A 53,952-nucleotide genomic window follows, 5' to 3' on the forward strand; every position below is an offset into this window, starting at 1 on the left:
TTCGCGCCTTTGCGCCTTTGCGTGAACAATATCATGCGAACAGCCCGTGAATGTACCAGCCAGGCTCGGTGACTTCGCCGTACAGGCCGTGGCGGAAGATCCAGAAGCGGCGGCCGCGGCGGTCTTCGACACGGTAATAATCGCGGGTCGGCGCCTGGCGGCTGCCCCACCAAGGGGTGGCGATCCGTTCGGGGCCTTCGACCCGGGCAACGTCGTGCAGGACACGACGCCAGCGGAATTGGCGCGGCGGGCCGTCGGGGACTTCGCTGGCGATCGAGTCGATCAATTGCGGCGGGTCGAACAAGTGGATCGGGCGCAACGGCGGCTCGCCGGTTTCGAGCTCGGGCCAGTCGCCCGGCGGAACGGGATCGGTGGCGGGCAGCATCAGTTCGGCCTGTTCGGGCAGATGGCGATCGCGCGGCACGAACCGCCGCACGCGTCCGCGTCCGACCCGGGTCGACAGCCGATCGATCAATTGCGCCAGCTCGGCTTCGCCGACCGCGCCGCCTTCGAGCCGCAACTGCGCCGCGTCGAGCCGCTCGGCGACCGGTACGTCGAGCCGGATCAGGTCGAACCCGAACCCGGGATCGATCGGATCGGCCAATGTCTCGATCCGTTCGCGGAACAGTCGCAACACCGCGGCCACGTCGCGGGTCGGCCGGCCGGTCTCGACCGCCATTCGCTGCACCAGCCCGTCGGTGCGGAAGAAGCGCGCCTCGAACCGGCGTCCGCCCTCATGGGTCTGATCGAGCCGGGCGGCGGCCTGGGCGATCAACTCGCCCAGCACGGTCAACGCGAATTCGGTGCGTGCGACGGGCTCGGCAAAACGCCGCTCGACGAACAACGGTGGCGCCACGATGCGCGGGGTCAGCGGGCTATCCGACTCGCCGATGATCCGACGGATCTGGGTCGCGGCATCGTTGCCGAACCGCGCGGCGATCGCCGACAAGGGACGCGCTACGACGTCGCCAACGGTCTTGAGCCCGGCGCGCTTCAACGCGGTCGTCGCTTCCTCTTCGAGCCCGAGCGCCACGACGGGCAAGCGTCTGACCGCTTCATCCTCGTTGGCGCCGACGCTGCGCCATCGCGCCAGCGCCCGCGCGGCATCGGGATTGGCGGCAAAGGCATGTTGTGCGGTAACGCCCAACCGGTCGAGTCTTGCCAGCACATCGGTTGCGAGCGCCGTTTCGTTACCTAGCAAATGGGCGCAGCCGGTGATGTCGAGCACCAGCCCGTCGGGCGCATCGAGCATCACCCAGGGCGTATAGCGCGCGCAGCCGTCAGCCAGCCGTTCGAGCCACAGATGGTCATCGTGCGGGACGTGGTCGAATGCTTCGAGCTCGGGCAGGCGCGCGCGGGCATCGGCCAGGGTCATGCCGCGCTCGATCCCCAGCCGCGCGGCTTCCTGATCGATTGCATGCACGCGCAGCGCGCTTTTGACCTTCTCGGTCAGCGCATAAGGCGCACCGGCACGGCCCGCGAACACATGCGGTCGCGTGATGCGAATGCGCTCAGCCGGCAGCCAGGGGAAGAACAGCGCCAGATAGCGCCTGCCCGTCGAGGGGCTGGAAAGCACGTCGTTCACGATTCCACTCCACGCGCCACCGACGTCCGGCGGGGCCGGCCCGGCGGCGCAACAATTCGAGATCGAAGGCAGGCGGCCCCGGCGCATCGGCGGCGAGCGCGATCGAGGGGGCAGAGGAGACCCGCCAACGTGTATCGGCGACGCTGGGGCTTTCGCGCGCCTCGCCGCGAAGCAGCAGCACGGTCACGCCCGATGCTTCCGCCGCCAGCATCAGCCGGCGCGTCGCGGTCAGATCGAGCGGCTTGGGCTCGCCCCAGCTCTCGACCACCAGCGCGCCGAGCCCGGCACACCGCGCGGCGTCGTTCGCGGCCTTGAGCAATGCCGCATCGTCGCCGAGCAGTCCGAGGATGAGATCACCGCCATGGAGGCCGATTTCGCCCAGTCCGCTGGCGTAAAGCTTGCCCGCCCGCCGTTCCGCCGCTTCGGTCCTGAGCCACAATAACGGCTTTCCGGCATCGATGCGCAGCGCCAGCATCGCGGCGAAGCCCGACAGGCTGCCGGCATCCTCGCTGTCGCCCGCCATCACTTCGTGCAAGCGGCCGCGCGCGAGCCCGCCGCCCAGCCAGGCATCGATTGCGGCATGGCCGGTGGCGAACCGCGCCGGGCCGCTCGAGACGCGCGTGCCTTCGATGCGTGCGACGCGGCGGCGCAATCGACTCAGCGAGGCAGGCGACTCGAGCATAAGATGTTCATGATATGTTCTTCAGGCGAAATTGCAATCGAATCCGCCGAGCACGCACAAACGAAAGCGGCGGCGAACCCCGGTCCGCCGCCATCTTCCCCCTGCAACCGCCTCGCGTCAGGTCGCGTTGACGGTCTGGCCTTTGCAGACGTTGACGTTGTCGAACTGCTGCGTGACCTCATCCGAGAACTGGATCTTGATGTCGTACAGGCAGACATCGCCCGTTCCGAGCGTGAAGTTGGACGAGCTCTTCGGCTTGATCGCATATTTCATGTCGACCTCATGCCAGGGGTCCTTCGACTCCCCCGCCCGGGCCGTCCAGACGCGCTGCACCGACACATCGGCATTGCCGTTATAAACAGTGAAATTGCGGCCCGTGTCCGCAATCGCCGGTGCCGCCACGATGCCAGCGATGAGCACGGCAACCGCCGTGCCAGCCTTGATTGCCTGTATCATCCCCGTAACCCCCAAACGTAGGTTGAACGAACCGGATGAATCCGGTGAGACCTACTTAATATAATTGGGACTATTTTGCACGCATTAAGTCAGCACCCTGATAAGGTTGGTTGCGGATCAAGCAATTATCGTATCCTCGTCTCGAAAATATAGCCAAGTTTCACATAATGTCGTGCGCAATACGATATGTATTGCAGTGTCTCTTTTGTACAATTTATAATATTTCGATCTCAGGACGCTTTTTTCTGCAATCTAAAACGATGAAGAAGGGGTTCGGTATAGCCGTTGGGCTGAACGGTTCCCTCGAACACCAGCGCGCGCGCCGCCTGGAAAGCCGCGCCCGCAGGATTGGCGACCAACGAACGATATGCAGGGTCGCCTGAGTTCTGCGTGTCGACCTTGGTCGCCATGCGCCCGAACGCCGCCTCGACCTCCTCCGGCGTGCAGACGCCGTGGAGGAGCCAATTGGCGAGCGCCTGGCTTGAGATGCGCAAGGTCGCGCGATCTTCCATCAATCCGATATCGTGGATGTCGGGCACTTTGGAACAGCCGACGCCCTGGTCGATCCAGCGCACGACATAGCCCAGAATGCCCTGGGCATTGTTATCGAGCTCGGCGCGCACCTCGTCCGGCGTCCAGTTGCGGCCGAGCGCGAGCGGTACCGACAGCAAGTCGTTCAGGCTCGCGATCGGCTCCGCCGCGCGCTCCTTCTGACGCGCGAACACATCGACCTGATGGTAGTGCGTCGCGTGCAAGGTCGCTGCAGTGGGTGAGGGGACCCAGGCGGTCGTCGCGCCGGTCATCGGATGGGCGATCTTCTGCTCGAGCATGTCGGCCATGCGGTCGGGCGCCGCCCACATCCCCTTGCCGATCTGCGCCTTGCCGCTGAGCCCGCAGGCGAGCCCGATCTGGACGTTGCGATCTTCATAGGCCTTGATCCAGGCGGAGGTCTTCATCTCGCCCTTGGGCACCATCGGCCCGGCCTGCATGCTGGTATGGATCTCGTCGCCGGTGCGATCGAGGAAACCGGTATTGATGAACGCGATGCGATCCTTCACCGCATGGATGCAGGCCGCGAGGTTTGCCGAGGTGCGGCGTTCTTCATCCATCACCCCGACCTTGATCGTGTTGCGCGCAAGTCCGAGCAGATCCTCGACCGCGTTGAACAGCCGGTTGGTGAAGGCGGCTTCGTCCGGCCCGTGCATCTTGGGTTTGACGATATAGATCGACCCGGCCGGACTGTTCCGGAAGCGGCCCAGGCCGTTCACGTCATGCAGCCCGATCAGGCTGGTCATGATCGCGTCGAGAATGCCTTCGGGCGCTTCGCCGCCATCGGGCAGGATCACTGCCGGGGTGGTCATCAGATGGCCGACATTGCGCACGAACAACAGGCTGCGTCCGCGCAGCACCAGCTCGCCGCCATCGGGCGCGGTGTAGCGGCGGTCGTCGTTGAGGCGGCGGGTCAGCGTCCGGCCGCCTTTCTCGAACGTATCCTCCAGGTCGCCGCGCATCAGCCCGAGCCAGTTGGCATAGGCCGCGACCTTGTCCTCGGCATCGACCGCCGCGACCGAATCCTCGAGGTCGACGATCGTCGTGACCGCGCTTTCCAGGATGACGTCTGCGATCCCGGCGGGATCGGTCTTGCCGATCGCATGCTCGCGATCGATCACCACTTCGATGTGCAGACCGTTGTGCCGAAATAGATAATTCTCGCCGGCGCGCCCGACGAGGAGCGTTGGGTCAGCCAGGACGGGATCGCCGGCCAGCGCGGCCCAGTTCCCGTTCGCCAGAGGCACTGCCTTGTCCAGGAACGCCTTTGCCCAGGCGATCACCTGGCTCCCACGCTCGGGATCGTAGCCGCCGGGCTTGGCCGTGCCCGGGATCGCGTCGGTGCCGTAGAGCGCGTCGTACAGGCTGCCCCAACGCGCATTGGCGGCGTTGAGTACGAAGCGCGCGTTGAGCACCGGCACGACCAGTTGCGGGCCCGCCATGGTCGCGACTTCGGCATCTACGTTCGGCGTCGTCACCGCAAACGGCGCGGGCTCGTCGACCAGATAGCCAATCGATTTCAGGAACGGCTGGTATTCGGCCTGGTCGATCGGCTCGCCCGCGCGCTGGGCCAGCCAGCCATCGATCTCCGCCTGGATCAGGTCACGCTTTGCCAGCAGCGCCGCATTGTCCGGAGCGAATCCCGCGAAAATCGCCGCGACGCCCGTCCAGAAGGCGTCGGCATCGATCCCCGTGTCCGGCAATGCGCGCGTCTCGACGAACTCGACGAGTTCACTCGCGATTTTCAGGCCGTTGCGATCGATCATGGTGCCTCCGGGCATGTGCTGCTCACAATGATGAGGGGGAGGAACCGTGCCAATACACGGACAGAACATACCGTCCACACGAAAATGCGCTTGCCGCAAGCGTAAACCAGTGGCTAACTGCAACGGAAAAATAGGAGAGCGAGGATGGCAGAGGCATATATCGTCTCAGCGGGCCGTACGGCCGGCGGACGGCGCGGCGGCAAGTTGAAGGACTGGCACCCGGCGGATCTCGCCGGCAAGGTGCTCGACGCGGTGGTCGAGCGTGCCGGGATCGACGGCGCTGCGGTCGAGGACGTCATCATGGGCTGCGTCATCCAGGCCGGCGAGCAATCGGGGCATATCGGCCGCAGCGCGGTGATGGCCTCGTCGCTTCCCGACAGCGTTCCCGCCGTCTCGATCGATCGCCAATGCGGTTCCTCGCAACAGGCGATTCAGTTCGCGGCGCAGGCGGTGATGTCGGGTACGCAGGACATCGTCCTTGCCGCCGGCGTCGAAAGCATGACCCGCGTGCCGATGGGCCTGGCCAGTTCCGCGCCTGCACAGCTCGGCATCGGCATCGGACCCTGGTCGCAGAAAATCAAGGACCGCTACGGCGTTCAGGGGTTCAGCCAGTTCGTCGGCGCCGGGATGATGGCGCAGAAATACGGCTTCAGCCGCGAACAGCTCGACGCTTTCTCGCTCGAAAGCCACAGACGTGCTGCCGCCGCCACGCAAGCGGGCGCGTTCGATGCCGAGATCGTGCCGATCGAGGTGGTCGACGAGGAGGGCAACACCGTCCTTCACGTGCATGACGAAGGCATTCGCTACGACGCGACTCCGGAATCGATGGCGAGCGTCAAGTTGCTCCAGGAAGGCGGCGTGCTGACCGCGGCGTCCGCCAGCCAGATCTGCGACGGCGCGTCGGGCGTGCTGATCGTCAGTGAACGCGCGCTCAAGGACCACGGCCTGACCCCGCTGGCGCGGATCCACAATCTGACGGTCACCGCCGGCGACCCGGTGATCATGCTGGAAGAGCCGCTGCCCGCGACGCAGCGGGCGCTGGCGCGTGCAGGCATGAAGATCGAGGATATCGATCTGTACGAAGTCAACGAGGCGTTTGCGCCAGTCCCGCTCGCCTGGCTCCAAGTGATCGGCGGCGACCACAGCCGGCTCAACGTCAATGGCGGTGCGATCGCGCTCGGCCATCCGCTGGGCGCGTCGGGCACCAAGCTGATGACGACGCTGCTCCACGCGTTGAAGGCGCGCGACAAGAAATGGGGCTTGCAGACGATGTGCGAAGGCGGCGGCATCGCCAACGTCACGATCGTCGAGCGGCTCTGAACAAGGCAAACAATCACCGTCATCCCAGCGAAAGCTGGGATCTCATGCGGCTTGTGCGTCGCGCTTCGGCTTGAGACCCCAGCTTTCGCCGGGGTGACGCTTAGAGGAGAGAAGAATGAAACTCGATAATTCGGTAGCCGCAGTCGTCACCGGCGGAGCCTCGGGCCTTGGCGCCGCGACGGCGCGCGCGCTGGCGGTCAAGGGCGTCAAAGTCGCGATCTTCGATCTCCAGGCCGAAAAGGGCGAAGCCCTCGCCAAGGAGATTGGCGGCGTGTTCTGCGAGGTCAATGTGACCAGCGACGAGAGCGTCGATGCCGGCTTCGCCAAGGCACGCGCGGCGCATGGCCAGGAACGCGTGCTGGTCTGCTGCGCGGGCACCGGCAATGCGGTCAAGACGGCCAGCCGATCGAAGGAAGACGGGTCGATCAAGCACTTCCCCCTGGAAGCGTTCAACTGGCTCATCCAGATCAACCTGGTCGGGACCTTCCGCTGCGTTGCCAAGTCGGCCGCGGGCATGCTGACGCTCGAGCCCGGCGTCGACGGCGAGCGCGGCGCGATGGTGATGACCGCGTCGGTCGCGGCCGAGGATGGCCAGATCGGCCAGGCGGCCTATTCGGCGTCGAAGGGCGGGGTGGTCGGCATGACGCTCCCGATCGCGCGCGACCTGATGAACGAGGGCATCCGGATCAACACGATCCTGCCCGGCATTTTCGAGACGCCTTTGATGCAGGGCGCCCCGCAGAATGTGAAGGACGCGCTCGCCGCCTCGGTGCCGTTCCCCAAGCGGCTCGGCAATCCGCCCGAATATGCGCAGCTGGCGCTGACGATGATCGAGAACGGCTATTTCAACGGTGAGGACGTCCGCCTCGACGGCGCCATCCGCATGGCGCCGCGGTGATCCGCAACAAGAGCCCCTCCCCTTCAGGGGAGGGGTAAGGGGTGGGGGATGCCTCGTAGAGCGCATCGTCCGTCGCTGCCCCACCCCAACCCCAGGGGCTAGAAGAAGCAGGAGAATCCATGCCCGGCCCACTCGCAGGCATTTGCATCATCGAACTCGCCGGGATCGGTCCGGGTCCGTTTTGCGGCATGATGCTTGCCGATCACGGCGCGGACGTCATTCGCATCGATCGGCCGGGCACCCAACCCAACCCGCGCGACCCGCTGCTCCGTTCGCGCACCACGATGCAGCTCGACCTCAAGTCGGCCGAGGACATCGCGAAGCTGCGCGACCTGGTGAAGACGGCCGACGGCCTGATCGAGGGATTCCGGCCCGGGGTTACGGAGCGCCTCGGCATCGGGCCGGACGTCCTGCTCGCCGACAATCCGAAGCTGGTCTATGGCCGCATGACCGGCTGGGGCCAGACCGGACCCTATGCCGCCGCCGCGGGCCATGACATCAATTATATCGCCCTGTCAGGCGCACTCGGCGCGATCGGTCGCGCCGGCGAGAAGCCGACGCCGCCGATCAATCTGGTCGGCGATTTCGGCGGGGGTGCGATGATGCTCGCGTTCGGCATGGTCAGCGCGTTGCTCGGGGTGAAGAATGGCGCGCCGGGGCAGGTGGTCGACTGCGCGATGACCGACGGATCGGCACTGCTCATGGCGATGATGTGGGGTTTTCGCGCGCAAGGAATGTGGAGCGATACGCGCGGCACCAACATGCTCGACACCGGCGCGCCCTTCTATGACACCTATGAGACCTCGGACGGCGGTTTCGTTGCGATCGGATCGATCGAGCCGCAATTCTATGCGTTGCTTCGTGAGACCCTGGATATTGCGGACGACGTGCTGTTCGACGCCCAATACGATCGCGCCCAATGGCCTGCACAAAAGGCGCGGCTGACCGACATTTTCAAATCCAGGACGCGCGACGAATGGTGCGCGCTGATGGAAGCGACCGACATCTGCTTCGCGCCGGTACTCGGCTTTGGCGAAGCGGTCACGCATCCGCACAATCGCGAACGCGGCACCTTCATCGAGGTGGGCGGCGTGCTCCAACCCGCACCCGCGCCGCGCTATTCGGCGACACCCTGCGATCCGCCGCGCCAACCCTGAACACCGGGAGAGGGACGATGCCGCATTTCGGCGATTATCAGAACGAGATCTACGGCGCCGGCTTGCGCGGCGTGCTGCCCAAAGTGCCGGTAGATTATGCGACGCTCGTCCAGCGCGCGACCGCGGGGATGCCGCCACACGTGCTGAACTATGTCCAAGGCGGCTGTGGCGACGAATGGACCCAGGACCAGAACGCCGGCGCATTCCATCATTGGGGCATGGTGCCGCGGATGATGGTCGGCACGACCAGCCGCGATCTGTCGACCGAGATTTTCGGCCACACCTATCATAGCCCGCTGTTCATGAGCCCGATCGGCGTGACCGGCATTTGCGGCCAGGACCAGCATGGCGATATCGCCGCCGCCAAGGCATCGGCGATGACCGGCGTGCCGATGACGGTCTCGACGCTGGGCAACGACACGCTGGAAGAAGTGGCGACACATCTCGGCGACACGCCGGGCTTCTTTCAGCTCTACACGCCGCGCGACAGGGACTTGGCGGAGAGCCTGATCCGTCGCGCCGAAGCAGCGGGCTATCGTGCGCTGGTGGTCACGCTCGACACTTGGGTGACCGGCTGGCGCCCACGCGACCTCAACGCCGGCAACTTTCCGCAGCTGCGCGGCCACGTGCTGACCAACTATTTCGCCGATCCGGTCTTTCGTAAGCTGCTCGGCAAGGACCCGGCTCAGGCGCTGCCCGAAGCGGTCATGCTGTGGGGCTCGCTGTTCGCGCGGCCGCTGACTTGGGACGACATGGCCTGGTTCAAGTCCGTCACCAAGATGCCGATCGTGCTCAAGGGCATCTGTCATCCCGAGGATGCGCGCAAAGCCGTCGATATGGGCGCCGATGCGATCTTCTGTTCGAACCATGGCGGCCGCCAGGCCAATGGAGGGATCGCTGCGATCGACATGCTGCCTGGCGTGGTCGAGGCAGCCGGCCACGTTCCAGTCTGGTTCGATTCCGGCATCCGCTCGGGCAGCGACGTGATCAAGGCGCTCGCGATGGGCGCGCGCGCGGTCGGGGTAGGGCGCCCGTTCGTCTATGGCCTGGCGCTCGACGGCGCCGAAGGCGCGGCACATGTCCTCAAATGCATCCTGGCCGAGGCAGATCTGATGATGGCGGTCAACGGCATGCCGACGCTTGACCATGTCCGCGCGGCTGGGGCGACGCGGCTGTAGAGCGCGGTTCAGTCAGCGCTCCACCCCAACCGGCCCGCCAGGTCCGCCGCGGCGGGTTCCCAGTCGATCCCGCACTGGCCGAGCCAGGCGTCGTCGAAATAGGTCGACGCGTAGCGATTGCCGTCGTCGCACAGAATAGTGACGATCGATCCCTCGACGCCAGCCGCCGTCATCTCCTCGGCCAAGGTTGCGCATGCCCACAAATTGGTGCCGGTCGACCCCCCGCACCGTCGACCCAGCCGCTCGCTGAGCAACCGCGCCGCGGCGATGCTGCGCGCGTCGGACACGACTTCCATCCGGTCGATCACTTCGGGAACGAACGAGGGCTCGACATGCGCGCGGCCGATCCCCTCGATGCGGCTGGCGCAGCGGTCGAGCTTGGCGACGCTGCGGTCGGCCCAATGGCGGTGGAACACCGATCCTTCGGGGTCGGCAACGCAGATCCGGGTCGCGAGGCGGCGATAGCGGCCATAGCGGCCGATCGTCGCCGAGGTGCCGCCGGTGCCCGCGCCGCACACGATCCAGTGCGGGATCGGATGCTGTTCGAGCGCCATCTGGGCGAAGATCGATTCGGCGATATTGTTGTTGCCGCGCCAGTCGGTCGCGCGTTCGGCGAAGGTGAACTGGTCCATGAACACGCCGCCGAGCTCGTCGGCGAGCCGCGCGGCCTCGCCCGCGGCTTCTACCGCCTGTTCGACGAAATGCGGCCGGCCACCATAGAATTCGATCTCGGCAATCTTCTCCGCCGAGGTGGCGCGCGGCACCACCGCGATGAAGGGCAGCCCCAGCATGCGCGCGAAATAGGCCTCCGACACCGCGGTCGATCCGCTCGACGCCTCGACGATCGTCGTATCCGGCCCGACTCGGCCGTTGCAGAGCGCGTAGAGGAATAGCGATCGTGCCAGGCGATGCTTAAGGCTCCCGGTCGGGTGGCTCGATTCGTCCTTCAGATAGAGCTGGACGCCGGGAAACCGCGGCAGCGGGATCGGGATGAGGTGCGTGTCGGCCGAGCGATTATAGTCGGCCTCGATCAGCCGGACCGCTTCGTCGGCCCAGGCGCGGTCATGGGGAGCGTGATTGGACGTCATGCCCGCGCGATCGACGCATGGCGCGCCCGCGTCAACCGTTGGCGAGACGATCATACCCGCCTCACCACTTCGCTCGTGGCAATCACTTCCCAAACGCCGTCGCCCAGCGGCCGCACCGGTTCGCCGCTGGCGAGCGCCCATCGCCGCGCGCCCGGATAGCTGCGCTCGCCGTTATCGGTCTGGCGGCGTTCGACATGCTGATACTCGATCACGACCAGCGGCGACCCGTCGTCACCGATGCAGCGTGTGCGTGAAATCTCCCGTTCCATTATCGGCACGCGTCGGAAGCGGGCTAGGACTTCGGACCGAGCATCTTGTCGATCGTCGCAGCAATCGTCGGGTGATATCCCTGGCGCGCGGTCGCATAGACTTTGCGCGCGATCGGCAAGCCCCAATCGCCCTGCGCCTTGAGCGCGGCATAGACTGGGAGGATCAGCAAGCCGCGCCCAACGCTCGGCAGATATTGCGCGATCGAGGGGACCGCCGGCTCGTAACGATTGCTGATCGCCAGCACGAGCCAGGCCGAGCGGATATAGGCGTTGCTCGATGCCGAGAGCCCCAGCGAGCGATCGAGCTCCGCGAGCCGCTGCGCCGATTGCTGTCGCGGCAGGCCGTTGAGGAATCGCAGCCATTCCTGTGTGGACCAATGCGACGTGTCGATCGAGCCGATCGGCGCGCCGCCCGCGACCGACGCCAGGGTCTGATCGATCCTGGCGAGCGTCGCGGAGCGGACATGGACCGCATTGTCCGGCAGTCCGGTTCCATAGGCCCATTGGTCGAGCTGCAACTTCGCCTCGAGCGTTTGATCGCCCTTGATCAGATTGGCGCGCAGGTCGGCGAGGAAACCCGCGGTGGTCTGCGGCTGGAAAGCGTGGCGATCGAAATAGGACCGCAGATACGTATCCCAACGCGCTCGGCCGACGGTATATTCGATCGTCCGCAGGAAGGTCGATCCCTTGGTGTAATCGAGCTCGCCATAGACGCCTTCGGGGTCGCCGTGCAGTCGCGTCGCCTTGGCATCGGGCGCCGCTTTCAGGTCGCGCTGAAGGTCGTCCCACGACAGGTCCGCCAGCGTCGCCGCGCGCTCCTTGCCATACAGCGCTTCGTCGATCCGGTTCTCGAAATAAGTCGTGAACCCCTCGTTGAGCCACGAATCCGACCAGGTGGCGTTGGTGACGAGATTGCCCGACCAGCTATGCGCCAGCTCATGCGCGATGACGTCGACATTCGACTTGTCGCCGGTGATGATCGTCGGCGTCGCGAAGGTGAGCGTCGGGTTCTCCATCCCGCCGAACGGGAAGGACGGCGGCAGCACCAGCACGTCGTACCGGCCCCAGCGATATTTGCCGTAGAGGCTCTCGGCGGTGGTCACCATCTTGCCGGCATCGGACAATTCGGCCGCGTCCTTGGCCAGCACTCTCGGTTCGCTGTAAATCCCGGTGCGCGCGTCGATTGCCTGGAAACGAAGATCGCCGACCGCTAGCGCGATCAGATAGGGCGGGACATTGTGGTCCATGCGGAACCGATAGCTGTGCCAGCCGCGCGCGGCGGGAATGCCGCCAGGTGTCAGCCGCTCGGCGCTCATCGTCGCGACAAGATCGGAGGGAACCGTGATCCTGGCCGACCAGCTCTGGCGGATACCCGGGCTGTCCTGGGTCGGAATCCAGCTGCGATTGTTGATGCTTTCGCCCTGGCTGAACAGATAGGGCTTCTTCTTGCCGGCAGTCAGCGCGGGCGCCAGCCAGCCGAGCGCGCGCGCCTTGGGATCGGACCGATAGGTGATGACGATCCGTCGCGCGGCGCCGATATCGATCGTCAGCGGCGCGCCCTTGTACTCGTCGCTGGCGCCGACCGTCCATTTGAGCGGACGCCCGCGCGCGTCGGTGATGCGCGAGATGACGAGGTCCTTGTCGTCGAGGATAATCTCGTGCGCGCCGGGCCGGGCGAGGATGTCGAGCGTCGCGGTGCCGCGCATGACATGCGCCGCGAAATCCGCGGTCAGGTCGAGATCGACATGGGTGACGCGGGCGATTTCCGGTCGGGCGTAGCTGAGCACGTCCTTCGCATCCGGGCTGGTCAGGATCGGTGACGGCGCATCGAGGGCGGCAGTCGCGACGGGCGCGATCGACGCCGAGGCGATCAATAGGGCGGAAGTGACGAAAGGAGGGCGCATCGCGGACTTTCCGGCATGGTGGATCAGCCCTTTGCTCTCCACCAATCGGCCTGTCGTTACAAGGCGAGCGGCGGCGTCACTCCTTTAGCCAAATGTGAGCAACAGCCGTTCGCATGCCGATTGCGGAAGCCGGGCGGACAAGGCGCGCGCGCGGGACAGGTGGCCTGCTCGGCGGACGGCATCGGGGAGGGTCGAAGCGACGTCGCGTTCGCGCGCGATCTCGCAACGCAAACGGCGCTCGTAATCGAACAGAAAAGGTGCGTCGCCGCGATCGAAGCCGGTCATGCCGAGCACAACGCGCCGATCGCGGATCGGATGCATGTCGAACGCCAATGGCCGAGGAATGGCGCGCCCGGCAGGACTCGAACCTGCAACTCCAAGCTTAGAAGGCTCGTGCTCTATCCAGTTGAACTACGGGCGCCCGATTCCCGCCTAGGGCGTTTGCGCGCGCCCGGCAACGCCCTCCGACGCGGATTGCAGGCGGATGGAACCTTGATCATAACGCCACCATGACCCAGGGGGAATCGACCGCGCCGCGCGCCGTGACGGCCAATACCGTCCACCATTTCCGCTATTACGATTTCGTCATGGCGGCGTTCGTCGCGATCCTGTTGCTCTCCAATGTACTGGGCGCGGGCAAGGTCGCGCAGGTCTGGCTGCCGGGGGTCGGCTATTGGCCGTTCGGCGCCGGAATCCTGTTCTTCCCGATCTCCTATGTGATCGGCGACGTGCTGACCGAGGTCTATGGCTATGCGCGCGCGCGTCGGGTGATCTGGGCGGGGTTCGGCGCGGTGCTGTTCATGGCGTTCATGAGCTGGGTGGTCGTCGCGCTGCCCCCGGCGCCCGATTGGACCAACCAGGCAGCGTACGAAACGATCTTCGGGCAGGTGCCGCGTATCGTGCTGGCAAGCTGCGCGGCGTTCTGGGCGGGCGAGTTCGTCAATTCGTTCGTGCTCGCCAAGATGAAGATCATGACGCGCGGCAAGCATCTGTGGACGCGCACGATCGGCTCGACGATCGCCGGGGAAGGGGTCGACAGCCTGATCTTCTATCCGCTCGCTTTCCTCGGGGCCACGGGCTGGACGACGAACCTCGTCATCACGGTGCTGTTCACGCAATGGTTCCTGAAAGTCGCGTGGGAAGTGCTGCTGACCCCGGTCACCTACATCGTCGTCGGCGGGCTCAAACGTGCCGAGGGCGTCGACGTGTTCGACGAGGGCACCGACTTCTCGCCGTTCAAGGCGAAAGTCTGACCGTCAGGCCGAGACGAGCTCCATCAGCCCTTCGAACAGCCGGCGGCCGTCGTCACCGCCATGCGCGGCTTCGATCTTGCGTTCGGGGTGCGGCATCAGGCCGAGCACGTTGCCCGCGGCGTTGAGCACGCCGGCGATGTGGCGTGCCGATCCGTTGACGTTGCCGGTATAGCGGAACGCGACGCGGCCTTCGCCTTCCAGCCGGTCGAGCGTCTCGGCGTCGGCGGTGTAATTGCCGTCATGATGCGCCACCGGAATCAGGATCGTCTCTCCCGCGGCATAGCGGCTGGTGAACACCGATTGCGCGTTGTCGACTGACAGTTCGACGTCGCGGCAGACGAAATTGAGGCCGGCATTGCGCATCAGCGCGCCGGGCAGCAGCCCCGCTTCGGTCAGCACCTGAAAGCCGTTGCACACGCCGAGCACCGGTACGCCGCGCTCGGCGGCGTCGATCACCGCGCGCATCACCGGCGACCGTGCCGCCATCGCGCCCGACCGCAGATAGTCGCCGTACGAAAATCCGCCCGGCAACGCGACCAGATCGGTGCCAGCGGGGAGTTCGGTCTCGCCATGCCACACCATGTTGGGCTTCCGCCCCATGATCGACTCGATCGCCACCGCAAGGTCGCGGTCGCAATTGGAGCCTGGGAAAACGACGACCGCGGCGGTCACCGCTCGATCCTGTAATTTTCGATCACCGTATTGGCGATGAGCTTGCGGCACATCCCGTCGAGGTCCTCGTCGGTCACCGAGTCGGCGACGTCGAGCTCGATCACCTTGCCGGCGCGGATGTCATTGATGCCGCCAAAGCCCAAGCCTTCGAGTGACTTGTGGATCGCCTTGCCTTGCGGGTCGAGCACCCCAGGCTTGAGGGTGACGACGATGCGAACCTTCATGGAGCGGCGCTTTCCTGGCTGAAACGGAGTCGGCGCCCCTATGGCCGCGCCAGCGGTTCGCCGCAAGTTTTACACTTCGTTTACCCGCGAAGCGCAGCGTTTCGTCCAGCGGGCGACTCGCTGAGGGGTCGCGCTCGCCTGATTAGGGGGTTCGGACATGGCCGGACTGGCAATGGTGATGTTCATCGCGCTGTTCACCTTCGGTGGACAGTATTTCGGTTGGACCGACTCTGGGGGGTGGATTCAGCTGTCGCTGGTGTCGTCGTTCATCTTCGGAATCATCTGCGGATTCCGGGTCAAGGACTGACGCTTCCTTGTTTCAGCCAAGCTGAAACGATCGCGACGCCGACCAGCGACGCCGCAAATCGCGCTTATTTGCCCCGGTTCTGGCGATGCGTTTCGAGGTCGAGGACCGCGCCGTCGGCGCCTTCGGGCAACAGCCCCAGCCGGCGGGCGACTTCTTGATAGGCCTCGACTTCGCCGCCCAGATCGCGGCGGAACCGGTCCTTGTCGAGCTTCTCGTTGGTGGCCATGTCCCACAGCCGGCAACCATCGGGGCTGATCTCGTCCGCCAGGATGATGCGGCTGTAATCATTGTCCCAGATTCGCCCGAATTCCATTTTGAAGTCGACCAGCCGAATGCCGATCCCGGCAAACAGGCCACACAGGAAATCGTTGGTCCGGATCGCCAGGTCGGCGATGTCGTGCATCTCCTCCTGGCTGGCCCAGCCGAACGCCGCGATATGCTCATCGGTGATCATCGGATCGCCGAGCGCGTCGTCCTTGTAATAATATTCGATAATGGTGCGCGGCAGCTGGACGCCTTCCTCGATCCCCAGCCGCTTCGACAGCGACCCGGCGGCGACATTGCGCATCACCACCTCGATCGGCACGATCTCCACCTGGCGGATCAGTTGCTCGCGCATGTTGAGGCGGCGGATGAAGTGCGTCGGCACCCCGATCATCCCGAGCAACGTGAAGATGTGCTCGGAAATCCGGTTGTTGAGCACGCCCTTACCGCTGATCGTGCCCTTTTTCTGCGCGTTGAACGCGGTCGCGTCGTCCTTGAAATACTGGATCAGCGTGCCCGGTTCGGGACCCTCGTAGAGGATCTTGGCTTTGCCTTCGTAAATCTGGCGGCGGCGTGCCATATTCGGCGCTTACCTTTGTAAAATGAGCGCCCCGGCAACGCGGATAGCGCGCCGGGGCGGGAAGCAACGGCCTATACCGGAACGACTGCGCCGGTGCAATCACGCGAGGGGCGGGGCATCGTCGGATGGTAGCGACTCGATGTCCGTGGCGGGCGCTCGCGCCCAACGCCGCCTCGCCGCGCGGGCGGCGAGGAAGATGCCAATTCCCACTACAGCCCATGGCGCGAGGAAGATCGCCAAGCGCAGGATCGCGTAAAGTGCCGAGGTGAAGAATCCCCAGGATTGGCCGACCGTCTCGCCCAACGGGCCTTGATCGGGCGCGCCGGCGACTGCGGCGGCATAGTCGATCTCGACATCGGACATCGCTACGCGGCCCTGCAATTGGATCAGCCAAGCCTTGGCCTGATCGAGTTCCTCTTGCGCGGCTGCCACGCTGCGCTCGGCCTCGACCAATTCGCTCACCTTTCCGGTGCGCGACTGAAGGATTTGGGTCAGCCGTTGGACCAGCAATTCGCGCTGGCGGATCCGCGCGCTGGTGTCGGAAATCTCTTTCGATACGTCCTCGGCACTGATCGATTGATCCACGGCTCGACCGCCGGCCTTGGCGACCGAATCGACCAGGGTCGCACTGAACCGCCGCGCGACGTCGCTGGCGACGCGTAGCTTTAACGAGGCGGCGCTGCCATTCCCGCTGCTGCTTTCGGATGAGACGAGTTGGCATCGCGCCAGCCCCAGTTTGTCGCAAGCCGCGATATGCATTTGCTGTGTCGACGCGACCCGATCGGCGGGGAGCCGAAAGCTGTACTTATAGTCATAGGCGATCTGGGGGAGCGTGACTGTCAGCGGCGTGGCTGTTGTTTCGTCACCCTTGCCTTCATTTGCCGTATCGCCCGGCGGGGCAGCTGGGGCGACGTCATAGGCATTGAGCTTTTCGGCCGCTTTACGGCTCGACACCTGACTGCATCCGGTAAGGATGAAGCACAGGATAGTGGACGACATCAGAACGATCCGCACGATGCTCTCTCCCGATGACTTGATACACAATCTCATTGATATGATATTGCGTCAAGGCGTGTCGGAAAGGCGACTAATCGGATCGCGTGCTACTTCCGGGATTGCCGATGGCGGGACTGGCGATCACTCCTGATGGACGCCTGCCGGCGTAGGCAATCCATCAGAGCGCTTAATTGATCGAGTGAAGTTCGGACATCATTTGGCGAGGGCGAGTTCGACCCCAGTCTCGCCGTTCTTTCTCGCATCGATGGCGGCGATCAGCGCACTGCGCTGGCGACGGGCACTGGTCGCGGCGACCGACCGGCAACGGTCGTTCGAGAGGATACCGGTGCGTGGCGCGGCATCGGCCGCGGCGCATACCTGATCGATCGCCACGCGCAGGCGACGGTCGAGCGTTTTGCGGCCGATCGCGGTCGAGAGGTCGAGGTCGGCGGTCGTGACGCGGGCGGTCGGAGGGACCGGCTTGTCGCCGGCAAAAGCGGGAGCCGCGGCGAGCAGCAAGGCGGTCATCATCAAGGGCTTGAACATCTTCTTTCTCCTGTCGTCGCCGGGGGGTGGCGACGACGCCGATATGCCGCGCGCCGCGCCCCGGCTCCAATCGAACGTTGAGAACAAGCCATAAATCTGCTTTATGCCTGCAATGGTCGCCATTCCTCCCCTCGGCGCGGTGCGCGTGTTCGAAGCCGCTGCGCGGCTCGGCAATTTCACGCGTGCCGCCGAAGAACTGGGCACGACCCAGGCGGCGGTGAGCTATCAGATCAAGGTGATCGAGGAGCGGGTCGGCGCGCCCTTGTTCGCGCGCAAGGGGCGCGGGGTCGAACTGACCGAACTCGGCCAATTGATCGCGCCGCAAGTGACCAGCGCGTTCGAGAAGCTCGACGAGGCATTCCGTGCCGCGCGCAGCGATAATGAGACGATGCTGACGGTCAGCGCGCCGTCGACCTTTGCGACCAACTGGCTGTCGTCACGCATCGGCGAATTCCAACTCGCGCGGCCCGATCTGGCGGTGCGGCTCCGCGTGTCGGACGCGCTGACCGAGTTCGATCGCGGCGAGATCGATGTTGCGATCCGCGGGGCGCCGACGCCATGGCCGGGGCTGGAAGCGGACTTCCTGATGCGGATGCCGTTCACGCCGCTGGCGAGCCCGGGGTTCCTTGCCGGTCATCCGCCGGTCAAAACCGTCGACGACTTGCTGGCGCTGCCGCGGCTGTCGCCGGGGGACGGCTGGTGGCGATTATGGCTGGAAAGCGTTTTGGGGGATCAACCCGGCGACTCGCCGCCCAGCGTCCAACTCGAATCGCAAGTATTGCAGGGTCAGGCAGCGATCGCCGGGCACGGCGTTGCGGTGCTCAGCCCGCCCATGTGGCAGCGCGCGATCGATGCCGGCCAATTGGTCCAACCAATCAAGCGTATCGCTTATTGGCGCAACAGCTTCTGGCTGGTCTATCCCACGCATCGCAAGCGACAGCGCAAGGTCGCGGCGTTTCGCACCTGGCTACTCGCCGAAGTGGCGGCCTCGCTCCACGACGATCCGTTCGGCGCGTTGGTCCCGCCGTCGGTCTAACGACCGGTCGCGGTAAAGGCAGCGGCGATCAGCTGCTTGGTCACCGTCCAAGCGGCGGTGCCGGGCGTTACCAACTCGACATGCCCAGTATCCGGCACCGTGTGCAGGATGGCCTCATCGCCCGCTTTGGCGGCATAATCCGTCGCCAGTCGATACGGTACGATGCGATCCTCGCGGCCATTGACCAGATCGTGGCGCACGCCGATCGGCAGCAAGTACGGTATCGAGGTGTCGGCATAAACATCGCGCCCGTTACTGTCCGGCGCGCCGACCAGATCACGGATGACGTCGATGCCGCAGCCATTGTCGGGGCTGGCCGCGACCGCCTCGAGGTCTGGCAGCGCGCCGCAGGCGACGACATGAGCGATCGCGAGCGGGGTTGCGCACCACAGCGGGCTGTCGGACGGCAGCCGACGCCGCCCCGCCAGCCACAGCGCCAGATGCCCACCCGCCGAATGGCCGATGGCGACGATGCGGCGCAGGTCGAGCCCGTATTTGGGGGCATAGCCGCGCAAGGCGTCGGCCGCCGCGGCGGTGTCGCGAAAGGTGCCGGGATAGCCGCCGCCCGGGCGGTCGACGCCGCGATAATCGACGTTCCACACGGCAAAGCCGTCCCGGCGCAGATCTTCGGCCGTCCAATTCATCAGCGTGCGATCGGCGATGCTCGTCGTCCAGCATCCGCCATGGACCATCAGCACGGTGGGGAAGGGGCCGGTGCCGTCTGGCAACCACAAATCGACGCGCTGCCAGGGGTCGTCGCCATAGGCGATCGCCGCCTGCGGCTCGGGGCGCGGGCGCGCGGTCAGGTCTGCCCAGGTTAGCGGCACGAAATCGTCGCTCATGTGAAGGGAAAAGACCGGCGGCGCGCCGAAGGCAAGAAGGAAGCGGATCCTGCCGTCCGATCGACGCCGCCGGAGAAGCGTAGGTCCTGAATGGGCCGGGCGCGCATGGGGGCACGCGTCCCGGCCCTGGGGCTGCCGCGGTTCACCGCAGCCCGGAGATGCGAACCTTGCGCCAAACGCGGTGCCACGGCGCATCGAACTGCGCCCGGTTGAGCGCCTCGAAACTGTCGCTGACTTTTGCAGCGAGATCGCTGCCCAGCTTATCGACGTCCGCCGTCAAGCGGTGTTTGTTCGCGGCCCAGTCGCCGCTCAGGAAATCATCGCGCATGGCTCAATCCTCCTCATAAAATCCGGCGTTGGCGATGAGGTGGATATGCTCGTATCGGCGTCGGTTCGCCAACAAATCGTTGGACATGATCGACAAGCCATGCTTATCAAGTCTGCATGCGCCGCCTGCCGCCCCTTGCCGCTGTTCGCGTGTTCGAAGCTGCCGCCCGGCATGAGAATTTCACTGCCGCCGCGAACGAACTCGGCATGACCCAGGCGGCGGTCAGCTATCAGGTCAAGTTGCTCGAGGAGCGGCTCGGCGCGCCGCTGTTCCGCCGCGAGAAGCGCCGCGTGGTGCTGACCGATGCGGGCCGCAAGGCTGCTCCCCAGATCACCCGCGCGTTCGATGCGATGGACGCCGCGTTCGGTGCGATCCGCGCGGACGATGCGGCGGTGCTGACCGTGTCGACCTCGAATACGTTCGCCAATACCTGGCTCGCCTGGCGGCTCGGCAGTTTCCAGATGAACCATCCGGAGATGGCAGTGCGCCTGCTGACCAGCGACGCGCTGGCGGACTTCGTCAGCGACGATGTCGATATCGCGATCCGTGCCGGTCTGGGCGGATGGGAAGGGTTGCACGAGGAATTGCTCGTGCGGATCGACTTCACGCCGATGTGCTCGCCCGGATTCCTGAAGCGCCACGGACCGTTCAAGGCCGAAGACATGCTGCGCATCCCGCAGATCAGCCCGCACGATCCGTGGTGGCCGTTCTGGCTGCGTGAAGCCGGGGTCGAAGTACCCGACGGCCCGCCGCGGGTCGGGGTCCGCCTCGACAGCCAGGCGCATGAAGGACATGCCGCGATGGCGGGGCAGGGAATGGCGATGCTGACGCCCTTCTTCTGGCGCAACGATCTGGCCGAAGGACGGTTGGTGCGGCCGTTCGAGCAAGTCTCGACGCGCGGCTATGCTTATTGGCTATGCTATCCCGAAGCGCGGCGCGGCGTTGCCAAGATCCGTCGTTTCCGGGAATGGCTGCTTGCCGAACTCGCCCGCGATCTGCCCAGCCCGGTCTGATCGCGCCATCGGCGGGCATGTCGCATTCCACCAATACGCTTGAGACGGGCGAGCCTATTTCTCCTGGGGTCGAGAGCCGCTCTCCGCTCCCGGAGTGCGCTCTCGCTTTGGCAGGGAGGATGGCATGGCCGATCTCATGAAACCTGCGCTGGCGGCGGCGGTATCGATGCTGGGCTTGTCGCTGGGCGTAACCGACGCGGCGGCGCAGAAGCAGCCCGGCGTACCGACGGGCGACACGCAAGGCGTTCTGATCGGGCTGGACAAGCCGGACAGCACCCAGATCAAGAGCACCCAGATCAAGGCGCCGACCAGCAATCAGTGGAAATCGCCCGAGAGCAGCCAGATCAAGGGCGAAGGGCCGGTCAGCAACCAGTTGAAAGCGCCCTCGAGCAATCAATGGAAAGCGCCGTCGAGTAATCAGATCAAATGGTAGGCCTAAATCTCCCCTCCCGCTTGCGGGAGGGGCTGGGGGAGGGCCTGTTTCTTCCGTCGACCCGCTAGACACCCCCTCCGCTAACCCCTCCCACAAGTGGGAGGGGAAGGATTGCGATCCGCTGAAGTCTCCCTTGCGTCAATTCCTCGGCGCACCAATCAGCGCGGTGCGCGCCGCGCGCGCCGCCATGCGGCGATCCAGAAGTGCACCGGACGTGCCGACCGATCCCTCGCGCATGATCCGTTGCGCGACGTGTTCCAGTTCGTCCGGCCGCGGTGCGCGATCCTGGGCGATGCAGGCGGCAAGCACCGGGTAAAGCGGCGGATAGTGCGCAATCATCAGCCGTGCAGCGGTTCGTCGACGCCAGGGCGTTTCCGTTCGATCCACGCCGCGCGCCAGGCGCGGCCCTCGATCCAGAAGGGGATGGCCGCCAGCAACGCGAATACCAACGTCATGCGCAGGAACTCGCTGCGCGGCAGCATGTTGGCCGCCCATAATATCACCGGCAGGATGACGATTGGGGGTCCCCAGGCGGGATGGCGGATCAGTCGAAACGCGCTCCACAGCAACCAGCACAGCAGGATCGCGGCGGCGATGCTGCCGACGACCAAGCCTATCGATTCGACGATCACCAGCAAGATTTGCATCCGACCATCCTCCTGATCGGAAATATATATCGTAGTGCGATATAAATCAAGGATGAGCGTCAAGCGATCGTATCGAGCAATTGTTTCAGCATCGGGCGCATCCGGACGATTTCGTCGCGGTGCACGGCCGATAAGCGTTCGAGAATCTCGCGCGCCTTTGGAGTCAGCTCCAGCAACGCCTGGCGGCCGTCCTGCGGCGACGGCCGGCGCGCGATCAGCCCCAGCGTTTCCAACCGGACGATCAGCCCCGATGCGCTGTGCGGCTTCACGAACAGGCGTTCGGCGACATAGCCGATGCTGACCGGCCTGGACGCCGCGCCGCGAATGGTAAGCAGCACCTGATGCTGTTGCGGCGTCAGGCCGAAATCGGCTGCCCGCTCTTCGCTGAACGCCTGGAACTGGCGCAGGGTGCGGCGAAAATCGGCCAGCGCGGCATATTCGGCGTCGCTCAGCTCATGTCCGCTCGGCATCATTCGTCATCCTCGGTTGAACTATATCGCGCCGCGATATAGTTGCGCGGCGTCTCCCTACAAAACAGGACGCCATGTCACTCCATTCCACGTCCGCCGACAAGGCGCGTCCGCTAGGCGATCACAGCGCCGATTTGCGCATGATCATGCTGACCGCCGCTGCGATCCCGGTCGGGATCGGCGCGGCGCTCGGCGCGTGGCTGTTGATTCGTCTGATCGCGATTGCGACCAACCTGTTCTGGTTCGGCCGATTGTCGGCAAGCCCGACGGATATCACCAGCGCGCATCTCGGCCTGCTGACGGTGGCGATCCCGGCGATCGGTGGGTTGCTGATCGGGCTGATGGCACGGTTCGGGTCGGAGAAGATTAAGGGACACGGCATCCCCGAAGCGATCGAGGCGATCCTTTATGGCGAGAGCCGGCTGTCGCTGAAGGTCGCGTTGCTCAAACCATTGTCCTCGGCGATCTCGATCGGCAGCGGCGGTCCGTTCGGCGCCGAGGGGCCGATCATCATGACCGGCGGCGCGATCGGGTCGTTGTTCGCGCAGCGTTTCCGGCTGAGCGCGGCCGAACGCAAGACGCTCCTGGTGGCGGGCGCCGCTGCCGGCATGACCGGCATTTTCGGCACGCCCTTGGCGGCGATCCTGCTGGCGATCGAGGTGTTGTTGTTCGAGTGGAAACCGCGCAGCTTCGTGCCGGTGGTGACTGCGGTGCTCGTGTCGTTCGCCTGCCGTCCGATGCTGCTCGGTTCGGGCGCGCTCTTCCCGTTTCCGGCGGTGGCGCTCGACTGGTGGCAGGCGGCGTCGGGGTCGCTCGCCACCGGGATATTGGCTGGGCTCGAAGCGGCGCTGCTGTCGGTGGCGCTATACAAGGTCGAGGATCTCTTTCACCGCCTGCCGGTTCACTGGTTCTGGTGGCCCGCGCTTGGCGGGATCGTCGTTGGGTTGGGTGGGCTGATCGACGCGCATGTGCTCGGCGCCGGCTATTCGAACATCCAGGCGTTGCTTGACGGATCGATGACGTTGCGCGTCGTGCTTGCCTTGCTGGTGGTCAAGGCAGTGGTCTGGCTGATCGCTTTGGGATCGGGAACGTCGGGCGGTGTGCTCGCGCCGTTGCTGATCCTGGGCGGCGCGCTCGGGGTCGCGCTCGGCCAATTCCTGCCCGGGCCGGCCGGCTTCTGGGCAATGGCAGGGATGGCCGGGATCATGAGCGGCGCGATGCGCGCGCCGCTGACCGGCGCTTTCTTCGCGGTCGAGGTGACGGGGCATTTCACCGATCTGCCCGCGATGACTGCGGCCTCGGTGGGCGCCTATGCGGTCAGCGTGTTGATCATGCGCCGCTCGATCCTGACCGAGAAGATCGCGCGCCGCGGGCGCCACATCCTCCAGGAATATACCGTCGATCCGCTCGATTTCCTCCAGGCCGATCAAATGATGACGCGCGATCCCGAGACCTTGCCCGGCGACATGCCGATCCGCGACGTCGTCGCCTTCTTCGCCGATCATGCGACGCATCGGTCCTATCCGGTGGTAGGGAAGGGCGATCGCCTACTCGGCCTCGTATCGCGGTCCGATGCGCTGCGCTGGCAAGTCGAAGGGGGCCAGTTGGACATACCGCTTGCCGACATCCTCTCCGACGCCTCGCAGCCGATGGCCTATCGCCATTCGCCGATCGGGGAGGTCGCCGATCTCATGGTCGAAACCGGGATCGGCCGCGTGCCGATCGTCGATCCCGCCAGCGGCAAGGTGGTCGGCATCCTGTCGCGCCACGATCTGCTGAAGGCGCGCGGTGAGCGCCGCCGCGCCGAATTCGAGCGCGAACGCGGCGCGGCCACCGGCTGACAGCGGGCCGGACCCATCCACACCTTCTTCGTTCCCGATATTTCCTCCGGGGCAAATAGGCTCTAACCGCTCTTGAATGGCAGCCGAGACGACCGACCTTCCCGACAATCCTTCCGTGGGCGTGTTCGATGCGCCGTTCGATAGCGCGCTCAGCGAACGCTACCTCGTCTACGCGCTGTCGACGATCACCGCGCGCTCGCTGCCCGATGTCCGCGACGGGCTGAAGCCGGTGCACCGCCGGCTGCTCTGGGCGATGCGGACGCTCAAGATGGATCCCAACAGCGCCTACAAGAAGTCGGCGCGCGTGGTCGGCGACGTCATCGGCAAATACCATCCGCATGGCGACGCTTCCGTCTATGACGCGATGGTTCGCCTCGCGCAGGATTTTTCGCTGCGTTACCCGCTCGTCGACGGGCAAGGCAATTTCGGCAATATCGACGGCGATAATGCCGCGGCCTACCGCTATACCGAAGCCCGCCTGACCCAGGTCGCGACCGATCTGATGGACGGGCTCGACGAGGACGCCGTCGGCTATCGACCCACTTATAATGGCGAGGATCAGGAACCCGAGCTGATGCCGGGCGCGTTCCCCAATCTGCTCGCCAATGGCGCGGCCGGAATCGCGGTGGGCATGGCGACCAGTATCCCGCCGCACAATGCCGCCGAACTGCTCGATGCGTCGATCGCGTTGATCGACAATCCGGACGCCAATGTGCTCGACTATGTGAAGGGCCCCGATTTGCCGACGGGCGGCGCCATCGTCGACAGCCCCGCGGCGATAGCGGAGGCCTATGCCACCGGTCGCGGCTCGTTCCGGACGCGCGCGACGATCGAGCGGGTCAACGAGAAGGGCGGTGGCTGGCACCTCGTCGTGACCGAAATCCCTTATGGCGTGTCCAAGGGCAAATTGATCGAAGGCATTGCCGATCTGGTCAACGACAAGCGCTTGCCGATCCTGGCCGATGTCCGCGATGAATCCGCTGAGGATTTGCGAATCGTCCTCGAACCGCGCAGCCGCACGGTCGATTCGGACACGCTGACCGAAAGCCTGTATCGGCTGTCCGACCTCGAAACGCGCATCCCGCTCAACCTCAACGTCCTCGACGCGACGCGCACGCCGCGCGTGATGAGCCTCAAGGAAGCGCTGCAATCCTGGATCGATCACCAGTTCATCGTGCTGCGCCGCCGCTCGCAGCATCGGCTCGACAAGATCGCCGACCGGCTCGAACTGCTCGACGGCTATATCATTGCCTATCTCAACCTCGATCGCGTGATCGAGATCATCCGCACCGAGGACGAGCCGAAGCCGGTGATGATCGCCGAGTTCGAACTGACCGACCGTCAGGCAGAAGCGATCCTCAACATGCGGCTGCGCAGCCTGCGCAAGCTCGAGGAAATGGAGCTGCGCAAGGAGCGGGAGGGACTTGAGAAGGAAAAGGCGGAACTCGACTTGCTGCTCTCGTCCGACGCGCGGCAGCGCACGCGGTTGAAGCGCGACCTCGGCAAGGTCCGCGACCGTTATGGCCCGGAGACTGTACTCGGCCGTCGACGCACCAAGATCGAGGAAGCGGCACCGGCGCGCGAAATCCCGCTCGAGGCGATGATCGAGCGCGAGCCGATCACGGTGATCCTGTCGCAGCGCGGCTGGATCCGCGCGATGAAAGGGCATGTCGAGCTGGCCTCGGCCGATGCGATGAAGTTCAAGGAAGGCGACGGCCCGCGCTTCGCCTTCCACGCCCAGACGACCGACAAATTGCTGCTCGCCGCCGAAACGGGGCGTTTCTACACGCTCGCCGCCGACAGGCTGCCCGGCGGACGCGGCTTCGGCGAGCCGGTTCGGCTGATGATCGACCTCGATGGAGAGGCCGGGATCGCCGCGCTGTTGCGCGCGAGCGAGGCGGAGAAGCTGCTGGTCGCGGCGTCCGACGGCCGCGGCTTCGTCCTCAAGGCGGCCGACGCGATTGCCGAGACACGCAAAGGCAAAGCGGTGGTGACGCCGCGTGCCGGCGCCAAGCTCAAGATCGTCCGGCCGATCGCCGGCGAGGACGATTACGTCGCCGCGATCGGCGATAACCGCAAGATGCTGGTCTTTCCGTTGTCGGAAGTCGCCGAGCTGGCCAAGGGGCAGGGCGTGCAGTTGCAGCGCTATCGCGACGGCGGCCTGTCGGACGCAGTTACCTTCAAGTTCGCCGAGGGGCTGAGCTGGGCGATGGGCGGCGAAAGCAAGCGGACACGAACCGAGACCGACCTGCAGCCGTGGCGCACCGCGCGCGGCGCCGCGGGGCGGATGCCGCCGACCGGATTTCCGCGCGACAACAAGTTCTAAGTACACCTCTCTTGCACGCGGGAGAGGGCTAGAATGTCGTTCCGGCTGGCCTCCAGCCAGCCACTCCCAAGTAGCTGAAAGCCGGGCAAGCTTCAGTGCGCTTTAACCAATCCCGCCTAAGCGGGTGGCGATGGCGCTCGGACTGTCTCGCGCGAAGGCCGCTAAAGCCGTGCCCGCTGAACCAGCGGCGGTCGTGCTGCGCCCTGACGAGATCGCCGGAATTGCGGCGTCGATCGAATTGATCCCCGTGCCGTTGGCGTTGGTCGGACGTCCCGACGATGCTGTCGTCCTGGCCGCCGCCAACCGGGCCTTTCGCACCGCCGGGCTGGGCAATACCGCGGGTGAAGCGCCGCTGATCATTGCATTGGGCGAACGGATCGCGGCGTTCCTGGCGGGCGAGGACGTGAACCAGGACTTCACCTGGGAATTCGGCGACGCGGTCGACTGCCGTCATTTCCGCGTCACCCTGGCGCGGCGCTCGTCAGCCTCGTCTTATTGCTTCGCCACGCTGGTCGACCATACCGGCGAATTGCGGACCGCACGCAATTTGCGCCGCGAGATGATCACCGACAGCCTGACCGGCCTGCCCAATCGCAGCGGCTTCAGCGAATCGCTCGAGGAACGGATCGTCGAGGGCGGCGGCGCGCGCTACGCGGTATTGATCATCGATCTCGACCGGTTCAGCCGGGTCAATGCCTGTCTGGGGTCGATGGCGGGTGACGAATTGCTCATCACGCTGGCGCGGCGCCTCAAGGGCGCGCTGCGCGCATCGGACATGCTGGCGCGCACGGGCGGCGACGAATTCGGTATCCTGCTGGCGCTCGAAGAGAGCGAAACTGAAGCCGAACAGGTCGTCCGTCGTATCCAGGAGACGCTGGCGACGCCGTTCCGCATGTCGGATTTCGAGATTCGCGTGTCGTGCTCGATCGGCATCGCGTTCGGGTCGGACGCGGTGGAGGATTCGGAAGACCTGATCCGCCACGCGCATTTCGCGGTCAAACGCTCGAAAACGTCGGGCCAGGCCGAATATTACCAGACCCAGGCGCTCGACATCGCGCGCGAGCAATTCGGCATCGAGACCGAACTGCGCCGCGCGATCGAGAATGGCGCGATGCGGCTGACCTATCATCCGATTTGCGACCTTGCGACCGGACGGGTCGTCGCGTTCGAATCGCTCGCACGCTGGACCGACGAGCATGGCCACGAACATTCGCCCGCGGACTTCATCCCGGTTGCCGAGGAATCGGGACTGATCGTCCCGCTCGGCCGTTGGGCGATCGAAGAAGCGGCACGCACGCTCCGGTCGTGGGACATTCGCGCGGGCGACGAATGCGGCGTGCGCGTCGCGGTCAATCTGTCGGCGATCCAGTTGCAGCGCGACGATATCGCTCCAGTGGTCGAGCAGGCGCTGCTGCGCAACCAGCTGGCCGGCAATCGCTTCACGCTCGAACTCACCGAAAGCGCGCTGATTTCAGATCCGGAGCGCGTCGCCGAGACCATGCATCAGCTCAAGAGCCTGGGCACGACCCTGGCGATGGACGATTTCGGGACTGGCTATTCGAACCTGGCCTATCTCCAGAAACTGCCGATCGACGTGCTCAAGATGGACCGCAGTTTCGTGACCGGAATGCTCGCCGACCGCGACAAGGTCGCGATCGTCCGCGCGATTCTCAGCCTGGCCCAGGCGCTCGGCAAGGAAACCACCGCGGAAGGGATCGAGACCAACGAACTGGCGCAGACGCTGGCGGCATTGGGCTGCACCTACGGCCAGGGATTCGTCTATGCCAAGCCGCTCGAAGCCGACGAGGCTTACGACTATCTGGTTGCGTCGAGGGCCTGAGCGACTTCTTCGTCGGTAATCGCCGCGACGCGCGCCGCATCGGGGAATTGCTCGCCGATCCAGCGATCCTCGATCGCTCGCAACGTCTTGGCAACGTCTGGCCCGGCCTTCAGCCCCTTCGCAACGAGCTGTCCGCCCGACATCGGCAGCCTCGGTCGGGGCCAATCGCGGATCGCGGCGGCGTCGCCACCCGACAGTAACAGCCGGTCGACAGCGAGCTCAGTACCCAGCCGATAGGCCAGCGCGTGCGGATCGGCATCGGCCGGCAGAGTCGCGCTTTCCAGCCGCTGGCGCTGCTTGTTGGACAGCTTCAGCCGGGCCCCGACGCTCGCCGCGACGGCGGGATCGGTGGGCAGCAACGCGGCCAGCCGGCGGATCGGATCGGGAGCGATCCCGGCATCGGCCTCGTGCTTCGCCAAATCGGCGAGATGCGAGACGTCGGCGATTTCGGGCAAGACGGGGACGAACACCCCGCGCTCGATCATCAGCGCGACGACCTCGATCGCGCGCGGTGCCACCAGCAGGCGCAGCAATTCGTTGGCGATGCGTTCCCGCGACAGCGCCATCAGGTCGTTGGCGCGCTCGGTACAGGCATGCAGCCCCTCCGGATCCGCGATATCGCCGAACCGCGCGAGGAAGCGGAAGAAGCGCAGGATGCGCAGATGATCCTCGGCAATGCGGCGATAGGGATCGCCGATGAAGCGGACGTGCCGCGCTTCGAGGTCGTCGATGCCGCCGAAATAATCGTGGATCTCGCCGGTTTCGGGATCGGCGTAGAGCGCATTGATCGTGAAATCGCGCCGTGCTGCGTCCTCGCGCCAATCGTCGGTAAACGCGACCGTCGCACGCCGGCCGTCGGTGGTGACGTCGCGCCGCAAGGTGGTCACTTCGTACACCTCGTCGCTCGACACCGCGGTGATCGTGCCATGGTCGATTCCGGTCGGAACCGCCTTGATGCCCGCGGCTTCGAGCAGGTCGATCACGGTGCGCGGGTCATGCGGCGTGGCGAGGTCGATATCCGCGGTCTCGATTCCCAACAGCGTGTCGCGCACCGCACCACCGACGATCCGCGCATTGCCGACGCCCAGCGCGGCAACCAATCGGGCGAGGCCGGGACGATCGCGCCACTCCGCTGGCGGAAGCAGTGTCATGCCGCCCATCGCAGCCGCCGCGACAGATTGACCAGCATCGCCGCCGTCGCTCCCCAGATACGGCGTTCGCCCCAGCGGATTTCGTAGAAATAGCGTGTGCGGCCTTGCCATTCGGCGCTGGCGCGAAGCTGATTGGCGGGATCGAGCACGAACGCGAGCGGGACCTCGAACACGTCGGCGACTTCGGCCTCGTTGGGATAATATTCGAGATCGGGGGGGATCACGCCGACCACAGGAATCACCTCGAACCCGGTGACCGTGACGTAACGGTCCGCCTCGCCGATCAAGGTGACGGCGGCACGGGGCAGGGCAATTTCCTCCTCCGCCTCGCGCAGTGCCGCGTCGGCCGCATCGAGGTCGCTAGGGTCGATTCGGCCACCGGGGAAGGCGACCTGCCCGGCGTGACGGCGCAGACTTTCGGTGCGCTGGGTCAGGATCAACCCGGGCTTGGGTCGGTCGGTCACCGCGACCAGCACTGCGGCGGGCGTGCGTTCGCCATCGATTGCAACGCCGGGATGATCGCCGGGGAGCAATTCGGGCTCATGGACATGGTCGAGCGCGACACGCAGCCGCTCGGCGAGCGTCATCATGCGTCCGGCTCCAGCGCGAAGAAGGCGCCATTGCTCCACACGCCCGGCGGATCGTCGTCGCCCGACAGCGCCCGCTCGGCGATATCGTAATAGACCGGGCGCGCGACCAAGGCCTCCAGCCCGCCGCGGACGTGAAGATAGGGGCGCGGCCCGTCCTCGCCTTGCTCGAATCGCAACGCATGGTCGGCGTCGGCAGCAACCAGCTCGCCGGTGTTGAGGCGAAAGGCGAGCGCGGCGTCGCGGCCTTCGCCCTCGGCCTTCATCTCGACGGCGAGGAAGGGCGCATCCTCAACCTCGATGTCGAGCTTTTCGACCGGCGTGACCAGCACGTAGCTGCCATCGGGCTCGCGCCGCAGGATGGTGGCGAACAGCCGGACCATTTCCTGCCGGCCGATCGGCGAGCCCATATGGAACCAGGTGCCATCGCGTGCGATTCGCATGTCGCTGTCGCCGCAATGAGTGGGATTCCATTGCTCGACCGGGGGCAGGCGCTTCTCGGCCACAAGCCGCGCCACGTCGGCGAGCGACAGGCTGGCGAGATCGGGTAGCGGCTCCATCGGCATCATCCCAGACCGCTAGGGCAGCGAACCCTTGGCGGCAACTGACTAGACAAAGCTAGGCGGTGACAATGACGCACGGCCCCAACTCCCCCGCGATCGCCGGAACCTTCGTCCCGCGCGCCAGCAACCGGCGCGGCTCGACCGGGCCAGGCAGGCGCCAGCCGGCAGTGGCGTCGGCGGAAAATCCCCAGAATCGGCCATAATATTCGGGGTCGCCGATCAGCATCATCGCGCCGTCGAGATCGAGTTCGATCGCGGCGTCGAGTGCCTGGTGGACCAGTTCCTTGCCTAGCCCGCCGCGTTGGCGCGATGGTTCGACCGCGACCGGCCCGACCAGGACGAGTGGGTGAACGCTGCCGTCGTCGCCATGGAGCGCGATCGGCCAGCATTGGATCGTGCCGATGAGAACGCCGTCCTCGATCGCCGCGAAGCTGAGATCGGGGATCGAATCCATGCCATCGCGCAGGCGATAGGCAGTGCGGCCGTGACGGTCTCGGCCGAACGCGCGGTCCAGCAACGCCTCGACGGCGGCGGGATCGATGGCGTTGATCGGCACGAAATCGGTCACTTGGCGGAATCTCCTCCAATGCACGGGCACCACGCCCGGGGGCGGGCGCTTTATCGGCATCCCGGCTGAATACAAGGCGAATGCGCATGCCGCGGTACTGCAAGGGGTTGATCGCCGGCCTCGGGAAGGGCAGGGGCGCGCTCCTTAGATGGGATCAAGCAACTTGGAAGACCGCCTGCAACTCGAAGTGCACGACATTGAGGTAATGGTGCTGACCGGCATCTATTCCGAGGAAACGCACCTTCCCCAGCCGTTGCGCATCTCGATCACGGTCGATCTCGACTTGCCGGGCCGATTCGGCCCCGAATCGCCGCTTTCCATGTCGAAGAATTATCTCGATTTGAAACACGCTGCGACCAGATCGCTGCCGGAGGGCGTGCATTTCACGCTGATCGAGGGCGTCGCCGATCACATCTGCGAAACATTGTTCCTGCAGGACAAGCGTGTCGCCCGCGTTGAGGTCAAGATCGTCAAGCTGGCGATCGCCGAAGCCGGCGAATCGATCGGGATTACCCTGGTCCGCCACCGCCGCTAGGAGCGATTTCAAGTCGGTTGGAACAATCGGCGGCTCGGAAATCGCGGCAGAAAACGAACGCAGAACGAATCCGTCAGGACGGATTCGCTCCGGCGCGGCAGGGACCGAGCCCCTGCTTGACCAGCGCATAGTCCTGCTGGACCGACGCGGCGTCGGCGGGGTCGAGTCCGGTCAACGTGTCGGCTGGTATTTCGACCGGTAGGCCGCAGGCCAGGCGGTACCACAGGAACGTGTTGCGTTGCGGTGGCGGCAAGGCATCCTCCACCACTTCGCTGAGCGATACAGTCCACACCGGCGCCTGATTCTGCTTGCGCTGGATGCCGAGCGAGATCGGGTGTCCGGTGGTCCTGAGGAAGATCTGGGTCTCTCCTTCACCGGGAAGAGTGCCCGCCGCGTGGAAGGCGTTGGAGATGCCGACGATCGCCGGCGGCGCCTTTGGCGACACCAGGTCGGCAGCCAGCCTGCGCGCCGTGGCGTCGGTCTGCGGCGACCATTGCAACTGCGCGCCCGGGGTCACCAATTGGAGCTGGTCGGCGCTGTTGGCGACCGCACGCGCAAAGATAATCACGCGCATTTTCTTCAACTTGGGTGCTCGGCCGGCGGCGTCCAGGGGGGCGTCGTAGAGATAGCCAATCTGCGGCGGCAACGCCCCCGGCGCACGGATCAGCGCATTGATCGTAACCGTCAAATAATAGCGTACATGCCCAGGCGCGAGCCCGGTCGCCTCCGCCGGCTTGATCTTCGCCGCATCGGTGATAGTGGCGTCCACGACCACCGGCGCCTTCGTCGCCAGATCAGCCATATCGGCATAACGATAAACAGGCGGGGGCGGTGGCAATTTGGTTGCTGACACCGGTATCATCGGGGTGCTGGCCGCAATGAACAGGACGGAGAGGAATCGAGCCATGGGAACGCGTGACATATCGAATGAGTTAGGCGATCAGAACGTTCCTTTACAGAAATAATTCTGCCATGCTGCGATTGTACGTTTGTTGCGCCCGACAAAGCGTTTGCGTCGTCGCAGGCCTGACGATAGAGACTCGCGCTCTGCCCGATCTGGCGCTAGCCGAAGGGTTCGTTGCCGAACGATTAACGTCTGGCGACATTCGCGGGTCGGACACGAAGGAGTTGAGTTTCTGAATGTCATACGCTGATCGTGATACAACCGGCAGCCGTATCGTAGCGATTATCATTGTTTCGCTGATCGTTGCGGGATTCGGTTATGCTTTCGTGACCGGCTTGGCGGTGGATTTCGCCAAGAAGGCCGCTGAAAAACTGAACGCGTTCGACGTGGCGCCACCGCCACCGCCGCCGCCGCCAGACAAGCCGCCGCCCCCGCCGCCAGACCAGCCGAATCTGCCGCCGCCGCCGACCCAGGTCGTGATCCCGCCGATCACGCCGCCGGTCCCGTCGCCGGTCAATATCGCGACGACCAACGTGCCGCAGCCACCGCCCCCGGTGACGCCGCCGGCGCCTGTCGTGCCGCCGCAGCCGCCTGCGCCGCCTGCGCCCAAACCCGTCGCCGTCAAGGGCGGGCCGAGGGGCAATCCCGGCAACTGGTTTACCGACGACGATTATCCTGCCGACGCCAAGCGCGCCGGTGCCTCGGGCCGTGTCTCGGTGCTGCTCAGCATCGATACGTCGGGTAAGGTTGCCGGCTGCCGCGTCACTGCATCGAGCGGCAACTCGTCGCTCGACGATGCGACCTGCCGGTTGGCGCAGCGTCGTGGCCGCTTCACCGTGCAGAAGGATACGGAAGGTAACGCGCAGCCTTACAGCTATACGTTGCCCGGCATCCGCTGGACGCTGAAGGACGAATGATTTTTTCACGCCGGCGCCCGGAAACCCGGGCGCCGGCCGGGTTGTATCTTGAGACGATATTTTTAGAGGAAGCATCCGAATGAGCATCTCCATCCTTAACGCTGGTGCGGCCGGTGCCGCCCAGGAACAGTTCGGCTTCTGGAACGCGCTGCACGAGGGCGGCGCCATCTCCTATGCCACCGCGGGCATTCTGCTGATCATGCTGTTCTTCACGCTCTACATTTTCTTCACCAAGGTGTTCGAGCAGCAGAAGATCATCAACCAGGGCCGCCGCGTGCGCGCCACGTTCTGGAACTCGAACTCGCTGCGCGAAGGCGCCGCCAAGCTCGAGAAGAACTCGGCCTACAAGCAGCTGGTCGATGACGGCCTCGCCGCGCAGGAGCAGCATGCAAGGCTGACCGATCCGGTCGAGGCGCATGACTGGCTGCACGGCTCGCTGCAGCGCTCGGAAGACACGATCAACTCGGCGCTCGGTGGCGGTCTCGCTTTCCTCGCGACGGTCGGCGCGACGGCGCCGTTCATCGGTCTGTTCGGTACCGTGGTCGGCATCTACAAGGCGCTGCTCGGCATCGCCGCCGCTGGTCAGGCCTCGATCGACAAGGTCGCCGGCCCGGTCGGCGAAGCGCTGATCATGACCGCCTTCGGCCTGGTCGTCGCGGTTCCCGCGGTGCTCGGCTACAACTTCCTTCAGCGCCGTAACAAGGCGATCCAGGAAGCGCTCAGCGCGTTCGCGAACGACGTTCTCGGCTACCTCGCGTCGAACGGCGCGGTGAAGCCCAGCGCCACGGTTCGCAAGCCGGCCGCCGCGACGACGCCGGCCAAGCCGGTGACGACGACCGCCGGTCAGGCGGGTGGCGTTACCACCAAGCCGTAAGCGCGTGATGGCGGAACGGGCGCGGTGCCCTGTTCCGCCAGACGTCCGGGTCATGGCCCGGACGCACGAAGTAAGGATAGGAATGCTTAATGGCTATTAGCACCGGAGGTTCCTCCGAAACGCCGATGTCGGACATCAACACGACGCCGCTCGTCGACGTCATGCTGGTGCTTCTGATCATCTTCATCATCACCGTTCCGGTCGTGGTGCAGAATGTGAAGCTGAAGCTGCCGGAGGTTCGTTTCGACCCGACGCAGACCAAGCCGGAAAACGTGTCGCTCTCGATCGTCAAGGACGACGCCGGCCAGTGCGCTGTCTATTGGGGCATGACCCGGATGGGGCACAAGGAACTGCTCGACAAGGCGACCGCCAAGATGAAAGCGGATATCGAGCGGCTGAAGGCGGCTGGCCCGATCGACCCGGACAAGATCCCCGAAGTGCATATCCGCGGCGACGTCGACGTCCCGTACAAGTGCATCGGCGCGGCGATCTACACGATGCAGTCCTCGGGCTTCATCAAGGTCGGCTTCATCTCGCAGCCGCCGCCCAAAGACGGATCCGCAGCGTCCTAACCGTCGCGCTAGCTCAGGAGTTTTGAATCATGGCAATGAGTGGCGGCAAGGATGATGGCTCGCCGATGATGGATATGAACATGACGCCGTTGATCGACGTCCTGCTCGTGCTCCTCATCATGTTTATCATCACCATCCCGGTCCAGACGCACGCGGTGAAGGTCGACCTTCCGGTCAACCAGGCGAACAATCCGCCACCGGTCGACGCGCAGAAGAACAAGATCATCATCGACGCGAACGACAATGTGACGTGGAACGGTACGCCGGTAACGAGCGACGAACAGCTCGACCAATATCTGCAGGCAACGCTGCAGATTCAGCCCGAACCGGAGCTGCACTTCCAGCCGCTCCCGGACGCGCGCTACGAGAAGGTCGACAAGGTCCTGGCGATCATCAAGCGCTCGGGGATCAGCAAGCTCGGTTTCATCGGCAACGAGCAATACGCGAACGAATTCTGACGCCCTCGGGTATGGGTTTCGTCGAAAGGGGCGGCCGCGCAAGCGGTCGCCCTTTTTGTTGGCTGGTCAGCTGTAGGTGCCGTTCGAGTTAGGATTAGAACCCGATAATCCGATCAGGCCCTAGCGCCGCGCGGCGTGGAGATAGTCGATCAATTCGCGGTTGATCGCGACACTCGCCAGCTCCGCGCCAATGCCGACATACCCTTCGCGCCGCAACCGTTGGCGCACGTCGTTCACGGAGCGGCAGTCGCCTGATTGCGCCAATTGGATGCGCGTTCGATCGTCGTTAGTGGTTCGGACATGGACTCGCTTAGGCGCGAATTCATCCTCATCCCACCAACATTCTGCGAGCGAATCGATTCTTCTCGCAATCGTTCTCGCTTTTTTCGTTTTTGCCGGTCTTGGTCCTGCTCGGCCGGCGAGCAAGGGCGCTCACAGACGCGGCAAGGTCACCCCGCGCTGTCCCATATATTTGCCCGCGCGGTCGGCGTAGCTTGTCTCGCACGGCTCGTTGCCCTGCAGGAACAGGAACTGGCACGCCCCTTCATTGGCGTAGATCTTGGCCGGCAGCGGCGTGGTGTTCGAGAATTCGAGCGTCACATGGCCCTCCCATTCGGGCTCCAGCGGGGTGACGTTCACGATGATGCCGCAGCGCGCATAGGTCGACTTGCCCAGGCAGATCACCAGCACGTCGCGCGGCACGCGGAAATATTCGACCGTGCGCGCCAGCGCGAAGCTGTTGGGCGGGATGATGCAGCAATCGGTCTTGCGGTCGACGAAGCTGTTCGCAGCGAAATCCTTGGGATCGACCGTCGCCGAATCGACGTTGGTGAAGATCTTGAACTCGTCGGCGACGCGCGCGTCATAGCCATAAGAAGACAGGCCGTAGCTGATGCAGCCCTCGCGCCGCTGTGCCTCGACGAATGGCTCGATCATGCCGTGCTGCGTTGCCTGCTCGCGAATCCAACGGTCGGAAAGGATCGCCATTATCTACTCCCTGTTCGCCCGCAGCTTTCGCGGCAATAAAGCGATCGGGCAAGAGGCGCGGTGTCAGGCGCCGGTGAAATCCACGGAGGCGACGGAATGCGGATCGATCCCTCGCGCGCGATCGGCGCCTATGCGGCGGTGATGACATTGGCAGCGGCATGGTTAGCGCTGGCCGGGGTCGCGCCGGCGGTGACGAAATTCGACACGATCGACGTCCAGCGGATCAATGTACGCGAACCCGACGGAACGTTGCGGCTGGCGATCGCCAACCATGCGCTGATCCCCGGCATCGTCATCGGCGGCAGGGAATTTCCCCACCCTAACCGGCCCGAGGCGGGAATGATCTTCTACAACGATCAGGGTGACGAGAATGGCGGGCTGGTGTTCGATGGCGGGATCAAGAACGGCAAGCCGACCAATGGCGGCAGCTTCACCTTTGATCGCTGGCATCAGGACCAGACTCTGCAACTGGTCAGCACCGAGGACGGCCACGATCGCCGCGCGGGGCTGGTGGTCAACGATCGTCCCGACGCGCCGATGGATATCGCGGCGGGGCTGCGGATGCGGGGCATGAAGCCAGGTCCCGAGCGTGACGCACTGATCGCGCGCGCCGGATTGACCAGCGCAAGACGAGCATGGCTGGGCCGTAGCGAGGACGGCAGCGTTGCCTTGATACTCAGCGACCCGGCGGGGCGGCCGCGGCTGACGCTCGGCGTCGGCAATGACGGCGTTCCAAGTGTCGAGCTGCGCGACGCGGCCGGCAGGTGACACGGACGGTGCGGTAACTCGAGCCTTGAACGCGCGGAAGGTCAGACGATCCCGAGATTCGCGGGCCCGAAAGCGTGGGGAAGGAGGTCGGACAAGGCATATTCGGCGATCGGGCCGCCCGTCAGCCCGGAGCACCACACCTTGAGGTCACGTTTCCCAGCCTGCGCCGCCTCGTTGAGGATCTGGCGGCAACGGCCGCATGGCAGAATTGGATCGACACCTTCCTTGCCCGTCATCCCGCCGACCACGCCCACTGCGACGACATCGCGCATCCGCCCGTCGGCGCTCGCCTTGGCCACTGCCACCGTCTCGGCGCAGAGCGACAAGCCGTAGCTTGAATTCTCGACATTGGCACCGGTGACGATGCTGCCGTCCGCCATTAGCAGCGCCGCGCCGACCGAGAAATGCGAATAGGGCGCCCAGGCATTGGCCGCCGCGCCACGCGCCGCCTCGATCAACAATTGGGCTGTGTCCACATCGTTCATTTCGTCACCACGTCCCAATTGACCGGCCCCTCGACCCCATCGACACGCCGCATGTCGCTTGCCCGCCACATCCGCCACGGCCGCGCCGCGTAATCGGGCGGGAAGAAGTTCTGTGCGCTCCAGATGGGGCGGTCGAGCGCTGACGTCACGTCATAATTCGCTTCGAACCGCTTCGATACGAGCAACAATACGGGGCGCTCGGTATGCGCCTCGACCATGATGATGAAGCGTTTGAGTTCTTCCAGCACGACATCGCGCGATGGCCGGTCGTTGCACCCGTCGATGAAATCAATCGCCACTGCCGGCGGCAATGCGTCGTCGGTCTTGGGTACAGTGGTGTTGAAATTGTTCGCCTGGTCGGCGGCGAGCCGGCACGGCGACCAGGCGTGGATCGCGCCGCGGCGCATTCCGGCGTCCGCGATGCCGCGCCAATTGTCCTCGAACCGCGTGTCACGGTCGCCGCCCTGGGTCGCGCGGGCATAGCCGAAATCGGCGCCGGCCGCCTTGACCGCATTCCAGTCGACCGCGCCATTGGCGTCCGACACGTCGACGCCCTGGAACTGATAATCGCTCGCCGATGGCCGCCAGTCGCGCGCGACCAGGTAAAGCGCGCCCGCCAGCGCGAGCATCGCGACCCCCAGGCCGACCGGTAATGCGAACCGCGGCATCACGCGCGGATGTGCAGCACGCAGATCAGCGTGAACAGTCGCCGCGCGGTGTTGAAATCGACTTCTATCTTGCCCCCCAGCCGCTCCTTCAGGAGCTCGGCGGCATCATTGTGGATGCCGCGCCGGGCCATGTCCACCGTCTCGATCTGCTGCGGCGTGGCGTTGCGGATGGCTTCGTAATAGCTGTCGCAGATCGCGAAATAATCCTTGATCGGGCGCCTGAGCGTGCCGAGCGAGAGGATTAACGTTTCGAGCGGCGAGCCGTCCTCGCGTGACAGCGCGAGCACGAGCCGGCCCTCCTCGACCCCGAGATGGAGGAGGTAGGGGCCGGCATAGCCGTCGGGATAGTCGCGCAACGGGCGGAAACTATTGTCCTCGAGCAGATCGAAGATCGCGATGCGGCGTTCCTGTTCGACGTCCGCACTGCGCCACACGATCGTGCGGTCGTCGAGTGCGATGTCCTTGATGCGATGATCCGCCACAGACCGCGCTTATCCCCATCCAATGCGATTATCCACAGCGCTGCTGGCTTTGTGGCGGCGAGGGAGTGGCGTAGAAGGGCGCCATGGCGACAGCGATTCATTCCTTGCCGGGGGCGGAGACGCCCTCGCTCCCGCAGAACGTCGAAGCGGAGGCCGCGTTGCTCGGCGCGATGATGATCGACAACCGTATCGCCGAAGAGATCGACAAGCTCACCCCCGATCACTTCTTCGAGCCGCTCCACGGGCGGATTTTCGGCGCGATCAAGAAAATGGTCGATGCCCAGATGCCGGCGACGCCGGTCAGCTTGCGCCCGATGTTCGAAGCCGATCCGGCGATGAAGGAACTGGGCGGGCCGGGTTATCTGGCGCGGCTGACCGGATCGGGCGCGGGGCTGATCGGCGCGCGGCAATTCGCGCAGCAGATCTATGACCTGGCGCTGCTCAGGACACTGGTCGGGGTCGGCCGCGAGCTGGTCGACAAGGCGATGGACACGTCGCAAGAGGTTAATCCGCGCGCGCAGATCGAGGCGGCCGAGGAGGAATTGTTCAAGGTTGCCGGTGACGGCGGCAGCGAAGCGTCGGTCAAGACGTTCGCCCAGGCCTCGACCTTGGCGGTCGCGATGGCGGACCGCGCGCTCAATTCGGGCGGCGGCGTGTCGGGGGTGACCACCGGGCTTAGTTCGATCAATGCCAAGATGGGCGGCTTTCACCGGTCCGACCTGATCATCCTCGCCGGGCGACCGGGTATGGGCAAGACCTCGCTCGCCACCAATATCGCGTTCAACGCGGCCCAGCGCTACATGCAGGACGAGCAGGACGGGATCGACCCCAAGCAGCGAATCGGCGCCAAGGTCGCGTTTTTCAGCCTCGAAATGTCGGCCGATCAGTTGGCCACGCGTGTGTTGGCCGAGCAATCGCGCATCTCGAGCCAGGAACTGCGGATGGGCAAGATCAGCCAGGCCGACATGGATCGGCTCGTAGTGACCGCTGGCGAATTGCAGAACCTGCCATTCGTGATCGACGACACAGCGGGTCTCACGATCGGCCAGCTTCATACCCGCATGCGGCGGCTGCAGCGGCGGCATGGCGAGAACGGGATCGGCATGGTGGTGGTCGATTACCTGCAATTGCTGTCGGGCAGCGGTTCGCGGGCGAGCGACAATCGCGTGCAGGAGATTTCGGAGATCAGCCGCGGGTTGAAGACGCTGGCCAAGGATCTCAACGTGCCGGTGCTGGCGCTGTCCCAGCTCAGCCGTCAGGTCGAAAGCCGCGAGGACAAGCGCCCGCAATTGAGCGATCTGCGCGAATCGGGATCGATCGAGCAGGACGCAGACGTCGTGCTGTTCGTCTATCGCGAGGATTATTATGTCGCGGCCAAAGAGCCCAAGAAACCAGTCGACGGCGACGACGCCAAGGTGTTCGAGGACTATACGAGGTGGGGTCAGGAAATGGAGCGTGTCCATGGACTGGCCGAGCTGATCGTCGCGAAGCAGCGCCACGGATCGACCGGTAAGGTCATCCTGCGGTTTGAACCGCAATATACGTTGTTCAGCGATTATGCTGGCGATTATTCGAGCCCGGATTACGAATAATCCGTCATCCCGGCGAAGGCCGGGATCGCGGGCCGTATCGCACATTCGCCAGCGGCCCCGGCCTGCGCCGGGGCGACGATCTTCAGAAAACCGGCTCCTCGCCTGGCTTTTCCGGCACATGGATTCCGCATTCGGTCTTTTCCCACCCGCGCCAGCGGCCCGCGCGGGGATCCTCACCCGGCAGCACTTTCGACGTGCACGGCTGGCAGCCGATCGAGGGGTAGCCCTCGGCCTCGAGCGGGTGGCGGGGCAGATCGTGTTCGGCGAAATAGGCCTCGAGGTCGGCCTTCACCCAGTCGCCCAGCGGATTGACCTTGAGCCGGCCATCCTCGATCTCGAACCGCGCGATGTTCTGGCGGGTTTGCGACTGGAATGCCTTGCGGCCTGAAATCCAGCTGTCGAGCCCGGCCTTGGCGCGCTTCAGCGGCTCGACCTTGCGGATCTCGCAGCAGCCGTCGGGGTCGTAGGACCAGCGCAATTCCTGCGCGTCCTTGGCGGCCAGCACGACCGGATCGGGCTTGACCGTACGGCTGTCGGAAAGTCCGAAGGTCGCCATCAGAAGATCGCGATAGTCGAGCGTTTCCGGGAACATCTTGAGCGTGTCGACGAACACCACCGGTGTCGCCGGATTGGCCCGCGCGATGAGGTGGAGCAGCACCGCGCTCTCGGTGCCGAACGACGACACCACCGCCGTGTTACCGAGGATCCCTTCGGCAAACAGCGCCTTCAGCATATCGAGCGTGTCGACCCCGGCGAAGCGCGCATTGAGCGCATCCGCATCGGCCTGGGTAAAGGCCGGGGAGGTGTCGATCACATCGATCTTGCGCAGTGCTTCACCCATGCCGCAGCTTCCATACCGGCACCGCGCCGTCGGCGGCGGTCTGGTAGCGATATTGATAGCGGTTGAGGCTCGCCTCCAGCACCGCCGGATCGATCGGCGCATTGGGGGCAAAGCCGTCGAAGCCGCAGCGGCGCATATGGTCGATCTGGTCGACCAGCACGTCGCCGGTGGCGCGAAGCTCGCCTTTATAGCCCGCCTCACGCAGGATCTGCGCCGACGAATAGCCGCGGCCGTCGCGGAAGCGCGGAAAGTCGATCTCGATCAGCGAGATATGGTCGAGGTGCGGGAGCAGGGCGCGCGCGTCCTCGCCGGCCTCTAGCCGCACCGCCGAGGAATTCGACTGGTCGAGGAACGCATCGAGCGTGACCGCGGGCTCTTCGGCCGGATCGTCGTCGCGGAAGCGCAGCGGATCACCCATAAATCGCCTCCTTGAACGGATCGAAGCCGACGCGGCGATAGGTGTCGAGGAATCGTTCGCCCTCGTCGCGCAGCTCGAGATATTTGTCGGTGACGCGCTCGACCGCGTCGACGATGCCGTCCTCGTTGAAGCCGGGGCCGGTGATCTTGCCGAGGCTGGCATCTTCCGCGCCCGAGCCGCCGAGCAGCAGCTGGTAATTCTCGGTGCCTTTCTTATCGACACCGAGGATGCCGATATGGCCGGCATGGTGATGCCCGCAGGCGTTGATGCAGCCCGAAATCTTGAGTTTCAACTCGCCCAACTCGCGCTGGCGGCCGAGATCGGCGAAGCGCGTCGCGATCTTTTGCGCGACCGGAATCGACCGCGCATTGGCCAGGCTGCAATAATCGAGCCCCGGGCAGGCGATGATGTCGCTGATCAGGTCGAGATTGGCGGTCGCCAGCCCAGCCGCGTCGAGCGTCTGCCATAGCGCGTAGAGATCGGCCTTGCGCACGTGCGGCAGGACGATGTTCTGCGCATGCGTCACGCGGAGTTCGTCGAAACTGTAGCGCTCGGCGAGGTCGGCCATCAGCTCGATCTGCTCGGCGGTGGCGTCGCCGGGGATGCCACCGACCGGCTTCAGGCTGATATTGACGATGGCATAGCCTGGCGCCTTGTGCGCCTTGACGTTCTGGTCGAGCCAAACCGCGAAATCGGGATCGCTGCGGTCGAGTTCTTCGCTCAGCCCCGTCTCGAACGGCGGCGGCGCGAAATAAGCGGCGATGCGGTCGAATTCCTCGCGCGGAACGTTGGTGCCGTTCTGCAGGATATGCTGCCACTCGGCCTCGACCTGGCGCGTGAATTCCTCCTGGCCGAGGTCGTGGACCAGGATCTTGATCCGCTGTTTGTGGATATTGTCGCGGCGCCCGTTGCGGTTCCACACGCGTAGCGCCGCCTCGATATAGCTGAACAGGTCGTCGGCGGGCAGGAACTCGCGGATCAACGGCGCGACGAACGGCGTGCGGCCCATGCCGCCGCCGATATAGACTTCGAAGCCGAGCTCGCCGGCCGGGTTCTTGACCAGCTTGAGCCCGATATCATGCAGCCGGATCGCGGCGCGATCCTCGCCGGCCGCGGTCACCGCGATCTTGAACTTGCGGGGCAAATAGCTGAATTCGGGGTGGAAGGTGGTCGCCTGGCGGATCAACTCTGCCCAGGGACGGGGGTCGCACACTTCGTCCGCCGCGGCGCCGGCATATTGATCAGACGACAGGTTGCGGATGCTTTCGCCCGACGTCTGGATCGCGTGCATCTCGACCGTCGCGAGATCGGCGAGGATGTCGGGGGCCTGTTCGAGCTTGATCCAATTGTACTGGACGTTCTGGCGCGTGGTGAAGTGGCCGTATCCGCGGTCGTACTTGCGCGCGATATGCCCCAGCATCCGCATCTGGCGGCTGTCGAGCGTGCCATAGGGAATGGCGACGCGCAGCATGTACGCGTGCAGCTGAAGGTAGAGCCCGTTCTTGAGCCGCAACGGCTTGAACTGGTCATCGGTCAGCTGCCCGGCGAGCCGGCGGCGCGCCTGGTCGCGGAATTCCTCGACACGGGCGTCGACGATCGACTGATCGTATTTGTCGTAGCGGTACATCAGTAGGTGGCCCTGATTTGATTCACGCGGAGGCGCGGAGGCGCGGAGATTTTGCTCGCACGAAGACGCGAAGGCGCGAAGGAGGATGGATCGAATGCGCGCGCGTGCGCGCCATCATTGCATGTCCCGGAGCGATGAAGGGCTGCTGAAGCAGCCGGGCGAAACATCTCCGCGTCCTCCGCGCCTCCGCGCGAAAAAACTCTTCGTGTCTTCGTGTCTTCGTGCGCGAAAATCATATTACCCAGCTCCCCGCATTCGGATCACTCGGCTTGAGCGTCAACTCGGGCCGCACGGTCGGCCCGAGCGCGCGAATGCGGTCCTTGATGTGCGCGGGGCGCGGGCCCTCGGGAGTCTCGGTCGCGTCGAGGATATAGCCGCCGTTGACGCGGCAAGCGCCGTCTTCGGCGTGCAGGATCGCCTCACCCTTATCCCCGACGTCCACGGCGTCCTCGACATGGCGCGACCAGCCACTGCCGGTCCACCAGATCACGTCGCCCGTCGGAAGGTCGTTACCGGTCAAGATCTTCACGCCGCAGCCTCCGCCATCTTCGCCCAGCGCGCGAGCTTATCCTCGGCGTCTGACAGTTCGACGACTTCGCCGACAACGATGATCGCCGGGCTCTGCACCTTCTCGCGCTCGACCATCGGGCCAAGATCGGCGAGCAACGTCTTGATCGCGCGATGCCCGGCGAGCGTGCCGCGCTCCAGCACCGCCACCGGCATGTCGGGCGCGACGCCGTCGGCCATCAACTTGTCGGCGATATCGGGGCAGGTCGCGACGCCCATATAGATGACGAGCGTGCGGCCCTTGCCGGCCAGCCCCGACCAGTTCTGATCGGCCAGGCCTTTGCATTGGCCGGCAACGAAGCTGACCGCCGACGAATGATCGCGATGGGTGAGGGGGAGCATCGCCTCCGCCGCGCAACCAAGCGCGGCCGACACGCCGGGAATCACCTCGACCGGCAGGCCCGCGGCGCGCACCGCCTCCACCTCTTCGCCGCCGCGGCCGAAGATGAACGGGTCGCCACCTTTCAGCCGCACGACGATCGAGCCGGCTTTCACATGCGCGACGATCAGCGCGTTGATCGCGTCTTGCGACAGAGTGTGCTTGCTGCGCTGCTTGGCGACCGAGATGCGGTGCGCATCGGCCGGCGCGATGTCGAGCACGGCCGGGTCGATCAACCCGTCATGCACGACGACGTCGGCGCTTTTCAGCGCGTCGACCGCGCGAACGGTGAGCAGGCCGGGATCGCCGGGGCCGGCACCGACCAGGATAACGCGGCCACGCGCGTGCGGATCGAGAAGTGTCGCCATGATGCGGCGCAGATGGGCCGTGGACGCGGCACGGGCAACCGACGCTTGCTACTGGCTGGAATAGCGAAACTTTGTGGGCGTCAGTCCTTTGCCGCGGTCTTCGCGTTCGCGAGCTCCTGCGCCCGGCGCATCAGGCGCATCGCTTCGTCGATCAACTCGCCGGCGAATACCGGATCGCTTTTGCCCACCGCGATGGTCAGGCAATTGCCGGCTTCGGTCTTCAGGCGGAGCGCCCGGGCGGGAATGGACGGGTCGTTGGCAGGCTTCACATCCCGGCTAATTCACGAATCGCGGAGGGGTTCCACATCTCGTCGCAAGTCGATTCAGCTCGTCCCGACCCGTTCAAGGATGAAGGCGAGGCGTTCGGCGAGGCTGACCTTCGGCAGCAGGATTACGTCATACCCGAGCACCGGATAGGCGGCCGCGAGCCGGTCATACTCGGCGACCGCCGAGTCGAAATCGTGCCGCCGCTCGGCATCGGAGACGAACAGTTCGGGCCAGGGCGGGGCGAGGAAGACGGGGCTGGCATAGCGATAGCGCGCGGCAAGATCGGCCAGCACGGCTTCGCCCGTCAGGTGCTCGAACGCGATGGCGGCGTCGATCAGGCCGCGATCGAAGAAGATGGGGCCGGGCAGGGCGTCTGACGCGTCATAATCCTGCTTGGCGAGTGCCATGATCCGGCGCGCGAAGGCGATGCCATCGATCCACGGCAAGGCATCGCCGCCCGACGCCAGTTCCTCGCGCACAACACGGCGGCCCGGCTCCTCGATCGTCGCGAAGCCGCGCCGGGTGAGTTCGGCGAGCAAGCTGGATTTACCACCGCCTGAACAACCAGAAATGACGAAGAAGCGCGGCATCTATTCAAACTCCTCGCTTGGCGGATGACGCGCCCCGGAGCTCCGAATGCTCCGTGCATTCGAATTGGGCATGATTTCTCTGTTTATCAGATAGTTTTCATTGCCAAGTTGGCGAATCCGCGACAGCCTTCGCCGTGATCCACATGTGATAGTAGCTGGATGGCGGATAGATGACGGAACAAGGCCCAATTATCATTTGCCTGGCTGGGGTCGGACTGTTTGCCGGCATTGTAATTCGGGGTTTGGTGACCGGGCGGATGCCGGCGCGCTTCGACAGTTTCAAAAAAACGGAACAGCCGATCGCATTTTGGTCGACATGCTTTCTCTGGGGAATCTGTTGTATGCTATTCCTAATTTTTCTGATCGCATTGCTATAGTGCTACGTTGTAACAGAACAATTGGGTTGGCCAAAGAAATATGGAGTCGCACGGCGGTGCGGAGATCGTCGGTGAAGCGGGAGAACTTCGAATGAGCGTAGTGAAAATATTTGTAATAGTTTCTGTCGTAGTATTTTGGATCGGTGTAATCCTATGGGTGTCACGGAATTTCAAGAGAAGATGAAATATAGAGAATTGCGGAGTTGCAGTGGAACGTGCAATAATCACTGAATTGCAGCACCTGCCTCAGAGCTCGGCCCGCTCACCCCTCCCGTAACCCCACTGCGATAGCCGCGCGCGCCTGGTCCGCCTCGTTCGACACCACCGGATACGCGCAATAATCCGCCGCATAATAAGCGCTCGGCCGGTGGTTGCCGCTCCACCCCACACCCCCGAACGGCGCCGCCGAGCTCGCGCCGTTGGTCGGGCGGTTCCAGTTGACGATGCCGGCGCGGGCATTGGCCCAGAAGCGGTTGTAGAGGTCGGGATTCTGGCTGATCAGGCTGGCCGACAGGCCGTAGCGGGTGTTGTTCGCCTCCGCGATCGCCTGATCGAAATCGGTCGTGCGGATCACCTGGACGATCGGGCCGAACAATTCGATGTCGGGGCGGTCGGCCATATCGGTCGCGTCTAGAATGCCGGGGGTCAGGAACGGCTTGTCGTCGAACGGGCGCTCCATGTGGCGCAAGGGTCGGCCGCCGCGCATCATCAGCTCGAGGAAACTTTCGGTCAGCAGATCGGCGACCTCATTGTCGATCACCGGGCCCATGAACGGCTGCGGGTCGGTGTGCGGATCGCCGACGATCAGCCGGCCGGTGAGTTTGAGCAGCTCGGCCATCAGTGGCTCGTACAGCGCTTCGTCGACGATCAGCCGGCGGGCGGCGGTGCAGCGCTGCCCCGCGGTGGTGAAGGCGGACTGGATGATCACGATCGCCGCGGCGTAGAGGTCGGGCGTGTCCCACACGATGATCGGGTTGTTGCCGCCCATTTCGAGCGCGAGGATCTTTTCGGGACGGTCGGCGAACTGGCGGTTGAGCGCGATGCCGGTGCGCGCCGATCCGGTGAACAACAGGCCATCGATGCCGTCATGCCCGGCCAGCGCCTTGCCCTCAGCCGGGCCGCCGATCAGCAATCGCGCGCAGCCCTGCGGCACGCCCGCCTCGTGCAGGCAGTCGACCATGAACGCGCCCGTCGCCGGGGTCTTTTCGGACGGCTTGAACACTACCGCATTGCCCGCGATCAGCGCGGGCACGATGTGGCCGTTGGGCAGGTGGGCGGGGAAATTATAGGGTCCCAGCACCGCGAGCACGCCATGCGGCTTGTGGCGCAGCGCCATGCGGCTGCCCATCGGGGAATCGAGCTGGCGCTGGCCGGTGCGTTCGGCGAAGGCGCTGGCGGAGATGTCGACCTTGGCGATCACCGAATCGACCTCGGTCTTGGCTTCCCATAGCGGCTTGCCGGTCTCGCGCGCGATCAGGTCGGTGAAGGCATCGGTGCGCGCGCGGACGACATTGGCGTAGCGGCGCAGCGTCTCGATACGGAAAGTGACCGGCTTGGCGGCCCATTCGGCCCAGCTCTCGCGCGCGGCCGCGACTTCGCCGTCGGCATCGCCGATCGCGTGGCGCCACAGCAAGGCGCCGGTCGCCGGTTCGTAAGAAAGAAGTTCATCCGACATCGATCACGGTCCCTAGCCGTTCGCCGCGGCCGCCGCCAGCGGCTCGCCTGCGAGCGCCTGACCCATTTCGCGTATCGCCGCGACCTTGGCGTAGAGCGGTGCCCAGTCGTCGCGTTCGTCGACTGCCGACCAGATCGTCTCGACCTCGTCGATCAGCATCGAGCAGGGCTCGCCCGACCAGTAAGCATGGCTGCGGTCGGACCGGGGTGCGTAGGCGGCGAGCGCGCCGCGGACCTCGTCCCATGCCTCGCCATAGCTGTCGGGCAATTGGCCGCCAAAGGCGTCGAAGAAGAAGCGGTCGATCCCGGTCGCAGTGCCGCGCAATACCGGCTCGATCGTCTGGACCAGCGCGCGATCACCGTCGGGGTCGCGCGGGGTGAGACCGAGCCGCCACAGAATCGCATCGCTGACCGCGCGCTGATAGCGGTCGCCGAACGTATCGAGCACCGCGATCAGCGGCTCGGCCTCGCAAATCGGGCGGAGCGCCACCGCAAGCTGCATTGCGTCCCAATGGATCGCCTCGGGCTGGCGGCCGAACGCGTAGAGCCCGGCATGGTCGAAATAAGCGGCGGTGAAGCCCGGATCCCAAGTCGGGGTGAAGCGCCACGGACCGTAATCGAAGCTTTCGCCGGTGACGTTGATATTGTCGGAATTGAGCACGCCATGGACGAACCCCGCGGCCATGTATCTGCCGGCGAGCGTCGCGGTGCGGCCAACCACCAGGTCGAGCAGGCGCGCCGGCGCATCGTCGCCGGGCTTTTCGCCGTATAGCCGGAGCAGCGCATAGCCGGTCAGCACGCGCAGTGCCTCTTCGTCGCGGAAATAGGCCAGGCGCTGGAACGTGCCGATGCGGACATGGCTGTGGCTGAGCCGCACCAGCACCGCCGACCGCGTCGGGGAGGGCTCGTCGTTGCGCTTGAGCGCTTCGCCGGTCTCGATCAGCGAAAAGGTGCGCGAGGTCGGCACGCCGAGCGCCTCGAGCATCTCGGTCGCCAGGATTTCGCGAATCCCGCCCTTCAGCGTCAGCCGTCCGTCGCCGAACCGGCTATACGGCGTCTGACCCGACCCCTTGGTGCCCAGGTCCATCAATCGGCCATCGGCGGCGAGCAATTGCGCGAACAGGAAGCCGCGGCCATCGCCGATATCCGGATTGTAGTTGCGGAACTGGTGGCCGTGATAGCGCAGCGCCAGCGGCTCGGGCAGCGAGCCCGACAAGGGCGCGAACCGGCCGAAATGCGCGATCCACTCCTCGTCCGACAGGACCAGCTGCTGTCCATCCGTTCGCCCTGAGCTTGTCGAAGGGCGTGTCCCGAGCTCACGTGCTTCGACAGGCTCAGCACGAACGGAGGAGGGGAAAATACCGACCTCTGCCGCCGCCCTGTCGTTGCGATACCGGAGGATCGTTTGCGGAAAATCGGCCGCGGTGACGCGATCGTAAAACGCATCCCCGAGATCGAGGATTGCTGTTTCGGGGCGATAAGCTTGCGGTCGCGCGGTCATGCGGCAATATGGGTGGACCGGCCGCGGGGACGCAACCATTGTCAGCTTACGAAAATCGCTACTGGTGGTCCAACGACGAAGTGCGGCTGCATTGCCGGGACTATCCGGGGCGTAGCGGCGACGGTGACGGGCGTCCCCCGATCGTCTGCATCCCCGGCCTGACGCGCAATGCGCGCGATTTCGAGGACGTTGCCGAGCGCCTGTCGCCCGACTGGCGAGTGATCATCGTCAACCTTCGGGGACGCGGCGAGAGTGGCTATGCCAAGGACCCGATGTCCTATGTCCCGCTGACTTATGTCCAGGACGTCGAGGCGCTGCTCGCCGAACTGGCGATCGATCGCTATGTCGCGTTCGGCACCTCGCTGGGCGGGATCGTCACCATGTTGCTGGCGGGCACCGGGCGCGAGAAACTGGCCGGCGTGCTGCTCAACGACGTCGGGCCGGAGATCGAGCCGGCCGGGCTGGGGCGGATACGCTCCTATGTTGGCCGCGCCAATACCTGGCCGACCTGGATGCACGCCGCGCGTGGCGTGCAGGAGGCCAATGGCGACGTCTATCCGCATTATGGCGTCGAGGAATGGCTGGCGATGGCCAAACGGCTGTATCGCCTGAACAGCTCGGGACGGATCGTGCTCGATTACGACATGAAGATAGCCGAGCCGTTCCGTGTCCCGGGAAACGAGGCCGGCCCCGATATGTGGCGGGCACTCGACGCGCTCAAAGAGGTGCCGACGCTGATCCTGCGCGGCGCCCGCTCGGACGTCCTGTCGGCGGCGACCGCCGAGAAGATGGCGAAGCGGCTCGACCGCGCCGAGCTGGTGACGGTGCCCGATGTCGGGCACACGCCGACGCTGACCGAGCCTGAGGCGCTGGCGGCGATCGAGCGCCTGCTCGACCGGGTGGCGAAGGAACCCGCCACGGCGTGACGCGTCTTTCCCGCTCAACAGGGAGAGCGATCGTGTCCGACACCACCGACAGCCTGATCGAGCGGCTCGGCGCCGTTTCCGACGCCCACACCGACAAGCCGAGCCTGAAGGGCAAGCGCGCGATCGTTACCGGCGGCACCACCGGAATCGGTCGCGCGATCGCCGTGCTGCTGGCGAGCGAGGGGGCAACCGTCGATATCTGCGGCCGTAACGAGCAACATCTCAACGATGCGCTGGACGCGATCGGGCAGGTCGGCACGGCCCAGGGCAGTGCGATCGACCTGGCGGATCACGACAATGTCGAACGTTATTTCGCCGACGCGACCGCGCGGCTGGGCGGGCTCGACATCGCCGTGATCAATGCCGCGATCCCGGCCGGCGGCTTGAGCGAGATGAGCGGGCGCGAATTGCGCTATGCGATTGCGACCGATTTCACCGCTTATCTGATGAGCGCGCACGAAGCGGTCGAGGCGATGGGGAAGGGCGGCGATATCGTGCTGATCGGGTCGATGTCGGCGCACATATTGGGGCCGAGTTCGACCGTATATGCTGGAATGAAGGCCGGTATTGCCGCGTTCGCCGAGGCTTTACGCAAGGAACTCGGCAATCGCGACATCAAGGTCTGCCTGATCGAGCCAGGTTTTACCCAGGCTGACTTCCATTATCCCGACATCGACGCCGAAAAGCAGAAGCAGATGGTCAAAGAAGAGAAGATGTTACGGTCTGAGGATATCGCGGTCGCGGTCCATTACGCGCTCACCCAGCCGCGCCGTGCGGTCCTACAGCAGATCACCGTCGCCCCACTGCGCAAGGATGACGAATGAGCTATCCGTTCGACGAGCTTGTTTTCAGCCCGCTCGACGTCGACCTGTCCAAAGGGCCCTTGGCCGGGCGCATCGATGCCGAAACCTATTGCCTGGGCGCATTCAATCCCGGGATGACGCGGCTGCCCAACGGCAATCTGCTGATGATGGTGCGGATCGCCGAGGCGCTCAAGACGCCGATCGTCGACCAGAAGATCCATTCGATCCGCTGGGTGCCGAGCGACGGCGCGGCCGCCGATGCCGGCAGATACTGCCTCGATCCCTGGCCATTGGAGATGGTCGATACCGCCGACCCGCGCAAATTCATGATGCGCGGCGGCGGGTGGAAAGTCATGGCGCTGACTAGCCTGTCGTGGTTGCTGCCGGTCGAGCTCGATGCCGAGGGGCGGTCGGTGGTCGACGTCCATTATCGTGACGCGATAGCACCGCGCGCGTCATACCAATGCTACGGTGTCGAGGACGCCCGGATCAGCCGGATCGGCAATCGCTGGCTGATGACCACCTGTTCGGTCAGCCCGGAGCGGCATTCGACCACGCTCTATTCGTCGAACGACGCGCGCGACTGGCTGCTCGAAGGGATCGTGCTCGATCACCAGAACAAGGACATGCTGATCTTCGAGGACCAGATCGGCGCCAATTACTGGGCGCAGACGCGGCCGCTGGGAGACCTGTATTTCGCTTATCCACCGGGCAGCGAATGGCGCGCCGGTCCGTCGATCAACCTCGCCACCTCACCTGACGCGCTCCATTGGAAGCCGCACGACAAGCCCGGCATCCGGCCACATGCGGCCACGCTGGCCACCGCGCGGATGGGCGGGGGGACGCCGCCAGTGTTGACCGATCGCGGCTGGCTCTCCTTGTGGCATGGGGTCGAGCCCTATGGCGTGGTCGGCATCTATCGCACCTATTGGTCGCTGCTCGACGCGCGCGATCCGTCGACCACCGTTGCGACTAGCGACACGCCGCTCCTCCAACCGGCACCGCATCTGACCGAGCCGATCAAGGACCTGATGTATATCGACAACGTCGTCTTCACGACCGGCATCGCCGACGCCGGCGACCATTATGTCGTCGCGAGCGGCGAGGCGGATCTGACGTGCCGCGTCACGCATGTGCCGAAGAGTGTGTTTGGCCTCTAATTCCTGTCGTCACCCCGGACTTGTTCCGGGGTCCGCCGTGCGGCTAGAGCCCGAAACGAAGTGTTTCACAGCACGGTGGATGCCGGAACAAGTCCGGCATGACGGAATAGAGGCCAGTTTTGCCCGCACCCTTGAACATCCTGCACATGCATTCCTCGTTCAACCTGGGCGGCAAGGAAGCGCGCTCGGTTCAGTTGATCAACGCGTTCGGTGACCGCGCGCGGCACACGATCGTGTCAGGGATGCCCGACCAATATTCTGCGCGCGATGCGATCGCGCCGGGGATCGGCTACGAGATCGCGCAAAACCCGCCGCCGCTGACGGGGCGTCCGTCGGTCGGCCGGTACGAGGCGATCGCCAAATATATGCGCCGCTTCGACCTGGTGCTGAGCTATAATTGGGGCGCGATCGACGCGGTGATGGCGAAGCGCGTGTTCCCCAAGAACATGCCGCCGATCGTTCACCACGAGGATGGCTTCAACGCCGATGAAGCGATGAAGCTCAAGCCGCAGCGCGCGGTCTATCGCCGGATGGCGTTTCCCGCCGCTTATGCGGTGGTAGTGCCCTCAATGACGCTCGAATGGGTCGCGACCAATGTCTGGAAACAGTCGGCGCCGCGGCTGCGCCGGATTCCCAACGGGATCGACACCGCGCTCTACGCGAAGAAGCCCGATCCCAAGGCGATTCCGGGGCTGGTCCGCAAACCGGGCGAAGTGATCGTCGGCGCGCTGGCCGGGCTGCGCGAGGTCAAGAATCTGCCGGCGCTGGTGCGCGCGACAGCCGGCTGTTCGGCGCGGGTGCGGCTGGTGATCGTCGGCGAGGGGCCCGAGCGGGCGAAGATCGAGATGGCGGCGCGTGCGCTCGAAATGCAGGATAAGGTGCTGTTGCCCGGATTCCTGCCCGATCCGCACAAATATGTCGGGCTGTTCGACATCATGGCGCTGTCGTCATTGAGCGAGCAATTCCCGATCTCCGTGGTCGAGGGGATGGCGGCGGGATTGCCGATCGCCTCGGTCCCGGCGGGGGACATTCCGCACATGGTGAGCGAGGAAAACCGGCCCTACATCACGCCGCATTCGGGCGAGGTCGACCTGCGCGACGCGATCCAGGCGCTGGCGGCCGACGCCAAGCTGCGCGCGGCGATCGGCAAGGCCAACCGCGCCAAGGCGATCGCGGAGTATGACGACAAGGCGATGATCGCTGCCTATGCGCACCTATACGAGCAGGCCTTGGGCAGACCAGGCGTCCTGTCCTGAAGAGTATTTTGCTCGCCTATAGGCAGCGAAACGCTATAGGCTGCGTTATTCGATCACAGGAGAGTTACGTGTTCAAGGGCTTGACGCCTATCGTCTATAACGGCCGCGAAGTGTGGCCGCTGGTGGAGGGCGGCAAGGGCGTTGCCGCGACCAATCATGCCAGCGCCGGCGCGTGGGCCGCCGCGGGCGGCATCGGCACGGTGTCCGCGGTCAACGCCGACAGCTACGACCCCGAAGGCAAGATCATTCCGCAGGTGTACAAGGCGCTGACTCGCCGCGAGCGCCATGAGGAACTGGTCGAATACGCGATCGAAGGCGCGGTCCAGCAGGTCAAGCGCGCGTTCGACATCGCCGGCGGCAAGGGCGCGATCAATATCAACGTGTTGTGGGAAATGGGCGGCGCGCAGCGGGTGCTGCATGGCGTGCTCGAGCGTACGCGCGGCCTTGTCGCGGGCGTCACCTGCGGCGCGGGCATGCCCTACAAGCTCAGCGAGATCGCCGCGTCGTACAACGTCAATTATCTGCCGATCGTCAGCTCCGGCCGCGCCTTCCGCGCGCTGTGGAAGCGTGCTTATTCGAAGGCGGCGGAATGGCTCGCCGCGGTGGTGTATGAGGAC

At 65.0% G+C, this 53,952-nt stretch carries 60 protein-coding genes and 1 tRNA gene (1 of these 61 only partly in view); 24 read left to right on the plus strand and 37 right to left on the minus strand.

From position 1 onward, the window contains the following. Positions 1-31 precede the first annotated feature (31 nt). The 4 genes from SMA01S_RS15510 to SMA01S_RS15525 all read right to left on the minus strand — a co-directional run bounded on the left by SMA01S_RS15510 (position 32) and on the right by SMA01S_RS15525 (position 5,038). Complete coding sequence (locus SMA01S_RS15510) at positions 32-1,576, minus strand: Y-family DNA polymerase (RefSeq protein WP_245649305.1); 1,545 nt, start codon at positions 1,574-1,576, stop codon at positions 32-34. Then, positions 1,512-2,267 carry an ImuA family protein gene (locus SMA01S_RS25195; RefSeq protein WP_066824267.1) on the minus strand — a complete coding sequence of 252 codons (756 nt, stop codon included), beginning with the start codon at positions 2,265-2,267 and terminating at the stop codon, positions 1,512-1,514. Before SMA01S_RS25195 ends, SMA01S_RS15510 begins: the two co-directional genes overlap by 65 nt. Before the next feature lie 117 nt (positions 2,268-2,384). Further along, entirely contained in the window at positions 2,385-2,723 is a 339-nt protein-coding gene (locus tag SMA01S_RS15520; protein WP_066824271.1) for a hypothetical protein, read from the minus strand. Between the two features lie 230 nt (positions 2,724-2,953). Further along, a complete protein-coding gene (locus SMA01S_RS15525; protein WP_084250357.1) occupies positions 2,954-5,038 on the minus strand; it encodes a malate synthase G in 2,085 nt (694 codons plus the stop codon). Between the two features lie 144 nt (positions 5,039-5,182). Between SMA01S_RS15525 and SMA01S_RS15530 the strand changes: the two genes are divergently transcribed. The 4 genes from SMA01S_RS15530 (at position 5,183) to SMA01S_RS15545 (ending at position 9,591) form a co-directional block, all read left to right on the plus strand. Next, on the plus strand, positions 5,183-6,358 hold the full coding sequence (locus SMA01S_RS15530; protein ID WP_066824277.1) for an acetyl-CoA C-acetyltransferase: 1,176 nt from the start codon (positions 5,183-5,185) through the stop codon (positions 6,356-6,358). 115 nt (positions 6,359-6,473) lie between these two features. After that, positions 6,474-7,256: an SDR family NAD(P)-dependent oxidoreductase gene (locus SMA01S_RS15535; RefSeq protein ID WP_066824286.1), complete on the plus strand. Its 783-nt coding sequence runs from the start codon at positions 6,474-6,476 to the stop codon at positions 7,254-7,256. 119 nt (positions 7,257-7,375) lie between these two features. Then, positions 7,376-8,413: a CaiB/BaiF CoA transferase family protein gene (locus tag SMA01S_RS15540; RefSeq protein WP_066824289.1), complete on the plus strand. Its 1,038-nt coding sequence runs from the start codon at positions 7,376-7,378 to the stop codon at positions 8,411-8,413. Between the two features lie 17 nt (positions 8,414-8,430). Next, a complete protein-coding gene (locus tag SMA01S_RS15545; RefSeq protein ID WP_066824292.1) occupies positions 8,431-9,591 on the plus strand; it encodes an alpha-hydroxy-acid oxidizing protein in 1,161 nt (386 codons plus the stop codon). A gap of 8 nt (positions 9,592-9,599) precedes the next feature. Here the strand turns inward: SMA01S_RS15545 and SMA01S_RS15550 are convergent, their stop codons facing one another. From SMA01S_RS15550 to SMA01S_RS15570, 5 genes are all read right to left on the minus strand, one after another. Further along, positions 9,600-10,679, minus strand: coding sequence for a PLP-dependent cysteine synthase family protein (locus SMA01S_RS15550; protein ID WP_066824476.1), 1,080 nt, complete (start codon positions 10,677-10,679; stop codon positions 9,600-9,602). Between the two features lie 50 nt (positions 10,680-10,729). Further along, positions 10,730-10,948, minus strand: a complete 219-nt coding sequence (locus tag SMA01S_RS15555) for a hypothetical protein (protein WP_066824296.1) — start codon at positions 10,946-10,948, stop codon at positions 10,730-10,732. 23 nt (positions 10,949-10,971) lie between these two features. After that, complete coding sequence (locus SMA01S_RS15560) at positions 10,972-12,852, minus strand: M1 family metallopeptidase (protein WP_066824478.1); 1,881 nt, start codon at positions 12,850-12,852, stop codon at positions 10,972-10,974. A gap of 84 nt (positions 12,853-12,936) precedes the next feature. After that, on the minus strand, positions 12,937-13,185 hold the full coding sequence (locus SMA01S_RS15565) for a hypothetical protein (RefSeq protein ID WP_066824299.1): 249 nt from the start codon (positions 13,183-13,185) through the stop codon (positions 12,937-12,939). A gap of 11 nt (positions 13,186-13,196) precedes the next feature. After that, a tRNA-Arg gene (locus SMA01S_RS15570) sits at positions 13,197-13,273 on the minus strand. An 88-nt stretch (positions 13,274-13,361) separates the two neighbouring features. Between SMA01S_RS15570 and SMA01S_RS15575 the strand changes: the two genes are divergently transcribed. Continuing rightward, positions 13,362-14,105, plus strand: a complete 744-nt coding sequence (locus SMA01S_RS15575) for a queuosine precursor transporter (RefSeq protein WP_066824302.1) — start codon at positions 13,362-13,364, stop codon at positions 14,103-14,105. A gap of 3 nt (positions 14,106-14,108) precedes the next feature. Here SMA01S_RS15575 and purQ read toward each other — a convergent pair whose 3' ends face one another. Then, positions 14,109-14,777, minus strand: a complete 669-nt coding sequence (gene purQ / locus SMA01S_RS15580; protein ID WP_066824305.1) for a phosphoribosylformylglycinamidine synthase subunit PurQ — start codon at positions 14,775-14,777, stop codon at positions 14,109-14,111. After that, a complete protein-coding gene (gene purS, locus SMA01S_RS15585) occupies positions 14,774-15,001 on the minus strand; it encodes a phosphoribosylformylglycinamidine synthase subunit PurS (protein ID WP_066824307.1) in 228 nt (75 codons plus the stop codon). Before purS ends, purQ begins: the two co-directional genes overlap by 4 nt. A 157-nt stretch (positions 15,002-15,158) precedes the next feature. Here purS and SMA01S_RS24870 point away from each other — a divergent pair, with 157 nt between their 5' ends. Then, entirely contained in the window at positions 15,159-15,308 is a 150-nt protein-coding gene (locus SMA01S_RS24870; protein WP_169804251.1) for a hypothetical protein, read from the plus strand. Positions 15,309-15,372: 64 nt separating this feature from the next. On the opposite strand, the gene purC is transcribed toward SMA01S_RS24870, so the two are convergent. From purC to SMA01S_RS15600, 3 genes are all read right to left on the minus strand, one after another. Then, positions 15,373-16,152: a phosphoribosylaminoimidazolesuccinocarboxamide synthase gene (gene purC, locus SMA01S_RS15590; RefSeq protein WP_066824309.1), complete on the minus strand. Its 780-nt coding sequence runs from the start codon at positions 16,150-16,152 to the stop codon at positions 15,373-15,375. A 99-nt stretch (positions 16,153-16,251) separates the two neighbouring features. Further along, on the minus strand, positions 16,252-17,151 hold the full coding sequence (locus tag SMA01S_RS15595) for a DUF4349 domain-containing protein (protein WP_169804252.1): 900 nt from the start codon (positions 17,149-17,151) through the stop codon (positions 16,252-16,254). Between the two features lie 210 nt (positions 17,152-17,361). Then, positions 17,362-17,694, minus strand: a complete 333-nt coding sequence (locus tag SMA01S_RS15600) for a UrcA family protein (protein ID WP_169804253.1) — start codon at positions 17,692-17,694, stop codon at positions 17,362-17,364. Between the two features lie 103 nt (positions 17,695-17,797). Here SMA01S_RS15600 and SMA01S_RS15605 point away from each other — a divergent pair, with 103 nt between their 5' ends. Next, positions 17,798-18,730: a LysR substrate-binding domain-containing protein gene (locus tag SMA01S_RS15605; RefSeq protein WP_245649300.1), complete on the plus strand. Its 933-nt coding sequence runs from the start codon at positions 17,798-17,800 to the stop codon at positions 18,728-18,730. Here SMA01S_RS15605 and SMA01S_RS15610 read toward each other — a convergent pair. Both SMA01S_RS15610 and SMA01S_RS15615 read right to left on the minus strand, forming a co-directional pair. Beyond that, a complete protein-coding gene (locus SMA01S_RS15610) occupies positions 18,727-19,572 on the minus strand; it encodes an alpha/beta hydrolase (RefSeq protein ID WP_066824320.1) in 846 nt (281 codons plus the stop codon). The genes SMA01S_RS15605 and SMA01S_RS15610 overlap by 4 nt on opposite strands. Positions 19,573-19,714: 142 nt before the next feature. Continuing rightward, a complete protein-coding gene (locus SMA01S_RS15615) occupies positions 19,715-19,900 on the minus strand; it encodes a hypothetical protein (protein WP_066824323.1) in 186 nt (61 codons plus the stop codon). Positions 19,901-20,016: 116 nt separating this feature from the next. On the opposite strand from SMA01S_RS15615, the gene gcvA reads away from it, so the two are divergent. Then, on the plus strand, positions 20,017-20,913 hold the full coding sequence (gene gcvA / locus SMA01S_RS15620; protein WP_066824326.1) for a transcriptional regulator GcvA: 897 nt from the start codon (positions 20,017-20,019) through the stop codon (positions 20,911-20,913). Between the two features lie 124 nt (positions 20,914-21,037). Then, a complete protein-coding gene (locus SMA01S_RS15625; RefSeq protein ID WP_066824329.1) occupies positions 21,038-21,346 on the plus strand; it encodes a hypothetical protein in 309 nt (102 codons plus the stop codon). Positions 21,347-21,484: 138 nt separating this feature from the next. Here SMA01S_RS15625 and SMA01S_RS15630 read toward each other — a convergent pair whose 3' ends face one another. The 3 genes from SMA01S_RS15630 to SMA01S_RS15640 are packed head-to-tail and all read right to left on the minus strand — an operon-like array spanning position 21,485 to position 22,466. After that, positions 21,485-21,685: a hypothetical protein gene (locus SMA01S_RS15630; RefSeq protein ID WP_066824332.1), complete on the minus strand. Its 201-nt coding sequence runs from the start codon at positions 21,683-21,685 to the stop codon at positions 21,485-21,487. Beyond that, the gene (locus tag SMA01S_RS15635) at positions 21,685-21,993 is read right to left on the minus strand and encodes a hypothetical protein (protein WP_066824335.1); all 309 of its coding nucleotides are present in this window, start codon (positions 21,991-21,993) and stop codon (positions 21,685-21,687) included. Before SMA01S_RS15635 ends, SMA01S_RS15630 begins: the two co-directional genes overlap by 1 nt. A gap of 59 nt (positions 21,994-22,052) precedes the next feature. Beyond that, entirely contained in the window at positions 22,053-22,466 is a 414-nt protein-coding gene (locus SMA01S_RS15640) for a MarR family winged helix-turn-helix transcriptional regulator (protein WP_066824337.1), read from the minus strand. Positions 22,467-22,537: 71 nt separating this feature from the next. On the opposite strand from SMA01S_RS15640, the gene SMA01S_RS15645 reads away from it, so the two are divergent. The 3 genes from SMA01S_RS15645 to SMA01S_RS15655 all read left to right on the plus strand — a co-directional run bounded on the left by SMA01S_RS15645 (position 22,538) and on the right by SMA01S_RS15655 (position 28,470). Continuing rightward, a complete protein-coding gene (locus tag SMA01S_RS15645; protein WP_066824339.1) occupies positions 22,538-24,304 on the plus strand; it encodes a chloride channel protein in 1,767 nt (588 codons plus the stop codon). Positions 24,305-24,380: 76 nt separating this feature from the next. Further along, the gene (gene parC, locus SMA01S_RS15650) at positions 24,381-26,630 is read left to right on the plus strand and encodes a DNA topoisomerase IV subunit A (RefSeq protein WP_066824342.1); all 2,250 of its coding nucleotides are present in this window, start codon (positions 24,381-24,383) and stop codon (positions 26,628-26,630) included. Between the two features lie 130 nt (positions 26,631-26,760). Then, positions 26,761-28,470, plus strand: a complete 1,710-nt coding sequence (locus SMA01S_RS15655; protein WP_084250351.1) for a putative bifunctional diguanylate cyclase/phosphodiesterase — start codon at positions 26,761-26,763, stop codon at positions 28,468-28,470. Here the strand turns inward: SMA01S_RS15655 and SMA01S_RS15660 are convergent. Genes SMA01S_RS15660 through SMA01S_RS15675 form a run of 4 tightly spaced genes read right to left on the minus strand, consistent with a single transcriptional unit; the run spans position 28,446 to position 31,339 of the window. Continuing rightward, the gene (locus tag SMA01S_RS15660; RefSeq protein ID WP_439654314.1) at positions 28,446-29,621 is read right to left on the minus strand and encodes a CCA tRNA nucleotidyltransferase; all 1,176 of its coding nucleotides are present in this window, start codon (positions 29,619-29,621) and stop codon (positions 28,446-28,448) included. The two genes, SMA01S_RS15655 and SMA01S_RS15660, sit on opposite strands and share 25 nt — an antisense overlap. After that, positions 29,618-30,208 carry a CoA pyrophosphatase gene (locus SMA01S_RS15665; protein WP_066824481.1) on the minus strand — a complete coding sequence of 197 codons (591 nt, stop codon included), beginning with the start codon at positions 30,206-30,208 and terminating at the stop codon, positions 29,618-29,620. The genes SMA01S_RS15660 and SMA01S_RS15665 overlap by 4 nt, the downstream gene beginning before the upstream one ends. Continuing rightward, entirely contained in the window at positions 30,208-30,774 is a 567-nt protein-coding gene (locus SMA01S_RS15670) for a DUF1285 domain-containing protein (RefSeq protein WP_066824487.1), read from the minus strand. The genes SMA01S_RS15665 and SMA01S_RS15670 overlap by 1 nt, the downstream gene beginning before the upstream one ends. Positions 30,775-30,826: 52 nt before the next feature. Continuing rightward, on the minus strand, positions 30,827-31,339 hold the full coding sequence (locus SMA01S_RS15675) for a GNAT family N-acetyltransferase (RefSeq protein ID WP_066824355.1): 513 nt from the start codon (positions 31,337-31,339) through the stop codon (positions 30,827-30,829). A 163-nt stretch (positions 31,340-31,502) separates the two neighbouring features. On the opposite strand from SMA01S_RS15675, the gene SMA01S_RS15680 reads away from it, so the two are divergent. Continuing rightward, positions 31,503-31,874 (plus strand): dihydroneopterin aldolase, encoded by a 372-nt coding sequence (locus SMA01S_RS15680; protein WP_066824489.1) that lies wholly within the window; start codon positions 31,503-31,505, stop codon positions 31,872-31,874. A gap of 73 nt (positions 31,875-31,947) precedes the next feature. On the opposite strand, the gene SMA01S_RS15685 is transcribed toward SMA01S_RS15680, so the two are convergent. Next, the gene (locus SMA01S_RS15685; protein ID WP_245649301.1) at positions 31,948-32,676 is read right to left on the minus strand and encodes a hypothetical protein; all 729 of its coding nucleotides are present in this window, start codon (positions 32,674-32,676) and stop codon (positions 31,948-31,950) included. A gap of 338 nt (positions 32,677-33,014) precedes the next feature. Here SMA01S_RS15685 and SMA01S_RS15690 point away from each other — a divergent pair, with 338 nt between their 5' ends. The 4 genes from SMA01S_RS15690 (at position 33,015) to SMA01S_RS15705 (ending at position 35,599) form a co-directional block, all read left to right on the plus strand. After that, the gene (locus SMA01S_RS15690) at positions 33,015-33,695 is read left to right on the plus strand and encodes an energy transducer TonB (protein ID WP_066824359.1); all 681 of its coding nucleotides are present in this window, start codon (positions 33,015-33,017) and stop codon (positions 33,693-33,695) included. Positions 33,696-33,774: 79 nt separating this feature from the next. Continuing rightward, entirely contained in the window at positions 33,775-34,569 is a 795-nt protein-coding gene (locus SMA01S_RS15695; RefSeq protein WP_066824362.1) for a MotA/TolQ/ExbB proton channel family protein, read from the plus strand. Between the two features lie 89 nt (positions 34,570-34,658). Then, complete coding sequence (locus SMA01S_RS15700; protein ID WP_066824364.1) at positions 34,659-35,141, plus strand: ExbD/TolR family protein; 483 nt, start codon at positions 34,659-34,661, stop codon at positions 35,139-35,141. Between the two features lie 29 nt (positions 35,142-35,170). Continuing rightward, on the plus strand, positions 35,171-35,599 hold the full coding sequence (locus tag SMA01S_RS15705) for an ExbD/TolR family protein (protein ID WP_066824366.1): 429 nt from the start codon (positions 35,171-35,173) through the stop codon (positions 35,597-35,599). Between the two features lie 432 nt (positions 35,600-36,031). Here SMA01S_RS15705 and dcd read toward each other — a convergent pair whose 3' ends face one another. Then, positions 36,032-36,586, minus strand: coding sequence for a dCTP deaminase (gene dcd / locus SMA01S_RS15710; protein WP_066824368.1), 555 nt, complete (start codon positions 36,584-36,586; stop codon positions 36,032-36,034). Positions 36,587-36,682: 96 nt separating this feature from the next. Between dcd and SMA01S_RS15715 the strand changes: the two genes are divergently transcribed. Beyond that, positions 36,683-37,354, plus strand: coding sequence for a hypothetical protein (locus tag SMA01S_RS15715; RefSeq protein WP_066824370.1), 672 nt, complete (start codon positions 36,683-36,685; stop codon positions 37,352-37,354). Between the two features lie 41 nt (positions 37,355-37,395). On the opposite strand, the gene SMA01S_RS15720 is transcribed toward SMA01S_RS15715, so the two are convergent. Genes SMA01S_RS15720 through SMA01S_RS15730 form a run of 3 tightly spaced genes read right to left on the minus strand, consistent with a single transcriptional unit; the run spans position 37,396 to position 38,989 of the window. After that, on the minus strand, positions 37,396-37,839 hold the full coding sequence (locus SMA01S_RS15720; RefSeq protein WP_066824373.1) for a cytidine deaminase: 444 nt from the start codon (positions 37,837-37,839) through the stop codon (positions 37,396-37,398). Beyond that, positions 37,836-38,507 (minus strand): glycoside hydrolase family 25 protein, encoded by a 672-nt coding sequence (locus SMA01S_RS15725; protein WP_084250353.1) that lies wholly within the window; start codon positions 38,505-38,507, stop codon positions 37,836-37,838. The genes SMA01S_RS15720 and SMA01S_RS15725 overlap by 4 nt, the downstream gene beginning before the upstream one ends. Next, positions 38,507-38,989 (minus strand): UPF0262 family protein, encoded by a 483-nt coding sequence (locus tag SMA01S_RS15730; protein ID WP_066824379.1) that lies wholly within the window; start codon positions 38,987-38,989, stop codon positions 38,507-38,509. The genes SMA01S_RS15725 and SMA01S_RS15730 overlap by 1 nt, the downstream gene beginning before the upstream one ends. Before the next feature lie 83 nt (positions 38,990-39,072). On the opposite strand from SMA01S_RS15730, the gene SMA01S_RS15735 reads away from it, so the two are divergent. Next, complete coding sequence (locus SMA01S_RS15735) at positions 39,073-40,581, plus strand: replicative DNA helicase (RefSeq protein WP_066824382.1); 1,509 nt, start codon at positions 39,073-39,075, stop codon at positions 40,579-40,581. Positions 40,582-40,663: 82 nt separating this feature from the next. Here SMA01S_RS15735 and SMA01S_RS15740 read toward each other — a convergent pair whose 3' ends face one another. From SMA01S_RS15740 to SMA01S_RS15780, 9 genes are all read right to left on the minus strand, one after another. Continuing rightward, complete coding sequence (locus SMA01S_RS15740) at positions 40,664-41,422, minus strand: phosphoadenylyl-sulfate reductase (protein WP_066824385.1); 759 nt, start codon at positions 41,420-41,422, stop codon at positions 40,664-40,666. Beyond that, positions 41,415-41,840 (minus strand): DUF934 domain-containing protein, encoded by a 426-nt coding sequence (locus tag SMA01S_RS15745; protein ID WP_066591738.1) that lies wholly within the window; start codon positions 41,838-41,840, stop codon positions 41,415-41,417. Before SMA01S_RS15745 ends, SMA01S_RS15740 begins: the two co-directional genes overlap by 8 nt. Beyond that, complete coding sequence (locus SMA01S_RS15750; protein ID WP_066824388.1) at positions 41,833-43,467, minus strand: nitrite/sulfite reductase; 1,635 nt, start codon at positions 43,465-43,467, stop codon at positions 41,833-41,835. Before SMA01S_RS15750 ends, SMA01S_RS15745 begins: the two co-directional genes overlap by 8 nt. A gap of 232 nt (positions 43,468-43,699) precedes the next feature. Next, on the minus strand, positions 43,700-43,996 hold the full coding sequence (locus SMA01S_RS15755) for a DUF2849 domain-containing protein (protein ID WP_066824399.1): 297 nt from the start codon (positions 43,994-43,996) through the stop codon (positions 43,700-43,702). Further along, positions 43,993-44,781: a uroporphyrinogen-III C-methyltransferase gene (gene cobA, locus SMA01S_RS15760; RefSeq protein ID WP_066824411.1), complete on the minus strand. Its 789-nt coding sequence runs from the start codon at positions 44,779-44,781 to the stop codon at positions 43,993-43,995. Before cobA ends, SMA01S_RS15755 begins: the two co-directional genes overlap by 4 nt. An 80-nt stretch (positions 44,782-44,861) precedes the next feature. After that, the gene (locus tag SMA01S_RS15765) at positions 44,862-45,050 is read right to left on the minus strand and encodes a hypothetical protein (protein WP_066824414.1); all 189 of its coding nucleotides are present in this window, start codon (positions 45,048-45,050) and stop codon (positions 44,862-44,864) included. A 54-nt stretch (positions 45,051-45,104) separates the two neighbouring features. Then, positions 45,105-45,638 carry an AAA family ATPase gene (locus tag SMA01S_RS15770; protein ID WP_066824417.1) on the minus strand — a complete coding sequence of 178 codons (534 nt, stop codon included), beginning with the start codon at positions 45,636-45,638 and terminating at the stop codon, positions 45,105-45,107. A gap of 639 nt (positions 45,639-46,277) precedes the next feature. Further along, a complete protein-coding gene (astD, locus tag SMA01S_RS15775) occupies positions 46,278-47,690 on the minus strand; it encodes a succinylglutamate-semialdehyde dehydrogenase (RefSeq protein ID WP_066824420.1) in 1,413 nt (470 codons plus the stop codon). A 12-nt stretch (positions 47,691-47,702) separates the two neighbouring features. Continuing rightward, positions 47,703-49,190: a protein adenylyltransferase SelO family protein gene (locus SMA01S_RS15780; RefSeq protein WP_066824424.1), complete on the minus strand. Its 1,488-nt coding sequence runs from the start codon at positions 49,188-49,190 to the stop codon at positions 47,703-47,705. An 8-nt stretch (positions 49,191-49,198) separates the two neighbouring features. Here SMA01S_RS15780 and SMA01S_RS15785 point away from each other — a divergent pair, with 8 nt between their 5' ends. From SMA01S_RS15785 to SMA01S_RS15805, 5 genes are all read left to right on the plus strand, one after another. Continuing rightward, on the plus strand, positions 49,199-50,116 hold the full coding sequence (locus tag SMA01S_RS15785; protein WP_439654315.1) for an alpha/beta fold hydrolase: 918 nt from the start codon (positions 49,199-49,201) through the stop codon (positions 50,114-50,116). A gap of 32 nt (positions 50,117-50,148) precedes the next feature. Then, on the plus strand, positions 50,149-50,940 hold the full coding sequence (locus SMA01S_RS15790; RefSeq protein WP_245649302.1) for an SDR family oxidoreductase: 792 nt from the start codon (positions 50,149-50,151) through the stop codon (positions 50,938-50,940). Then, on the plus strand, positions 50,937-52,079 hold the full coding sequence (locus SMA01S_RS15795) for a glycoside hydrolase family 130 protein (protein ID WP_066824426.1): 1,143 nt from the start codon (positions 50,937-50,939) through the stop codon (positions 52,077-52,079). Before SMA01S_RS15790 ends, SMA01S_RS15795 begins: the two co-directional genes overlap by 4 nt. 119 nt (positions 52,080-52,198) lie before the next feature. Further along, positions 52,199-53,335, plus strand: a complete 1,137-nt coding sequence (locus SMA01S_RS15800; protein ID WP_245649303.1) for a glycosyltransferase family 4 protein — start codon at positions 52,199-52,201, stop codon at positions 53,333-53,335. Between the two features lie 68 nt (positions 53,336-53,403). Continuing rightward, positions 53,404-53,952 carry the beginning of an NAD(P)H-dependent flavin oxidoreductase gene (locus tag SMA01S_RS15805; RefSeq protein ID WP_066824430.1) on the plus strand. 855 nt of this gene lie beyond the right edge of the window, so only the first 549 of its 1,404 coding nucleotides appear in the window; it begins with the start codon at positions 53,404-53,406; the stop codon falls past the right edge of the window.

It is taken from the genome of Sphingomonas mali NBRC 15500, assembly GCF_001598415.1.
GTDB lineage: Bacteria > Pseudomonadota > Alphaproteobacteria > Sphingomonadales > Sphingomonadaceae > Sphingomonas > Sphingomonas mali.

What these genes read in the sequence shown, in the direction of transcription:
- SMA01S_RS25195 (WP_066824267.1), bottom strand. Translation starts at nt 2,267, where the DNA reads ATGCTCGAGTCGCCTGCCTCGCTGAGTCGATTGCGCCGCCGCGTCGCA.
- SMA01S_RS15520 (WP_066824271.1), bottom strand. Translation starts at nt 2,723, where the DNA reads ATGATACAGGCAATCAAGGCTGGCACGGCGGTTGCCGTGCTCATCGCT.
- SMA01S_RS15525 (WP_084250357.1), bottom strand. Translation starts at nt 5,038, where the DNA reads ATGATCGATCGCAACGGCCTGAAAATCGCGAGTGAACTCGTCGAGTTC.
- SMA01S_RS15530 (WP_066824277.1), top strand. Translation starts at nt 5,183, where the DNA reads ATGGCAGAGGCATATATCGTCTCAGCGGGCCGTACGGCCGGCGGACGG.
- SMA01S_RS15535 (WP_066824286.1), top strand. Translation starts at nt 6,474, where the DNA reads ATGAAACTCGATAATTCGGTAGCCGCAGTCGTCACCGGCGGAGCCTCG.
- SMA01S_RS15540 (WP_066824289.1), top strand. Translation starts at nt 7,376, where the DNA reads ATGCCCGGCCCACTCGCAGGCATTTGCATCATCGAACTCGCCGGGATC.
- SMA01S_RS15545 (WP_066824292.1), top strand. Translation starts at nt 8,431, where the DNA reads ATGCCGCATTTCGGCGATTATCAGAACGAGATCTACGGCGCCGGCTTG.
- SMA01S_RS15550 (WP_066824476.1), bottom strand. Translation starts at nt 10,679, where the DNA reads ATGACGTCCAATCACGCTCCCCATGACCGCGCCTGGGCCGACGAAGCG.
- SMA01S_RS15555 (WP_066824296.1), bottom strand. Translation starts at nt 10,948, where the DNA reads ATGGAACGGGAGATTTCACGCACACGCTGCATCGGTGACGACGGGTCG.
- SMA01S_RS15560 (WP_066824478.1), bottom strand. Translation starts at nt 12,852, where the DNA reads ATGCGCCCTCCTTTCGTCACTTCCGCCCTATTGATCGCCTCGGCGTCG.
- SMA01S_RS15575 (WP_066824302.1), top strand. Translation starts at nt 13,362, where the DNA reads ATGACCCAGGGGGAATCGACCGCGCCGCGCGCCGTGACGGCCAATACC.
- purS (WP_066824307.1), bottom strand. Translation starts at nt 15,001, where the DNA reads ATGAAGGTTCGCATCGTCGTCACCCTCAAGCCTGGGGTGCTCGACCCG.
- SMA01S_RS24870 (WP_169804251.1), top strand. Translation starts at nt 15,159, where the DNA reads ATGGCCGGACTGGCAATGGTGATGTTCATCGCGCTGTTCACCTTCGGT.
- purC (WP_066824309.1), bottom strand. Translation starts at nt 16,152, where the DNA reads ATGGCACGCCGCCGCCAGATTTACGAAGGCAAAGCCAAGATCCTCTAC.
- SMA01S_RS15595 (WP_169804252.1), bottom strand. Translation starts at nt 17,151, where the DNA reads ATGTCGTCCACTATCCTGTGCTTCATCCTTACCGGATGCAGTCAGGTG.
- SMA01S_RS15600 (WP_169804253.1), bottom strand. Translation starts at nt 17,694, where the DNA reads ATGTTCAAGCCCTTGATGATGACCGCCTTGCTGCTCGCCGCGGCTCCC.
- SMA01S_RS15605 (WP_245649300.1), top strand. Translation starts at nt 17,798, where the DNA reads ATGCCTGCAATGGTCGCCATTCCTCCCCTCGGCGCGGTGCGCGTGTTC.
- SMA01S_RS15610 (WP_066824320.1), bottom strand. Translation starts at nt 19,572, where the DNA reads ATGAGCGACGATTTCGTGCCGCTAACCTGGGCAGACCTGACCGCGCGC.
- SMA01S_RS15615 (WP_066824323.1), bottom strand. Translation starts at nt 19,900, where the DNA reads ATGCGCGATGATTTCCTGAGCGGCGACTGGGCCGCGAACAAACACCGC.
- gcvA (WP_066824326.1), top strand. Translation starts at nt 20,017, where the DNA reads ATGCGCCGCCTGCCGCCCCTTGCCGCTGTTCGCGTGTTCGAAGCTGCC.
- SMA01S_RS15625 (WP_066824329.1), top strand. Translation starts at nt 21,038, where the DNA reads ATGGCCGATCTCATGAAACCTGCGCTGGCGGCGGCGGTATCGATGCTG.
- SMA01S_RS15630 (WP_066824332.1), bottom strand. Translation starts at nt 21,685, where the DNA reads ATGATTGCGCACTATCCGCCGCTTTACCCGGTGCTTGCCGCCTGCATC.
- SMA01S_RS15635 (WP_066824335.1), bottom strand. Translation starts at nt 21,993, where the DNA reads ATGCAAATCTTGCTGGTGATCGTCGAATCGATAGGCTTGGTCGTCGGC.
- SMA01S_RS15640 (WP_066824337.1), bottom strand. Translation starts at nt 22,466, where the DNA reads ATGATGCCGAGCGGACATGAGCTGAGCGACGCCGAATATGCCGCGCTG.
- SMA01S_RS15645 (WP_066824339.1), top strand. Translation starts at nt 22,538, where the DNA reads ATGTCACTCCATTCCACGTCCGCCGACAAGGCGCGTCCGCTAGGCGAT.
- parC (WP_066824342.1), top strand. Translation starts at nt 24,381, where the DNA reads ATGGCAGCCGAGACGACCGACCTTCCCGACAATCCTTCCGTGGGCGTG.
- SMA01S_RS15655 (WP_084250351.1), top strand. Translation starts at nt 26,761, where the DNA reads ATGGCGCTCGGACTGTCTCGCGCGAAGGCCGCTAAAGCCGTGCCCGCT.
- SMA01S_RS15660 (WP_439654314.1), bottom strand. Translation starts at nt 29,621, where the DNA reads ATGACACTGCTTCCGCCAGCGGAGTGGCGCGATCGTCCCGGCCTCGCC.
- SMA01S_RS15665 (WP_066824481.1), bottom strand. Translation starts at nt 30,208, where the DNA reads ATGACGCTCGCCGAGCGGCTGCGTGTCGCGCTCGACCATGTCCATGAG.
- SMA01S_RS15670 (WP_066824487.1), bottom strand. Translation starts at nt 30,774, where the DNA reads ATGCCGATGGAGCCGCTACCCGATCTCGCCAGCCTGTCGCTCGCCGAC.
- SMA01S_RS15685 (WP_245649301.1), bottom strand. Translation starts at nt 32,676, where the DNA reads ATGGCTGATCTGGCGACGAAGGCGCCGGTGGTCGTGGACGCCACTATC.
- SMA01S_RS15690 (WP_066824359.1), top strand. Translation starts at nt 33,015, where the DNA reads ATGTCATACGCTGATCGTGATACAACCGGCAGCCGTATCGTAGCGATT.
- SMA01S_RS15695 (WP_066824362.1), top strand. Translation starts at nt 33,775, where the DNA reads ATGAGCATCTCCATCCTTAACGCTGGTGCGGCCGGTGCCGCCCAGGAA.
- SMA01S_RS15700 (WP_066824364.1), top strand. Translation starts at nt 34,659, where the DNA reads ATGGCTATTAGCACCGGAGGTTCCTCCGAAACGCCGATGTCGGACATC.
- SMA01S_RS15705 (WP_066824366.1), top strand. Translation starts at nt 35,171, where the DNA reads ATGGCAATGAGTGGCGGCAAGGATGATGGCTCGCCGATGATGGATATG.
- dcd (WP_066824368.1), bottom strand. Translation starts at nt 36,586, where the DNA reads ATGGCGATCCTTTCCGACCGTTGGATTCGCGAGCAGGCAACGCAGCAC.
- SMA01S_RS15715 (WP_066824370.1), top strand. Translation starts at nt 36,683, where the DNA reads ATGCGGATCGATCCCTCGCGCGCGATCGGCGCCTATGCGGCGGTGATG.
- SMA01S_RS15720 (WP_066824373.1), bottom strand. Translation starts at nt 37,839, where the DNA reads ATGAACGATGTGGACACAGCCCAATTGTTGATCGAGGCGGCGCGTGGC.
- SMA01S_RS15725 (WP_084250353.1), bottom strand. Translation starts at nt 38,507, where the DNA reads ATGCCGCGGTTCGCATTACCGGTCGGCCTGGGGGTCGCGATGCTCGCG.
- SMA01S_RS15735 (WP_066824382.1), top strand. Translation starts at nt 39,073, where the DNA reads ATGGCGACAGCGATTCATTCCTTGCCGGGGGCGGAGACGCCCTCGCTC.
- SMA01S_RS15740 (WP_066824385.1), bottom strand. Translation starts at nt 41,422, where the DNA reads ATGGGTGAAGCACTGCGCAAGATCGATGTGATCGACACCTCCCCGGCC.
- SMA01S_RS15745 (WP_066591738.1), bottom strand. Translation starts at nt 41,840, where the DNA reads ATGGGTGATCCGCTGCGCTTCCGCGACGACGATCCGGCCGAAGAGCCC.
- SMA01S_RS15750 (WP_066824388.1), bottom strand. Translation starts at nt 43,467, where the DNA reads ATGTACCGCTACGACAAATACGATCAGTCGATCGTCGACGCCCGTGTC.
- cobA (WP_066824411.1), bottom strand. Translation starts at nt 44,781, where the DNA reads ATGGCGACACTTCTCGATCCGCACGCGCGTGGCCGCGTTATCCTGGTC.
- SMA01S_RS15770 (WP_066824417.1), bottom strand. Translation starts at nt 45,638, where the DNA reads ATGCCGCGCTTCTTCGTCATTTCTGGTTGTTCAGGCGGTGGTAAATCC.
- astD (WP_066824420.1), bottom strand. Translation starts at nt 47,690, where the DNA reads ATGTCGGATGAACTTCTTTCTTACGAACCGGCGACCGGCGCCTTGCTG.
- SMA01S_RS15780 (WP_066824424.1), bottom strand. Translation starts at nt 49,190, where the DNA reads ATGACCGCGCGACCGCAAGCTTATCGCCCCGAAACAGCAATCCTCGAT.
- SMA01S_RS15785 (WP_439654315.1), top strand. Translation starts at nt 49,199, where the DNA reads ATGGGTGGACCGGCCGCGGGGACGCAACCATTGTCAGCTTACGAAAAT.
- SMA01S_RS15795 (WP_066824426.1), top strand. Translation starts at nt 50,937, where the DNA reads ATGAGCTATCCGTTCGACGAGCTTGTTTTCAGCCCGCTCGACGTCGAC.